The 57,671-nt window shown below is 60.2% G+C and carries 40 protein-coding genes and 2 pseudogenes (1 of these 42 running past the window's edge); 13 read left to right on the forward strand and 29 right to left on the reverse strand.

What is annotated here, in order from left to right; all coding sequences use genetic code 11:
• From ACEWE8_RS11795 to ACEWE8_RS11830, 8 genes and pseudogenes are all read right to left on the reverse strand, one after another.
• Positions 1 to 188, reverse strand: a pseudogene (locus ACEWE8_RS11795) (hypothetical protein); the annotation flags it as partial.
• Between the two features lie 36 nt (positions 189 to 224).
• Positions 225 to 2,333, reverse strand: coding sequence for an acyltransferase family protein (locus ACEWE8_RS11800; protein ID WP_046787367.1), 2,109 nt, complete (start codon positions 2,331 to 2,333; stop codon positions 225 to 227).
• 166 nt (positions 2,334 to 2,499) lie between these two features.
• The gene (locus ACEWE8_RS11805) at positions 2,500 to 6,228 is read right to left on the reverse strand and encodes a glycosyltransferase (RefSeq protein WP_046787368.1); all 3,729 of its coding nucleotides are present in this window, start codon (positions 6,226 to 6,228) and stop codon (positions 2,500 to 2,502) included.
• Positions 6,221 to 7,444: an ABC transporter ATP-binding protein gene (locus ACEWE8_RS11810; protein ID WP_046787369.1), complete on the reverse strand. Its 1,224-nt coding sequence runs from the start codon at positions 7,442 to 7,444 to the stop codon at positions 6,221 to 6,223. Before ACEWE8_RS11810 ends, ACEWE8_RS11805 begins: the two co-directional genes overlap by 8 nt.
• Positions 7,441 to 8,235 (reverse strand): ABC transporter permease, encoded by a 795-nt coding sequence (locus ACEWE8_RS11815; protein ID WP_080952162.1) that lies wholly within the window; start codon positions 8,233 to 8,235, stop codon positions 7,441 to 7,443. Before ACEWE8_RS11815 ends, ACEWE8_RS11810 begins: the two co-directional genes overlap by 4 nt.
• Before the next feature lie 575 nt (positions 8,236 to 8,810).
• Positions 8,811 to 10,169: a TolC family outer membrane protein gene (locus ACEWE8_RS11820; RefSeq protein WP_046787490.1), complete on the reverse strand. Its 1,359-nt coding sequence runs from the start codon at positions 10,167 to 10,169 to the stop codon at positions 8,811 to 8,813.
• Between the two features lie 44 nt (positions 10,170 to 10,213).
• The gene (locus ACEWE8_RS11825; protein ID WP_046787370.1) at positions 10,214 to 11,545 is read right to left on the reverse strand and encodes an HlyD family type I secretion periplasmic adaptor subunit; all 1,332 of its coding nucleotides are present in this window, start codon (positions 11,543 to 11,545) and stop codon (positions 10,214 to 10,216) included.
• A 13-nt stretch (positions 11,546 to 11,558) separates the two neighbouring features.
• A complete protein-coding gene (locus tag ACEWE8_RS11830) occupies positions 11,559 to 13,295 on the reverse strand; it encodes a type I secretion system permease/ATPase (protein WP_046787371.1) in 1,737 nt (578 codons plus the stop codon).
• A gap of 644 nt (positions 13,296 to 13,939) precedes the next feature.
• Between ACEWE8_RS11830 and ACEWE8_RS11835 the strand changes: the two genes are divergently transcribed.
• From ACEWE8_RS11835 to rfbC, 5 genes and pseudogenes are all read left to right on the forward strand, one after another.
• Complete coding sequence (locus ACEWE8_RS11835; RefSeq protein ID WP_046787372.1) at positions 13,940 to 14,920, forward strand: IS5 family transposase; 981 nt, start codon at positions 13,940 to 13,942, stop codon at positions 14,918 to 14,920.
• A 703-nt stretch (positions 14,921 to 15,623) separates the two neighbouring features.
• On the forward strand, positions 15,624 to 16,724 hold the full coding sequence (gene rfbB, locus ACEWE8_RS11840; protein WP_046787373.1) for a dTDP-glucose 4,6-dehydratase: 1,101 nt from the start codon (positions 15,624 to 15,626) through the stop codon (positions 16,722 to 16,724).
• Entirely contained in the window at positions 16,721 to 17,626 is a 906-nt protein-coding gene (rfbD, locus tag ACEWE8_RS11845; RefSeq protein WP_046787374.1) for a dTDP-4-dehydrorhamnose reductase, read from the forward strand. Before rfbB ends, rfbD begins: the two co-directional genes overlap by 4 nt.
• Before the next feature lie 9 nt (positions 17,627 to 17,635).
• Positions 17,636 to 18,517 (forward strand): glucose-1-phosphate thymidylyltransferase RfbA, encoded by an 882-nt coding sequence (gene rfbA / locus ACEWE8_RS11850; RefSeq protein WP_046787375.1) that lies wholly within the window; start codon positions 17,636 to 17,638, stop codon positions 18,515 to 18,517.
• A pseudogene (rfbC, locus tag ACEWE8_RS11855) lies at positions 18,517 to 18,892 on the forward strand (dTDP-4-dehydrorhamnose 3,5-epimerase); the annotation flags it as partial. The gene rfbA and the pseudogene rfbC, both read left to right, overlap by 1 nt.
• A gap of 735 nt (positions 18,893 to 19,627) precedes the next feature.
• On the opposite strand, the gene ACEWE8_RS11860 reads toward rfbC, so the two are convergent.
• The 12 genes from ACEWE8_RS11860 to mtnA form a co-directional block, all read right to left on the reverse strand.
• Entirely contained in the window at positions 19,628 to 21,004 is a 1,377-nt protein-coding gene (locus tag ACEWE8_RS11860) for a phosphomannomutase/phosphoglucomutase (protein WP_046787376.1), read from the reverse strand.
• A 130-nt stretch (positions 21,005 to 21,134) separates the two neighbouring features.
• Positions 21,135 to 22,577, reverse strand: coding sequence for a mannose-1-phosphate guanylyltransferase/mannose-6-phosphate isomerase (locus tag ACEWE8_RS11865; RefSeq protein ID WP_046787377.1), 1,443 nt, complete (start codon positions 22,575 to 22,577; stop codon positions 21,135 to 21,137).
• A 309-nt stretch (positions 22,578 to 22,886) separates the two neighbouring features.
• Positions 22,887 to 24,335, reverse strand: a complete 1,449-nt coding sequence (locus ACEWE8_RS11870; protein WP_046787378.1) for an MBL fold metallo-hydrolase RNA specificity domain-containing protein — start codon at positions 24,333 to 24,335, stop codon at positions 22,887 to 22,889.
• A gap of 104 nt (positions 24,336 to 24,439) precedes the next feature.
• Positions 24,440 to 24,703, reverse strand: a complete 264-nt coding sequence (locus ACEWE8_RS11875) for a lipopolysaccharide assembly protein LapA domain-containing protein (protein WP_039601301.1) — start codon at positions 24,701 to 24,703, stop codon at positions 24,440 to 24,442.
• 20 nt (positions 24,704 to 24,723) lie between these two features.
• Positions 24,724 to 25,020 carry an integration host factor subunit beta gene (gene ihfB / locus ACEWE8_RS11880; RefSeq protein WP_012313292.1) on the reverse strand — a complete coding sequence of 99 codons (297 nt, stop codon included), beginning with the start codon at positions 25,018 to 25,020 and terminating at the stop codon, positions 24,724 to 24,726.
• A gap of 257 nt (positions 25,021 to 25,277) precedes the next feature.
• Positions 25,278 to 26,954, reverse strand: coding sequence for a 30S ribosomal protein S1 (rpsA, locus tag ACEWE8_RS11885; protein ID WP_012313291.1), 1,677 nt, complete (start codon positions 26,952 to 26,954; stop codon positions 25,278 to 25,280).
• Positions 26,955 to 27,077: 123 nt separating this feature from the next.
• Positions 27,078 to 27,764, reverse strand: coding sequence for a (d)CMP kinase (gene cmk, locus ACEWE8_RS11890; protein WP_046787379.1), 687 nt, complete (start codon positions 27,762 to 27,764; stop codon positions 27,078 to 27,080).
• On the reverse strand, positions 27,761 to 30,001 hold the full coding sequence (locus ACEWE8_RS11895; RefSeq protein WP_046787380.1) for a bifunctional prephenate dehydrogenase/3-phosphoshikimate 1-carboxyvinyltransferase: 2,241 nt from the start codon (positions 29,999 to 30,001) through the stop codon (positions 27,761 to 27,763). The genes cmk and ACEWE8_RS11895 overlap by 4 nt, the downstream gene beginning before the upstream one ends.
• Before the next feature lie 417 nt (positions 30,002 to 30,418).
• A complete protein-coding gene (gene pheA / locus ACEWE8_RS11900; RefSeq protein WP_039604669.1) occupies positions 30,419 to 31,513 on the reverse strand; it encodes a prephenate dehydratase in 1,095 nt (364 codons plus the stop codon).
• Positions 31,513 to 32,598: a 3-phosphoserine/phosphohydroxythreonine transaminase gene (gene serC / locus ACEWE8_RS11905; protein ID WP_039604670.1), complete on the reverse strand. Its 1,086-nt coding sequence runs from the start codon at positions 32,596 to 32,598 to the stop codon at positions 31,513 to 31,515. The genes pheA and serC overlap by 1 nt, the downstream gene beginning before the upstream one ends.
• A gap of 253 nt (positions 32,599 to 32,851) precedes the next feature.
• The gene (gene gyrA, locus ACEWE8_RS11910; RefSeq protein WP_046787381.1) at positions 32,852 to 35,623 is read right to left on the reverse strand and encodes a DNA gyrase subunit A; all 2,772 of its coding nucleotides are present in this window, start codon (positions 35,621 to 35,623) and stop codon (positions 32,852 to 32,854) included.
• Between the two features lie 312 nt (positions 35,624 to 35,935).
• Entirely contained in the window at positions 35,936 to 37,012 is a 1,077-nt protein-coding gene (mtnA, locus tag ACEWE8_RS11915) for an S-methyl-5-thioribose-1-phosphate isomerase (protein ID WP_039602966.1), read from the reverse strand.
• A 110-nt stretch (positions 37,013 to 37,122) separates the two neighbouring features.
• Between mtnA and ubiG the strand changes: the two genes are divergently transcribed.
• Genes ubiG through ACEWE8_RS11930 form a run of 3 tightly spaced genes read left to right on the forward strand, consistent with a single transcriptional unit; the run spans position 37,123 to position 39,279 of the window.
• Positions 37,123 to 37,821: a bifunctional 2-polyprenyl-6-hydroxyphenol methylase/3-demethylubiquinol 3-O-methyltransferase UbiG gene (gene ubiG, locus ACEWE8_RS11920; protein ID WP_046787382.1), complete on the forward strand. Its 699-nt coding sequence runs from the start codon at positions 37,123 to 37,125 to the stop codon at positions 37,819 to 37,821.
• Positions 37,822 to 37,823: 2 nt separating this feature from the next.
• On the forward strand, positions 37,824 to 38,495 hold the full coding sequence (gene mupP / locus ACEWE8_RS11925) for an N-acetylmuramic acid 6-phosphate phosphatase MupP (protein ID WP_012313283.1): 672 nt from the start codon (positions 37,824 to 37,826) through the stop codon (positions 38,493 to 38,495).
• A 43-nt stretch (positions 38,496 to 38,538) separates the two neighbouring features.
• Positions 38,539 to 39,279, forward strand: a complete 741-nt coding sequence (locus tag ACEWE8_RS11930) for a YciK family oxidoreductase (protein ID WP_046787383.1) — start codon at positions 38,539 to 38,541, stop codon at positions 39,277 to 39,279.
• A 135-nt stretch (positions 39,280 to 39,414) separates the two neighbouring features.
• Here the strand turns inward: ACEWE8_RS11930 and ACEWE8_RS11935 are convergent, their stop codons facing one another.
• The 7 genes from ACEWE8_RS11935 to ACEWE8_RS11965 form a co-directional block, all read right to left on the reverse strand.
• Complete coding sequence (locus tag ACEWE8_RS11935; RefSeq protein WP_046787384.1) at positions 39,415 to 40,200, reverse strand: TenA family transcriptional regulator; 786 nt, start codon at positions 40,198 to 40,200, stop codon at positions 39,415 to 39,417.
• Positions 40,201 to 40,239: 39 nt separating this feature from the next.
• On the reverse strand, positions 40,240 to 42,696 hold the full coding sequence (locus ACEWE8_RS11940; protein WP_046787385.1) for an EAL domain-containing protein: 2,457 nt from the start codon (positions 42,694 to 42,696) through the stop codon (positions 40,240 to 40,242).
• A gap of 116 nt (positions 42,697 to 42,812) precedes the next feature.
• Positions 42,813 to 44,645: an ABC transporter ATP-binding protein gene (locus ACEWE8_RS11945; protein ID WP_046787386.1), complete on the reverse strand. Its 1,833-nt coding sequence runs from the start codon at positions 44,643 to 44,645 to the stop codon at positions 42,813 to 42,815.
• Positions 44,638 to 45,270 (reverse strand): DsbA family protein, encoded by a 633-nt coding sequence (locus tag ACEWE8_RS11950; RefSeq protein ID WP_039602853.1) that lies wholly within the window; start codon positions 45,268 to 45,270, stop codon positions 44,638 to 44,640. The genes ACEWE8_RS11945 and ACEWE8_RS11950 overlap by 8 nt, the downstream gene beginning before the upstream one ends.
• Before the next feature lie 4 nt (positions 45,271 to 45,274).
• Positions 45,275 to 46,207, reverse strand: a complete 933-nt coding sequence (locus tag ACEWE8_RS11955) for a rhodanese-related sulfurtransferase (protein ID WP_046787387.1) — start codon at positions 46,205 to 46,207, stop codon at positions 45,275 to 45,277.
• A gap of 202 nt (positions 46,208 to 46,409) precedes the next feature.
• Positions 46,410 to 46,709: a BolA family transcriptional regulator gene (locus ACEWE8_RS11960; RefSeq protein ID WP_046787388.1), complete on the reverse strand. Its 300-nt coding sequence runs from the start codon at positions 46,707 to 46,709 to the stop codon at positions 46,410 to 46,412.
• Positions 46,710 to 46,719: 10 nt separating this feature from the next.
• Positions 46,720 to 47,241, reverse strand: a complete 522-nt coding sequence (locus tag ACEWE8_RS11965) for a DUF2059 domain-containing protein (RefSeq protein ID WP_395589308.1) — start codon at positions 47,239 to 47,241, stop codon at positions 46,720 to 46,722.
• A gap of 155 nt (positions 47,242 to 47,396) precedes the next feature.
• Between ACEWE8_RS11965 and ACEWE8_RS11970 the strand changes: the two genes are divergently transcribed.
• Positions 47,397 to 48,791 (forward strand): class II fumarate hydratase, encoded by a 1,395-nt coding sequence (locus tag ACEWE8_RS11970; protein WP_046787390.1) that lies wholly within the window; start codon positions 47,397 to 47,399, stop codon positions 48,789 to 48,791.
• A gap of 96 nt (positions 48,792 to 48,887) precedes the next feature.
• Here the strand turns inward: ACEWE8_RS11970 and ACEWE8_RS11975 are convergent, their stop codons facing one another.
• Positions 48,888 to 49,850 (reverse strand): DMT family transporter, encoded by a 963-nt coding sequence (locus ACEWE8_RS11975; RefSeq protein WP_046787391.1) that lies wholly within the window; start codon positions 49,848 to 49,850, stop codon positions 48,888 to 48,890.
• 119 nt (positions 49,851 to 49,969) lie between these two features.
• Complete coding sequence (gene pap / locus ACEWE8_RS11980) at positions 49,970 to 51,463, reverse strand: polyphosphate:AMP phosphotransferase (protein ID WP_046787392.1); 1,494 nt, start codon at positions 51,461 to 51,463, stop codon at positions 49,970 to 49,972.
• Positions 51,464 to 51,612: 149 nt separating this feature from the next.
• Here pap and mnmC point away from each other — a divergent pair, with 149 nt between their 5' ends.
• The 4 genes from mnmC to ACEWE8_RS12000 all read left to right on the forward strand — a co-directional run.
• Entirely contained in the window at positions 51,613 to 53,586 is a 1,974-nt protein-coding gene (gene mnmC, locus ACEWE8_RS11985) for a bifunctional tRNA (5-methylaminomethyl-2-thiouridine)(34)-methyltransferase MnmD/FAD-dependent 5-carboxymethylaminomethyl-2-thiouridine(34) oxidoreductase MnmC (protein WP_046787393.1), read from the forward strand.
• Between the two features lie 167 nt (positions 53,587 to 53,753).
• Positions 53,754 to 55,541: an N-acetylglutaminylglutamine amidotransferase gene (locus ACEWE8_RS11990; protein WP_046787394.1), complete on the forward strand. Its 1,788-nt coding sequence runs from the start codon at positions 53,754 to 53,756 to the stop codon at positions 55,539 to 55,541.
• A gap of 3 nt (positions 55,542 to 55,544) precedes the next feature.
• Positions 55,545 to 57,290, forward strand: a complete 1,746-nt coding sequence (ngg, locus tag ACEWE8_RS11995; protein ID WP_046787395.1) for an N-acetylglutaminylglutamine synthetase — start codon at positions 55,545 to 55,547, stop codon at positions 57,288 to 57,290.
• Between the two features lie 118 nt (positions 57,291 to 57,408).
• Positions 57,409 to 57,671, forward strand: partial view of an osmoprotectant NAGGN system M42 family peptidase gene (locus ACEWE8_RS12000; RefSeq protein WP_046787396.1) — the 5' end (the start) only. Its footprint extends 922 nt past the window's final position; 263 of the gene's 1,185 nt are visible here — the first part of the coding sequence; its start codon is at positions 57,409 to 57,411; its stop codon lies off the right edge, out of view.

Consider the following 57,671-nt stretch of genomic DNA (forward strand, 5'->3'; position numbering starts at 1 on the left):
AAATGAACCCGCAGCATCGCCATCAACGTATACGCCGAACGACCGCCTTCGCCCTTCGGGTAATGGGGTTCGATCAGGGCAACCGAACCCATTCAGGGTAAGACTCGGTCAATCTCGTTCAGGAACAGTTCCTTGCGGATCTGCTTGTCTTTCCCACTTACTCCGCGCCGACAAAGAGCAACTGTCAGAGCGCAAAACTCGGGCAATTGGATCGCCGCATATCATCAGAACTGGGAAGCCATTTCAGGACGGCCCGATTGGGGTAGACGCTGCTCCATAAACTCTGTGAAAGAATGCAGAAGAACCATGTTGCCATTCCCGCTTAGATGATCACCATCTAGGAACAGGGGTTTGCCATCGCGGTAGGCGTCACACTCCCGGCCTGGACACAGAACCGGGAACGGATCCCATACGGACGCTCCCGGGAGTTGCTCGATCATTTTCGCGTAGGACTGCAGCACAGGTTTGCGGAAACTCTCCAACAGGTCTCGAGACACGCTGAAACCAGGCCGGCAGATCGGATTTTCGTGATTGAACCAGTCGGCACAGCGGAACGGCGGCGCCCTGAACAGCGGCTTTGGTCCTTCGAAAACAATCTGCACCCCATTTCCGGCGAAAGCTTTGAGCGTGGCAACGGCATCGATGACGGCCCGGTCGCGACCTGCATCGGCCTTCGGCCCAAACATCTGTGCACTCGCAGCTGCATCATCGAAGGTCGCCCATTGGTCCGACAAGCGAGCAAGACGTAGCGAAGCTAGGAACAAAACATCTCCAGGCTTGAGCCGCTTACGCAGGTCCTCAAGAGAAGCCTTAGCATACTGTTGGCATTGTGCATTGTCGTTTTCGCGAAACGGTTGGAGGCTGACGAAAGGGCAACCGCCATTATTGTAGGCGAAGATCTGCACATTGTTACGAATGGCGTACTGCTTGAACAAGCCTTCGTAGGCAAGGGCATGGGAGTCGCCGATGACATATATACTGCGCGGATTAAGAGAGCGCGGCGTCGTACAGTTATACGGTTTGTAGATCATCATCAACCCGCCGCCTACCGTGTGGTACTCGGGTTCGGCCAAACACCCTGGATGGTCAGTACTGAAAAACGGACCATGGGGATACCACTCGTCCTGATTCTTGCTCAAAGTACTGAGGGAAATCTTATGGAGGTTCAACGACAGCTGGTTGGCCCCCCACCAACTGCCACCGATGCATCCCAAACCAAGCAGGATTATGGCTGTTTGCGGCATGCGGCGCAGGCTACGTGAGTGGCGAATCGGGTTTTCGATGAGGGTGTACGACGCAATTGCCAATGCGAATGCGACAATAACCGCCAATGTACGCAACAAGGGGGTATCAAGACCAATTGTCCACCGGAAAAACACGAACACGGGCCAATGCCAGAGATAAAGGGAGTAGGAAATACGACCAACATAGACGAATGAGGCGCTACCCAGTAGTTTGTGCAAACGCTGTAGCTGGGGGTAGTGATGCAAAAAGTAGATAACGCCCAAGGTGCCGGCAACTGCAGGCAAAGCCCCAGGGAAAGGGAAATGCGCAGGGGAGGAGAAAACCAGCCCCCCCAGCAGTAACAGCAACGAGAGCGCGCCAAGCACGCCTCTTAGCGGACTCGTAGAAACATTGTCGTGTGCCGACTTCTGTTGCGTCAGCTGGAATAGTAAGACACCCGCAGCCAGCTCCCAGAAACGGCTGGGGGTAAGGAAGTAGGCTGCGGTCGGGCTACTACCGCTCTGCCAAGCGGCAAACACTAAGGATGCGAGCCCTGCCGCCGTAAACAGGGCGATGGACAGAATACGACCTTTACGGCCACTCAACCAGGCCAGGAACAGCAGCGGAAAGACGAGGTAGAACTGCTCTTCGACCGCCAAGGACCATGTGTGGGTGTATGGGTTGTATTCAGTGGTCGGTGCGAAGTAGTCACGGCCAGTCTGGGCCAGAATGAAGTTGCTCAATCCAAAAAATGCGTACAGGCCGGTTTTTTGGTTCACCGCACTGAGCCATGAAGCAGGAACGAACAAGGCCGTGAGATAGGCGGTTACCAAGAGGCAGATAATCAGAGCGGGAAAGATTCGCTTGATACGGCGGGCATAAAAATAGGCCAGAAACTGCAATATGCCACGCCCACGGAAGCTTGCTATCGACGCACTAACCACAAACCCAGAGATGACGAAGAATACGTCAACACCCACGAAGCCGCCGGGTAGCCATGGCCCATTGAGGTGGTAGATCAGAACCGCGAGAACAGCGATAGCTCGCAAGCCGTCGATATAGGGGTAGTACGGTGTGTGTGTACTAGACAATAACGGGGGAAGGCGCATGGTGAGACTCTCGAAAAATTTTTTAAAATAGCGCTAAACTTGGCGAAAAAAAAGCTATCCCGAAGTTTCAGCTCTATACCACGGACACTGACTTCCAGGCTACATTGCCTTCGAACTTGTTGCAGTAAGTGCGCCGCTGCCGCCCGAGAGGCAGCAGCTGGCTAAGTCACTCTTCTGAAGTCCCCCTAAATAATAAGCGCTGGAGATTGTCCGCACTCTGCTGCCAAGTAAGCCAAGGCATGCCAATGGAGGATGGCTTGAAACCTTGCCGCACCCACTGGGTAATGGCATCGGCTAGCTGCTGGGGCTCCTGTGCGCGGAAATAACAGGCATGATCGCCTGCTACCTCACGGAATACTGGAATGTCCCGAGCCAAGATCGGAAGCCCCTTCTGCCCCGCTTCGATCAATGGCAGGCCAAAGCCTTCATCCTCCGAAGCCGCTAGCAGTCCATCGACCTGCGTGTAGACTCGCTCGAGAAACTCGTCAGACGGTCCGTCGAGCCAGAACATTCGACGGCTTTTCTCTGGGTGGTTGGCAAGCCGCTCCAGTAACTGAGGAATATTGCGTTGCTGGTTAGTGGGCAACTCTTGCCAGCCCGCCCGCCCTACGATCACCAAGTTGACATCAAAGTCTTGCCGCCAGAGTAGGCTGAACGCTTCTAGGGCCTGCAAATAGCCTTTGCGCGGTTCCAGGGTTCCAACCATTAGCACTGTCGGGCGCTCCGCCATGATCGCCAGCAGTGCCTGCGCATCGGCGGGCAATCCCATGCTAGGGGACGAGTTGGCCAGATCTGCACCGTGGTGGGAGTAGTCGAAGGTGAAATCAGCCATCCTTTGCGGCAGTGTTTTTTGCATCCACTTGCGGAACTCCCCGGCCACGGTCTCGGTGACGCAAACAACGCCATCAAGCATGCTTACATGCCATAACCATTCGGAGAAATGCCTGTCGGCCTGAGGGGGAAACAACTCGGGGCGAGTGACCGGCAACAGGTCATGTACCAGCATCCGGCAGTTGACGCCACTGGCCTGCATCCTCTTGAACAAGCCCGCCTGACTGGCTTGAACCAGTGCATTGCCGGAAATATCAAAGGCAATCAGTTGGTCAGCCGGGCTATAGTCGATTGCCCGATCGGTCAGGACATCAGGCAGATTGAGTAAGCGATTAGTGAATGCATTGGCATAACGATAATGCCAACGCCCACCGGCATTAGACAAATAGACTGGCTCAACACGTACTCCTGCGGGAGGATTCTTGAGCAATGCGAGCGTCAGCGCCTTGGCAACGCGCTCAATTCCGCTATGTCGGTCTTTGGCACAGGTGCCGCTGATATCCAGCAACAGTTGTCGTGGGCGAAGTGGATCGGGTGTGCCCTGTAGAATACTTTCAGCAAAGCCGAGCAGCTCGCCACTCTCTCCCGGCGTCAGCGATTGTGCGGACACCACCTGCACCAACTCCTGCTCACGCTGACGATTGCGTTGGGCATATTGCTCGATGGCCGTGTGATAAAGCGCCGCACAATGCTGAGGGGTGTGTTGCTGCTCAATGAACTCGCGAGCGCGCTGCCCCAACGCAGTGCGCGCCGCCTCGTCGTGCCGCAAGAACTGCAGCGCTTCGGCTAGTTGCACGATATCGAATTGATCGGGCAGACGGTAAACGCCCTGCTCTGGTAAATCAGCCATGCTACCATTAGCATTCACTATAGTGGCCAGGCGATAATTCATGCAATCTAGCACTGCGGCGGATGTTTCGCCGCGAGACAAGCTACGTAGTTGCACCGCCAGGTCAGCTGCAAATAGGTAATGCTTGAAGGTTGAGCTATCTGCCCAGCCCGTCACGGTAATCCGCGATCGTTCACCTTGGTCGACGAGTTGCTTGCGCACCCGCTCACAATACTCGTCACTCCCCAGCTCCCCCACGAATACCAGATGGCAACGTGAATCGCTAGCTAGGTCTGAGGCGAGCCAAGCACTAATCAACTTATCATTGAGCTTGGTTTCCCCAAGCATGCCGAAACTGCAAACGACGAATGCATCATCAGTCAAACCCAATGCTTCTCGGGCGAAATGACGAGCATCGTCACTCGAAGCAGCCAATTCACGCAGCAAGGGGATCTGCGTCCAATCGGTAGCCGCTTGAGAGCCGTACCATTGCTCGACAAGCCGTACTGACACCGCCGAGTGCACGATGACACCCTGGGCTTTTTCGAGAATGCTGCGGTTGAATGGATAACGCACCGCGACCTGTCGCTCATCCACTTGTGCCTCAATCAGCGCAGCATAACCATGACTATAGTACAGCTCACGCATCTTGACGCCGCCAAAGCCTGGCCGGCTTTCCATCGACCAGATCAGCCCACTCAGGTAGAAGTCATGCAGGACGATGATACCAGGCACGTCTTCGATCAATTCGGCCATATAGCAGTGCCATGGCGAGTTGCCAAAGTGGTAGAGCACCGCACTGTACTGTGAGGCATGCTGTCGGAGCCAAGCCGCTTCGCGGAGCGGGAAAAGACTCTCCTGCACTTGTGCGGCATCGTCGCCGTCGACGATGACATCAATGTCGTAATACCGAGCCAGCGCCGGCAGAAGTTCGGCACTATAGTCGGCGATGCCAGTACGATCTGGCGGCATCGGGGAAACATAAGCCAAGCGAGGTCGCCCGCTTGTTTGATGCTCAACCGACGAGCTGGCGGACTCAAGCAGCCTATGCAACCGTTTGCTCAACTGCAAAACACGAGGCGAGTAGCTGCGAAGCAGGTCAGACAGGACAGGTTGGCTCATGCGACCCAATGCTTGGGTTACCTTACGCAGATGCCTTTCCAGACCGGGAACCGCCTTGATAGCCTTACGTAAGACTCCAAGCAGCTTCGGTCTGCGGCTAACATAACCAAGCACTGTAAATAGAGGCATGGCCAAGGTGCGCTTCAGATTCACACGGTCCATATGACGCAAGGTATCGGCCAGCTCTCGCATTGGTCGCGTGATACGCCAGGAGCGGCTGCTATAAATAAGCTGCAATTCAACTTGGACTTTTTCGATGCGTTCGATGTTGGCCGTACATAGTTTGGCAAAATGATCTATGTTGGCCGCGCTAAGCTTAGCCAAATGATCTATGTATTCGCCTTGAGCACGGAACTGCTCCTGCAGCATACGGTCGTGACGCTGCGCAAGCGTCGCTAGCTCCAAGCCATAACTCTGTGCGAATAGCTCGCCAAAAACATCACGCTCACCTACCGTCGGCACGCACTTGCGTGCAACGATCGCATAATCAGGGCTGACACCGTACAGCACCTGCCAGAGACCAATATGAGCCTCTTCAGACTTCAGCTGTGGGTCTTCCTGCAGCCGCACAATCTTACTTTGCGCAAAACCGGAGTACTGACAAAGAAACTCTAGGAACTGCGCTGGTACCGGACACTTGTGGGTTGGATCCAAGTAAAAATTGGTGGTCCCTACAATCAGATTTTCAGCATTTGGCGTCTCGAGAATCAGCAGACCACCTTCGCTCAACGTTCGATTTGCCTCCTTGAGCAAGGCCCTGAGGTAATCAAATGTCAGGTGTTCAACAACATGAAATGCCGAAATTAGGTCTAGGCTAGCCTCTGGGAGCCCCTGCAGCGCTTCCAGGGCATCTTGATTCCGGGCATTCAGACCACGCTCCTGACAGGCCGCGAGCATCGAGTCATCGAGATCGACGCCTTGAGCGTCTAGGCCATGCTCCATGAGAAGTTGCAACCACTCGCCACGCCCACATCCGATATCGAATGCTTTGGGAATGGGCTTGGCCTGCCGCAGGGCAGCAATAAAGGGGGTATAGCCCTCTAGGCGAGAGCGGATAACTTCACGGGAGGCTCGGAAGCGCTCTTCCAGCGCACGATAAAAATCATCACTCATGTCGTTGTTTGCTCTCCAGATGCGCGTCCAACCAAGCAACGCCGGCAAACTCGGCTTGGCTACGGTTTACAATTTCAAACATCAAGGCTCGCTCTTGCCAGGCATAGTTACACTCGATGTGCCCGACAATGCTGTGCAATGCCAAGGTAATCGAATATGTACCTGGCCCAATGTTGGCGGGAAATACAAAAGACCACGACAGCTCGGCACCAGCTTTAATGTCGTAAAAAATGTCGTCGAGCAGACGTGTATTGGTGCCGAAAACGTCTTGCCCGTAGCGGTCTTTGATCAGAAAGCCCAGCACTAGGTCTGGAATGTCCAAGTACGCATGTGCCGAAACATTTAGGCGTACCACCTGGCCGACATCCACGACCTCCACCGGATTGCCTTGATCGTCGCAAAGATGATGATGGATAAATTCAACCTCACCCGTGCCAGAAAGCAATGCACCACGGCTTTGGGGATCGGCGATTATCTGCTGATCCTGATGAGCTGCCAAGAGTGCGTTGTAGTAGTCCATGACGGCATCCGGCTCACCCTCCATAGCAATAGTTCCACCATCCAGCAGAATAGCCCGATTGCAAATACTCTGGATGGCCTGCTTGTCATGGCTCACCAACAGTAACGTGGTGCCTTGGCGGGTAAATTGGCGGATACGATCAAAACTCTTATGTTGGAAATAAGCATCACCAACAGATAGCGCTTCATCCACAATAAGAATTTCAGGACGCTCAGCCGTTGCTACCGCAAACGCCAAACGCGCCTGCATGCCGCTGGAATAAACCCGGACTGGCAACTCGAAGTAATCGCCAACTTCAGAAAAGGCATGAACCGCATCAATAAAACCATTGATCTGTTCCTGAGAGAACCCCATCAGGCCGGCAACATGATAGACATTCTGCCGACCTGTCAGATCTGGATGAAATCCCATACCCAGTTCAAGAATGGCCGCCACACGGCCATTGATTTGGATCTGCCCCTTACTGGCCTTGAGGGTACCGGTAACGATCTTGAGCAGCGTGCTCTTACCGGCCCCATTTAGACCAATGAGGCCAACTGCCTCGCCGGGCTGCAAGGCAAAGGAGATGTCATGCAATACCCATTTATGCTGCACCGACGGCACTGGCACGCCTAACCAGGAGAGCAGGCGATGGATTTCACGGGTATACTTGTTGAAGGACTTACCTATACCCTCAACATTCAAGGCAGCAGTCATAATACATCCACCACTTCATCGATGGCACGTCGATAGAGAAGCGCTGCGAACAAAAGAGCCACAGCCGCAAAAATTGCAGGGTAAAGTAACAGCCCTAGATCAGGCGCGCGACCATACACCAGAACGCTCTGATAGGCCTGGACAATCCCTGTCATAGGGTTGAGATATAAATAATCGCGGTAATGCTCGGAGAGCAGATCGATATGGTAGACAATCGGTGTTAACCAGAAGCCAAACTGTAATACGATAGTGGCGACCTGGCCTATATCTCGGAAAAACACATTGAACAACCCCAGCGCCAAACCTAACCCGAGCGCCAGCCCTATCACAAGGAGAAACAGTACCGGCAACCATAGCAACTGAAAACTGGGCGCATGGTCCAGCAAGGAAAAAATGAGCAGGACCGATGCAAGCAGGACAAGGTTATTTAGCAGTGCACTTCCACAGACAATTGTTGGTAGAGCGAGCCGTGGGAATACCATTTTTTTGAGGAGGTTTCCGTTTTCAATAAATACACTTATGCAACGCCCGAGTATTTCAGAAAACAAACTCCAGGCTAGGATGCCTGCTGTTAGGTAAATAGGATACGCATAAGTACTATTTAGCCCCGGCAGCTTGGCGGCCAAAATCACGGAAAGCACGAAGGCATATATCACTACTTGAGCCAGTGGATAAATAACAATCCAAAGAAGACCGAGCCGGCTACGCACTACGCGGGCAATGAACTCATTACGAATTGAGTTCCTGATGAAGTGGCGAGCATGCCATAGTTCTAGAATAGAGCTATTCAAGTGAGACATTCCTATTGAGGACCGTTTGCACAAAGCTTAAAGAGGACCCTTCTTCGGGACTGAAAACGCTCGACAGCATTGCCTGATGCTCGGGCATTGCAGTCAGCTCGTCTTCTTCCAGTCTTTGAGCCAATGAACGGCGGGGACACTGTTGTCATAACCTTGATACCGGCGATGCGGCCTTTGGCGATCTGATACGCGCGACCCTCATCTAACGGAATAGGTACCGAGAGCATGATGCCGCAAATGGGGTCGCTAGGAGACAACTCGATTAGGCCGGAAGCGTTAAGCATCAACGAAGTCTATCACCACGCGAGGCGACGGGAAACGGACGGGAAACCACAGGGCCGAGCTAACGCGGCCCGCCAGATACGAATCGGCAATCCGCCCTGACGAAAGCGCTTCCTAACAAATGCCCCATTCTATATCACGAAGCGTGAGCAGGTAGACGCAGACCTAGCTAATTTGCGGCGCTAAGCGCCGTCCCCCAGCCTTTCTTCAACAGCGGGTGTTCAGATAGCCTCATCCTGGCCTGTTATACCGGTGGTGATAGCGGCGCTCATTATAGGTTGCATTCATTGATTGTTTTTTCGATCAGGGACAATCTCTTCATAACCGCTACTCAACCAAGCATTAACACTTTCAACGCTCTCAGAAGATAGCTTGCCTGCCCAGCGGTTGAGAATGAACAGGTTGGTGATGAAATCATACTGCGTTCTCAGCAGGTCGCGACGAACCGTGAACTCGTTCTGCGTTGCAGTTAGCACATCGACAGCACTGACTACGCCATAGGCGAACGCCTTCTCGGCGGCAATACGCGATTTCTCTGCAGAAATCAAGGCTTTACGATTGGCTCGCAAGCTTACGACGCTCGAGTCGGCAGTCAAGTAGGCGTTCGTAGTCTCTTTGGCGACCTGCCGACGCGTGGCAATCAGCTGTTGCTCCGTAGTCAGTTGATCTTGATAGAGACCCCGCACACGCGCAGAAGTTGAGCCACCACTATAGATCGGGATTTGTACATTGACACCCGCCACGTAACTGTCGGTACGGGGTACCGCTGAGTTGTTGTAGCCTTCGTCGGTCTGCTGAGCACTGAGATTGAGGCTAACGGTAGGGTAATGACTGCCTTTCCCTCCGCGAAGAGCTGCTTCCGCAGCACCCAGAGCGCTTTCAGCCGCCTTTACTTGCGGGTTCTCAGTAACAGCGGTTTGCACCCACTCCTCCAAGCTCTGGCTGGACACCTGCAGTTCGACATCGTTGCGCACACGACTCAGACGCTCCCGAACCGGACGACCAATGATCTCCGAGAGCGCTGCACGACTCAAGCGCACCTGGTTCTTGGCGTCCACCTCTTGGGCGATGAGGGAATCGACACGAGTCTGGATATCAAGTTGGTCAGTAATTTTCGCCATCTGCTTGGCCAGTAACGCGTTGACCCGGTCGAGATTCTTCTGCGTGACACCCAATTCAGCCTGCACCAAGCTCAACTCATCATCAGCAGCCAGAGCAGCAAAATACCGCTGCGCGAGGTCGACGGTTGCCTCGGCCTGAGCCTCTTCGGACTCGGACTCAGTCTGTTTGGCCAGATTTTGGAATTTTTTCCAGTTCTCCCATGCCGACTTGTTGTAAAGGGCTTGGCTGAGAGTGACACTATAGCTTGCGCTGTTGTAAGACTGGCGAATCAACTCATTGCTCTGGGTGATGCGATTCTTTCCCGCATTCATCTGGACCTGCGGCAGCAAGCCGCCGAGGGCTTCACGCTGTTGCTCCTTACTCGACTGCGCCTTTGAATATGACGCCAGCACTCGCGGGTCCTCCAAGCGTGATTCACGATAGAGCTGGATCAGATCGGTCGAGTAGGTCTTGACGCTGACACTAGAGGAAGACGGCGTGGGCGGCTCGGCGGTCTTTGGGTCAGAGGCATGGGCAGGCATCACCAGAATGCCTGCCATTAGGCAGGGATACAAACGACGCACAATCACTCCTCAATCATCGACTGGGCAATCGCATTACGCGCCGGCTGCAAAATGTATTGCAGCATGGTTCGCTCACCGGTCTTAATCAGCACTTCGGCGGGCATACCGGCTAGCAGCTTGAGCTCGCGATTATCCAGCTTCTTCATGCCGTCGGCAGTAACCTTGACGCGTGCCAGATAGTATGAAACGCCCGTTTTTTCATTGGTCAGGCGGTCCCCAGAAACATTGACCACCTCCCCTTCGATCACCGGCGTAGTAGCCGTATTGAACGCACTGAAGCGAATATCAGACTTCCTGCCGATGGCAATGCGATTGATATCGTTTGTCGGCACCTCAGCTTCGACCACCAGGTCAGATACGGATGGCACGATATCGAGCAGCGGTGTAGCTGGACGTACGGTACCGCCAACGGTATGCACCGTCATGCCAATGACCATACCGTCGTCAGGCGAACGAATGACAATGCGATTAAGCCGGTCAACCAGCGCTGCGGTACGTTCTTGCAACTCGTAAACCTTGGTTTGTGTCTCAGACAACTGTTTGGAGACCTCGGACTGAAAGTCCTTATTGATCTGCAGGATTTGCAACTGGGTCTCGTTGATCTGTAGCCGGGTCTTGGTAATAGTAGAGCGGTGATCGGCCACCTCCGTGCGCAGCATGTTGAGCTTGCGCTGAGAATCAAGCAGTCGTTGCTTGTCTACGAAGCCTTCCTTAAGTAGTTCATCGAGATCGGATATTTCGCTGCTATAGGACTTTTCCAAGCTGTCCTTGGTGATGATCATGGACTCGATACCCTTGATCTGCTGCTGCAGTTGGCCTACACGCTCCTGCAACACCGCGATTTGCCCAAGGCGTGCACCACGCCTAGCGTTGAACACCTGGACTTCGCCAGCCTCAGCCTCCTTGGCGCGCGGCGTATCGAACTCGGAAAGTCTACTAAAATTAATGGCCTGGAGATCGTCACGCTCAGCGACCAGGCGCGCTTCCATGACTCTCGCGGCGATCAGTAGGTTATGGTTGACGTCATACTCGGCGCGTAGCTGGGATTCGTCGAGCAAGATCAGTGGATCACCTTTCTTGACCATGTCGCCATCATGCACTAGGACATCCTTGACGATGCCACCTTCGAGATGCGAGACGGTCTTGCGGTAAGTCTGAACAGTCACTACGCCAGGGGCGTAAACCGCCCCATCGATAGGAGCAAAAGCAGCCCAACCGCCGAAGATACCAAACACCACTAGAATAACGGCATAGCCGAAACGACGAATCTTCAGGTCAGAAACGGGCAGACCCGCGAAGTTGTCGGATTTAAAACTCAGTGAAGGGGGGGTCATTAATCTCTACCTGTCAGGCAATTGACGCGCCTGTGGTTGCGCTCTGCGCGTGTTGTTGCTGAGCCGCAAGTTGTTGCTTGTTCAGCTCTTCCATAACTTGCTCGCGCGGACCATACATGCCAATACCGCCATTGCTCATAACCAGCAGGCGATCCAGTAGCGCAAGGATCGATGTGCGATGGGTAATGACAAAGATCGTCGAGCCAGCATGCTTCATCACCCGGATGGCCTGAGCGAGCGCGCGTTCACCGACTTCGTCGAGGTTGGAGTTCGGCTCATCGAGCAGGATGAGCTTGGGCGAGCCGTACAAGGCTCGGGCCAGGCCGATGCGCTGGCGCTGTCCGCCAGACAGGTTGACACCTTCACTTCCGATCACCGTGTCGTAGCCGTCGGGCAGTTGCAAGATCATTTCATGCACTCCGGCGATCTTAGCTGCCTTGACCACTGCTTCGGCATTGATTTCGGCGAAGCGTCCGATGTTCTCGCTAATACTACCTTCGAACAGCTCAATATCCTGCGGCAGGTAGCCCAAATGTGGCCCGAGCTCTTCCTTGTTCCAGTTGCCAATATCCGCGCCATCTAGACGGACAACGCCATGCTGTGGCTGCCACACCCCCATCAACGCACGGGCAAGCGTCGATTTGCCTGACGCACTCGGGCCAATAATCCCAACGCACGCGCCAGCAGGCACGGCAAAGCTGACGCCGCGAATGATGGGATTCTTGTTGCCCGGCGCACCAACCACCAAGTTTTCAACCAACACATCGCCCTGCGGTAATGGCAAACTCATGCGCGCAGGCTCTGCCTGCTGCTCCGCCAGCACTTCGTTCAGACGATCGTACTGGGTACGTGCAGATATGAAGCCCTTCCAGCTGCCGATGATGAGGTCAATCGGCGCAAGGGCACGCCCCAGCAGCACAGAACCTGCAATGACTAGGCCAGGGTTAATTTGATGGTCCACCGCGAGATAGGCACCCAAGCCGAGAATCAGCGATTGGATCAGCATGCGGAAGGTTTTGGAAATTGCACTGATGGCACCGCCCTTGTCACTGGCCTCAGACTGCAACTGCAGCACGACCCGCTGACGACGGGTCCAGCGCTCCATGAGGGTACCGAGCATACCCATCGACTCGATGACTTCGGCATTGCGTAAGTTCTTGGTGGTATAAAGGGTGGCACCAACATTCTGCCTGTTGGCCTCGCCCAGCGCCTTGCTGGTGACTCGTTCATTCACGTAGGCCAGCAAAAGCAGCACAAGGGCACTCGCGATGGCCACCCAGCCGTACCAGGGGTGGAACATGAACATTACGGCGATGTAAATTGGCAGCCACGGGGCATCAAAAAAGGCGAACAAACCGTTGCCGGTGAGAAACTGACGCAGGTTGGTCAGGTCGTTAAGCGACTGTGCGGACGCATCCATGCCGCCGCTTTCTAACGCCCGACGAAAGCTCGCCTTGTACACGTCGCGACTGAGCAGAACATCCAGCTTGGTGCTGATCCGCACCATGATGCGCGAACGAATGAAATCCAGCGCCCCCATGGTGACCATTAAGATCGCCATGATAATGGTGAGCATCATCAGGGTGGTAAGGTTGCCGCCTGTAACAACTCGACCATATACCTGTAACATGTAGAACGTCGGGACAAGCATAAGGGCGTTGACGAACAGGCTGAAAAAACCAACCGAGATAAAACTGGACCTACACGCCTTTAAGGCGGCCTGCAAGCTGTTTTCATGAGTGCCACGCATAGATTTCGAGCTGCCATGGGGTATCTGCTAGACAAGCGCCGGAGCATACCAATAGCAGCGTTCAATTAAAAATGAAAAGTTCATCACGATGCCAGCTTGGCCGGCGATCAGGTCAATTCCTTAGCGACCTTGCCGAAACGCACCGCACATGGGTTGCTCCTCGCAACTCGAGACCTAGGACGCACGGGCAAGCCAAATTTGTAGCAGCATGCGACCTGCGGCCATAGCCAGCAAAAACCCATTATGCGGACCCTGCACACCCTCATGGCTTGCCACATCGAAAACCACAGATGGCATCAAACAGGTGATCCACCAGATGCGCCAGGAGCACACTGCTGCTGGAATGAAAGCGCTAGTATCACCCTAAGCCCATCGCGCTAACCGATCCCAAATCGATTCAGATCGATTACCACGACTTCGACAGATCTGGGAAAACCACCAACTGAGCTCCGACCTTTTCCGCCCGAACAATTGAGCATCTCCGTACCTTGATCGGCTAGACCTACCTTCTTTGGCAGGCCACGCACTTTCTACTCTCCCTAGCCAAGCTCACTAGCCAGCAACAGCGGGCAAGTCCTAGGAAAATCCTGAAGAAGACTTCCTGATTTTGGCAAAACGCCCGGAATCACCCGCCGAGTTTTCCGATGAAGCAAATGACCTTCGCCGATGCCGAGTACGCCGGCAAGCGTAAGCAGACCCGCAAAGAGTTGTTCCTGATCGAGATGAATCAGGTGGTGCCGTGGCAGGGTTTGATTGTCCTGATCGAGCCACATTACCCGAAAGGTGATGGTGGCCGTCCGGCCTACCCGTTGATGGCGATGCTGCGCGTACATCTGATGCAGAACTGGTTTGGCTACAGCGATCCAGCGATGGAGGAAGCGCTGTACGAGACCACCATCCTGCGCCAGTTCGCCGGACTGAGGCTGGAGCGCATTCCCGACGAAACCACGATCCTCAACTTCCTTCGTCTGCTGGAGAAACACGAGCTGGCTGCTGGCATCCTGGCCGTGATCAATGGCTATCTGGGTGATCAAGGCCTGTCGTTGCGCCAAGGCACCATTGTCGATGCCACGCTGATCAATGCGCCGAGTTCGACCAAGAACAAGGACGGCAAACGCGACCCAGAAATGCACCAGACCAAGAAGGGTAACCAGTACTACTTCGGCATGAAGGCGCACATCGGTGTCGATGATGAGTCGGGTCTGGTGCACAGCGTGGTGGGCACGGCGGCCAATGTGGCGGATATCACCCAAGTCGACAAACTGCTGCACGGCGAGGAAAACATGGTCGGCGCCGACGCGGGTTACACCGGCGTCGAGAAACGCCCTGAACATGAAGGCCGAGAGGTCATCTGGCAGATTGCCGCCCGCCGCAGTACATACAAGAAGCTGGGTAAGCGCAGCCCTTTGTACAAAGCCAAGCGCAAGATCGAGAAGGCCAAGGCCCAAGTGCGCGCCAAGGTCGAGCACCCGTTCCGGGTGATCAAACGGCAGTTCGGTTATGTGAAGACGCGCTTCCGTGGTCTAGCGAAGAACACCGTGCAACTGGTGACACGGTTTGCGCTGTCGAACCTGTGGATGGCACGCCGACACTTACTGAGCAATACGGGAGAGGTGCGCCTGTAATGCAGGAAATGGCTGCCGCGAGGTGCTCGTGGCGGGTAAAAACACAGAAATGAGCGGGTAACCTGATCGGTTTTGATCGATTCGCCGCTTTCAAAACCGGCGGGGGCTGAAGTCAGCCAGAAATACATGGCTACTTCAGACCATCCCTAGGGAAGCGTTACCGACACAAGACCAGTGAGGAGGGCCTGCTACCGCGTCAGTGGATTCTGGCCTTGCTTGCGCAAGGTGTGCTGGCCGTTCGCTTACGCTTGGTTCATCTCTGGATTGCACTTAGTGTCCTTGTTTTGGTTCGAAGTGGGGACGTGAATCAGGACGACATCAACGACGGCGCCTCGAAACAACGACACGCCGCGGGCACCCAGCACTCCCAGTAAAATAAAGTAGCCACCAATTTCTTGCCCAAATTAAGGCCTGCCACCCTAACCACCTCCGCACAAAAGCCAATGAAAAAAATCATCAAGCACACATAAAAAACCAAAAGCTTCCAATTAGAGATTTTACAACTGCGAATGCTTACACTCTTGCTTTAACACCTCAACGAACACCCCTATCACCCTAATTTTGCTCAGGACCTAGCACGAACGAACCCCAGCAACAGATTCAGCCTTGATTACGACAACGCCCTCTCATCAAGCCCTTCCCTTAGCGACACCAATCCAGCGATAATACACCACACACCGAAGCCACTAAATGGAGGGAACGCATGATACTTGTCACAGGCGGCGCCGGATTCATAGGCTCCAACTTTGTTCTCGAGTGGTGCACCCATACTGACGAGAAGGTGCTGAATCTCGATGCGCTAACCTATGCCGGCAACCTAGCCAACCTGCAATCGCTGAACGGCAACGAACAGCATGAGTTCGTCCAAGGCAACATCGGCGATACCTCCTTACTCACCCGGCTTTTTGCAGAACACAACCCGAGAGCGGTGATTCATTTCGCCGCCGAATCACACGTTGACCGGTCCATCGCGGACCCGGAAGCGTTCGTCGAAACTAACGTGGTAGGGACTTTCCGCCTACTTGAAGCCGCACGCAGCTACTGGAACAAGCTAGATCGAGCTGCAAAGACAACCTTCCGTTTCCTGCACGTCTCCACTGATGAGGTCTATGGCACATTGGCTGCCGGTGAACCAGCCTTTACCGAGAGCACGAGCTATGCGCCCAACAGCCCCTACTCTGCCAGCAAGGCGGCCAGCGATCACCTGGTTCGGTCATATTTCCACACTTATGGCATGCCTGTACTAACCACTAACTGCTCCAACAATTACGGACCGTTTCATTTTCCGGAAAAGTTGATTCCGCTGATGATCGTCAACGCCTTGGCAGGAAAAGCACTGCCAGTCTATGGAGACGGCCACCAGATCCGAGACTGGCTGTATGTAGAGGACCACTGCAGCGGCATTCGCCGCGTTCTTGAGGCTGGGAGATGCGGCCAGACATATAACATTGGTGGCTGGAGCGAAAAGTCCAATATCGACATCGTAAAGACGCTATGTAGCCTGCTTGACGTAATGGCACCTGCCGCACAGCGTGGCGTATTCAACCAACAGACCGGTAAGCCGGTCCTTCAGTACGGCGAGCTAATCACTTATGTAACTGACCGCCCAGGCCACGATCGTCGTTATGCTATCGATGCACGCAAGATTGAGCGTGAACTCGGCTGGAAGCCTACAGAAACATTTGAAACTGGCATTCGCAAGACTATTGAGTGGTATCTGAATAATCAGCAGTGGGTAGCGGGTGTCATGAATGGCAGCTATCGTGACTGGGTTGCGCAGCAGTACGATATAGGCAAACAGTGAAAATTCTTCTTTTGGGAAAAAACGGGCAAGTAGGCTGGGAGCTTCAGCGCTCCCTTGCCTCTTTGGGCACTGTTGTCGCCCTGGACCGGCAATCCAGCTCTCACCTAAACGGTGACCTAAATGACTTGGAAGCACTCGCAGCAACAGTCCGCACTTTGAAACCGGACGTCATCGTCAATGCAGCAGCTTACACCGCGGTAGACATGGCAGAGTCCGAAGAGGCACTGGCGGCGCGCATCAACCCCGAAGCGCCAGGGGTACTGGCCCGCGAAGCGGCGGCTATCGGCGCCTGGTTGATCCACTACTCCACTGACTATGTATTTGACGGTAGCGGTGAAACCCCGTGGACCGAAGAGGCGCCAACCAGCCCGCTGTCAGCTTATGGCCGCACCAAGCGAGATGGCGAAACGGCCATCGCAAAGAGCGGCGCGCGCGCTGTCGTTCTCCGCACCAGCTGGGTATACGCCGCCTGGGGCCACAACTTCGCCAAGACCATGCTGCGATTGGCAAAGGTGCGCGACTCACTTAGCGTAGTCGCTGACCAATTCGGCGCACCAACAGGCGCAGAGCTCATCGCAGACGTGACAGCTTACATCATCCGACAAATTTTCAGCCTAGCGGATTCCAATCATCGTGCCGGCACCTACCACCTTACCGCAGCCGGCGAAACCAGCTGGCACGGCTTCGCGCAGCTTGTGCTCGGTTATGCCAGCAGCCGTGGTTGCGCGCTGAAGTTAGCCGCCGACCAAGTGAGGGCAATCAGCACCGAAGATTATCCCGCCACAGCTTTGCGGCCGCGCAATTCGCGCCTTGATTTGGCTAAAAACGAGAAAGTATTTAATCTGAAGATGCCGCCTTGGCAGCAAGGCGTGCAACGTATGCTGGACGAAATCCAGCTCTAAGGACTGCTAATGGCGCGCAAAGGAATTATCCTGGCAGGAGGTTCAGGCACCCGCCTGCACCCCGCCACGTTGTCGGTATCGAAGCAGCTTCTGCCGGTATACGACAAACCCATGATCTACTACCCGCTCAGTACGCTGCTGCTGGCACGTATTCGTGACATCCTTATCATCTCTACACCTCAAGACACGCCGCGCTTCGAGCAATTGCTGGGCGATGGCGCGCAATGGGGTCTGAATATTACTTATGCCGTGCAACCGAGCCCTGACGGCTTGGCGCAAGCATTCACGATCGGCGCCGACTTCATCGGCAATGATCCGTCCGCTCTAGTATTAGGCGACAACATTTTCTACGGCCATGATTTCCAGGCACTTCTGCTGAAAGCAGACCGCCAGGATGCTGGGGCGTCTATGTTTGCCTACCACGTTCAGGATCCAGAGCGTTATGGCGTGGCCGAGTTCGACAAGCATGGCTGCGTATTGTCAATCGAGGAAAAGCCAAAGTCGCCTAAGTCCAGTTACGCCGTAACCGGCCTGTACTTCTATGACAATCAAGTTGTCGACCTCGCTAAACAACTGATACCGTCTACTCGCGGCGAGCTGGAAATCACCGACCTTAACAACCTGTACTTGCAGCAAAAACAGCTGAAAGTCGAAATCATGGGCCGTGGCTATGCTTGGCTGGACACAGGCACTCACGACAGCTTGCTGGATGCCAGCCAGTACATAGCAACTATAGAGCGTCGTCAGGGCCTGAAAATCGCCTGCCCCGAAGAAATCGCATATCGCGCTGGCTGGATCAGCGCAGAACAGGTCGAACGTTTGGCCCAGCCCCTGCTGAAAAACGGATACGGACAATACCTACGTAATCTACTTGAGTTGAAGATTTTCTGATGCGTGCAATACCTTTGGCAATCACCGAAGTCATTCTTTCACCCCCAAAGTATTCGGTGATGACTGCGGCCTTTTCTATGAGAGCTTCAACGCCAGAGTCTTCAGCGAAGTCACTAGCTTGCAGCCAGATTTCGCTCTCAGGACAACCACCCACGCTCGGCGAAGGGTGTTCTGCGCCACCTACACTACCAACTGTCGCCCCATGCCCAAGGCAAGTTGGTGCGCGTAGTCCAGGGCGAAGTCTTCGACGTGGCATTGGACATTCGCCGCTCATCGTCAACATTCGGCAAATGGGTCGGGGCAGTGCTATCGGCAAAAAACAAGCAACAGTTATGGATTCCGGAAGGTTTCGCGCACGGCTTCATCACTCTGACAGCTAGCGTGTGCTTGATCAACGGTATCAGTTCCTTCAGTGCGGCATAGCTGTACTGAAGGAATTGGCTATTTTAGGTAATTGCCCATCAATCGAACAGGTCGGCCTCACTCAGTGCGACGCCTCGCTGATCTTTTTCTGACAGCAGTGGCTTGCCGTGTCAGCATATTGATTCCGGCGCACTCAAAATCCGACGTGAAGCCGGCCACATTTTCACCCCAATGTGGCGAAGGCATCTCATGCCGAAAGCGTATGATTACCCGCCCCAAACAGCACGAACATCAGAGCTAGATAATCCGACCCCAAGAAAGCAGCAACCCCCCAGGCAAACCTCGAAATACGGGAATATCAGAGCAATAATTGGCAGCTAGTGCTGCGCGACCTCAATCAATGAGGCGCCATGGCCTTCTACCCCTTAAGCAGCAACCACGGTGCGGCTAGCACTTTACAACTCGGCCAGGTCAGCATAGCTCAATCCTTACAACCCGAACAAACACAGACAACTGCAGGCACGCGCGCAAGCCCTATGCTAACTAGCAGTCACTCCAACCTCTCTTACAATTCAGCTCAATGCTCACCTCGACAGTTTGGGCCCACAGCACAGTAAAGACAGCCAGTCTCGGGCAATGATACTTACATAGCTCAAGCTTGTCCGGAATAGAACCCAACCTGCTGCTAAATGCTCGCTCAATAACTAGAGGAACAATAAAGCGACGATAGCTCTACACCTCCTTTGATCATACGGAATATGACCAACCACTAATTAAACGAGAAATTTCTTCGACCCTACTTTTTACTTCCTCTTGATCGCCACGGCTTTCTACATTAAGTCGCAACAACGGCTCGGTATTGGAGCCTCGCAGACTGAAACGCCAAGCACTAAATTCAACACTGATTCCGTCGGTGCGGTCAACGCGAGGATTATGGGACAGATAGAAGGCAAGAATCTTATCGATGCTGCCCTTAACGTCAGCCACCTCGTAGTTGATCTCGCCACTGCACGGGAAGGCGGCAATGCGCTCGTCTACCAGTTGGGCCAGGCTCTTGCCGGTGACGCTCATCAGCTCGGCGACCAGCAACCACGGGATATTGCCGCTGTCGCAGTAGGCGAAATCGCGGAAATAGTGGTGCGCGCTCATTTCGCCGCCATACACCGCGTCTTCGGCGCGCATGCGCTCCTTGATGAAGGCGTGGCCGGTCTTGCTCTGGATGGCGATGCCGCCCGCTGCTTCGACTTGCTCGATGGTGTTCCAGGTCAGGCGCGGGTCATGGATGATCTTGCTGCCGGGGTGCTTGGCCAGCAGCATTTCAGCCAGCAGGCCGACAACATAGTAACCCTCGATGAAACGGCCCTGGTTGTCGAAGAAGAAGCAGCGGTCGAAGTCGCCGTCGAACGCGATACCCATATCGGCGCCGGTGTCGAGCACGGCTTGACGGGTCAGGTCGCGGTTTTCTGGCAGCAGTGGGTTGGGAATGCCATTGGGGAAGTTGCCATCCGGCTCACCGTTGATGATGGTGATGGCCAGCGGCAAGCGGGCTTTGAGCAGCTCCAGTACCGGGCCCACGGCGCCATTGCCCGGGTCGGCCAGCACCTTGAGGGGCTTGAGGGCCGACAAGTTGACGTAGGTCAGCAGGTGGTCGATGTAAGCGGTCTTGTCGAACGCCTCGCGCACGCTGCCAGGGGTGGCGGCCTGGGTGCCGAGGTCGCCGGCTTCGACACGCTGGCGGATGTCGTTCAGGCCGGTGTCGCCGCTGATCGGACGCGACTGCTCGCGCACCAGCTTCATGCCGTTGTAACCCTTGGGGTTGTGGCTGGCGGTGACCATGATGCCGCCATCGGCCTGGTAATGGCTGGTGGCGAAGTAGACTTCTTCGGTACCGCACAGGCCGATGTCGATCACATCGGCGCCGCCTTCGGTCAGGCCCTTCATCAGGGCACGGGACAGGCCGGGGCTTTCCAGGCGCATGTCGCGGCCGACCACGTAACTGCGCCCGCCCAGCTGGGCCACCAGGGCGCGGCCAATGCGGTAGGCAATGTCGTCGTTGAGGTCGGTCGGCACTTGGCCGCGGATGTCATAGGCTTTGAAACAGCGGGTCTGGATAGGTGCGTACATACATCTCTCTCGATGCGGCGCCGCCTGGGCAGCCACCGTCTGGAAGGGGATGGTCGGCGATTGAATAGCCGCATGAAAATCGGCCCGTGGCCTCGGCGAGGCGCTCACGGGCCGATGGGAAGGCCTGCTATCAGGCGTTGCAACGACCGTATTTGTCCTCGAAGCGGACGATGTCGTCTTCGCCGAGGTAGTCACCGCTCTGCACTTCGATCAGGACCAGGTCTATGACACCTGGGTTTTCCAAACGGTGTTTGTGGCCGGCACGAATGAAGGTGGACTCATTGGTGTTGAGCATCAGCTCCTGGTCATCGTTGACCACTACTGCCATGCCGCTGACCACGATCCAGTGTTCGCTGCGATGATGGTGCATCTGCAGCGAAAGCGACGCCTTGGGCTTGACCACGATGCGCTTGATCTTGAAGCGCTCGCCGTCTTCGAGCGTGGTGTAGGTACCCCACGGGCGATGCACGGTCTGGTGCAGCAGGTGGGCAGCGTGGCCGTCGCTTTTCAGGCGCTTGACGATGTGTTTGACGTCCTGGGCGTGGTCCTTGTGCGCAATCAGCAGCGCATCGGGGGTATCGACCACCAGCAGGTCCTGAACGCCGACCAGAGCAGCCAGGCGGTCTTCGGAGTTGACGTAGTTGTTGCTTGCGCCATAGGCCATCACTTCGCCTTCGAAGCGGTTGCCGTTCTCGTCCGGGGGGGTCAGCTCGCTGACCGCGTTCCACGAGCCGATGTCGCTCCAGCCGATGTCGCACGGGATGGTTGCGACTTTCTGCGAACGCTCCATCAGGGCGTAGTCGATGGAGATGTCGGGCACACTGGCAAAGCTGTCGGCATCAAGTGCCAGGCAGCTGTAACCCTTGGAGCTCGAGCGGCGGGAGGCTTCGAGGGTTTGCGCAACGGCATCGAGCACGTCCGGGGCGTGGGCCTTGAACTCCTCGATCACGGCACCGACCTGGAAGCAGAACATGCCCGCATTCCAGAAATAGTTGCCGGCCTTTACATAGGACTCTGCGGTTTTAAGGTCAGGCTTCTCAACGAAGCGTTCGACCTTCAGGCCACCTTCCAGCGCGCCACCAGCGGCCGCTTCGATGTAGCCGAACCCGGTCTCCGGATACTGAGGTTTGATACCGAACGTCACCAGCCAGCCTTGCGAAGCAAGGTTCATCGCCTTGGCTACCGCTTCGCAGAAGGCTTCTTCGTTCTGGATCAGGTGGTCGGCAGCCAGGACCAGCATATGGGCCTGCGGGCCATGGCTCTGGTGCAATTGCAAAGCTGCGGCAGCTACCGCTGCAGCGGTATTGCGGCCAAAAGGCTCAAGAATATAGCCTTGTGCATGGCCTTGGGTATTGATGGTCCGGTATTCGTCTTCAGTCTTGAACAGCAGTTCACGATTGGTAACGGTGAGCACTTCAACCACGCCGTCCAGACGGGCAGCGCGCAGAAAAGTCTTCTGAATAAGATTTTGCCCGTCTGGCAGCGTCATGAACGGCTTGGGGTGAGCCTCACGGGATACTGGCCACAGACGGCTGCCAACGCCACCGGAAAGAATTACCGGGATCAATTCCATATTCGAGTCCTTAACGGCACCTTGAAGTTATCAACCTCAGGGAACCTGCATGTGTCTTATTTCTGACCGCCGTCACGAACGAGCGCAACGGCGCTAAAAAGTACGCCTAGCGTGTTAATTTCCTGGCCATCCATAGGCTCAAGACGCAAGCATCGGCCTGTAGAATACCAGAGATTTTTCTTTGTAGCTCCCCTTGGATCTTGCGGGCCATCGGCCCACGGGGCACATTGCCAGCATGTGTAAAGACCAAGAAACACGCTGCGCGACGGCATGGGACAACACATACCGTCGAAGTTTCGTGAAGCTTGTTTATTCTGGGATAACCATATCGGGACGATGCATAAGGTTACTGAAACGACGCCTCAAAGCATCGGCCAGTGCAATTTTTGCGCGACTTTCTCCATGCACTAATAGAATTCTTTGCGGGGCATCGGGCATGCCGACAGCATATTCAATCAAACCTGCCTGGTCCGCATGCCCTGAATAACCACCAAGGCTAAAAACCTTGGCCCTGACTTCATACATATGCCCATCCAGATCAACCTGAACAAAGCCTTCCCCACCTTCACAGGCCTGGATAACCGCTCCCGGCGTACCTTTTGCCTGATACCCCACAAACACCACCTCATGCCGCGGATCACCGAGCATCGCCTTGAGGTAGTTGACGATCCGCCCGCCGGAACACATGCCATTGCCGGCAATGACAATGGCTGGCCGCCCCGTGCTCTTGAGGTAGTTGACCACCTGCTGATGCTTGGCATGGGTATCAACGCACAGCAGCTGACCGAAGCCGAGCGGGTCCCTGCCCTCCCCGAGCCGCTGCCTGGCTTCGGCATTCCAGTATGCGTGCAACTCCGAATAGGCCTTGGTTATGCGCTGCGCCAGTGGCGAATCGAGAATGATCGGTAAGCGGGACCAGTTCACCCCCAGCTCTGGCGCGCTCGCCTCGCTCACCTTGCGTTGATTGAGTATGGACTTGCGATGGAGGATGTCCTCGATCTCGTACAGCAGCTCTTGGGTACGCCCCAGGCTGAAAGCAGGAATGAGGATGGTGCCGTTGTCCGCCAGCGCGCGGTCGATAACCGCCTCCAGCCGCTGCTGCCTGTCGTCGCGGGGCGCATGCAGCCTGTCGCCATAGGTGCTCTCCAGCACCAGAACGTCCGCGCGCTCTGGCGGCTGAACGGCGCGCAATAACGGATTGCAAGGGGCGCCTAAGTCGCCCGAGAACACCACCCGCGTGCTGGGTTCTACGCCCGGATAGCGCACATCGCATTCAACATAGGCTGAACCGAGCAGGTGCCCGGCACGCTGAAGGCGCACGGAACAGGCCACGCCCTGGCCTTCGACCACGGTGTGCCACTGTTCGAAAGGTAGGGCGACCACCAGCCGCTGCAACAAGGCGAGGTAGCGGTCTACCTGAACCGGGTCCGAGCTGATACCGAGCTTGTAGGCATCCTCGAGCACCAGGGGCAGCAGCTTCGCCGAGGGTTCGCTGCACAGGATTGGCCCACGAAAACCCGCAGCCAGCAAGGCGGGGATGCGGCCGACATGGTCGAGGTGGACATGGGTAATGATCAACGCCTGGATACCGCCGATATCGAAACCGATCGGTGCGAATTCGGCGCCTGGCGCAGCATCTGCACCTTGCTCCAGACCACAATCGACCAGCAGGCTTTGCGCTTCATCAAGGTGAAGCTGGTGACAAGAACCGGTTACACCGCGGGTGCCACCGTGATGGGAAAGGCTGGGATATTCCATACTGCTGCACGCTCGCCTGGGCAGGAAAAATGAAGCAGGTATTACTTCATTTCCAAAGGCGCATGCACAGGTGAGGGATTCCTAAATGGAAGTAGGATTATTCATCACTTACCTTCCAGCGCTGCCTGCCTGGCCGAGGCGCGAATCTTGCGTTTGCTGCGCTGTACGCCGTAGGCGCCCAACAGCGGGCCAATCGCCAGGCCTACTACCAGGGCCGCCAGCACCGGTACCGCAACCGGCAACTCGGGCGCCGACCAGCCAAACAGCACGAGCGCCACGGCCTGCTGGTTCTCCAGCACGAAGAACAGCACCACCGCCGCCAGCAGCAGCACGAACAACGCCGCCAGGGCGCGCTTGAGGTTACGCATCAGACTGGCTCCTTCATCGGTCAGGGGTGCTCGTGCTCTTCTTCATTGACGCGATCACGCAGCTCTTTGCCGGGCTTGAAGTGCGGAACGAACTTGCCTTCCAGTTCGACCGACTGGCCGGTCTTGGGGTTGCGCCCTACGCGTGGAGCGCGATAGTGCAAAGAGAAGCTGCCAAAGCCGCGGATCTCGATGCGATCTCCGGTGGCCAGGCATTGGGACATCTGTTCAAGCATGGTCTTGATGGCCAGCTCCACATCCTTGGACGAGAGCAGCCCTTGATGGGTGACAATACGTTCGATCAGCTCCGACTTCGTCATATTTTTCCCTTCGTTATCAAGCAGCTAGATCATTGCTTAATCAGTTTGTAGCACGCTCGGAGGGATTTGAACAGGGTGGTTCTTGACTTAATAAAAAAATTCAAGAATGGAGTGTTAGGAAATAAGCTTGGGCCTGCTCTGCAGGCCATCGCCGGCAAGCCGGCTCCTACAGGGGATAGGGTCAGGCTTGAGGAGATTTTGGGCATAAAAAAAGGGTGGCCCGAAGGCCACCCTTTTTTACACCGATCAAACAGAACTTAGTTCTGCTTGGCCATTGCTTCGCGCAGCAGCGCAGCCATGGTGGTATCGGCAGCCGCTTCCGGAGCGTTTTTCAGGCTCTGGATGGCTTCACGCTCTTCAGCGTCGTCTTTCGACTTGATCGACAGGCTGATCACGCGCGACTTGCGGTCAACGCTGATGATCTTGGCTTCGATCTCTTCGCCTTCCTTCAGAACGTTACGCGCGTCTTCAACGCGGTCACGGCTGATTTCGGAAGCTTTCAGAGTGGCTTCGATGTCGTCGGCCAGGGTGACGATGGCGCCTTTGGCGTCAACTTCTTTCACGATGCCCTTGACGATAGCGCCCTTGTCGTTGACAGCAACGAAGTTGGAGAACGGATCGTCTTCCAGCTGCTTGATGCCCAGGGAGATGCGCTCGCGCTCTGGGTCAACCGACAGGATGACGGTTTCCAGCTCGTCGCCCTTCTTGAAACGACGTACGGCTTCTTCGCCGGTTTCGTTCCAGGAGATGTCGGACAGGTGAACCAGGCCGTCGATGCCGCCGTCCAGGCCGATGAAGATACCGAAGTCGGTGATCGACTTGATGGTACCGGTGATCTTGTCACCCTTGTTGAACTGGCCGGAGAAGTCTTCCCATGGGTTGGACTTGCACTGCTTGATGCCCAGGGAGATACGACGACGCTCTTCGTCGATGTCCAGAACCATGACTTCCACTTCGTCGCCAACCTGAACGACTTTCGACGGGTGGATGTTCTTGTTGGTCCAGTCCATTTCGGAAACGTGTACCAGGCCTTCAACGCCTTCTTCCAGCTCAGCGAAGCAGCCGTAGTCGGTCAGGTTGGTAACGCGAGCCTGTACGCGGGTACCTTCTGGGTAACGCGCAGTGATAGCAACCCACGGATCTTCGCCCATCTGCTTCAGACCCAGCGAAACGCGGTTGCGCTCACGGTCGAACTTCAGAACGCGTACGTCGACTTCGTCGCCAACGTTAACGATTTCGGAAGGATGCTTGATGCGCTTCCAGGCCATGTCGGTGATGTGCAGCAGGCCGTCGATGCCGCCCAGGTCCACGAATGCGCCGTAGTCGGTGAGGTTCTTGACGATACCTTTGACTTGCTGGCCTTCCTGCAGGGTTTCCAGCAGGGCTTCGCGCTCGGCGGAGTTCTCGGCTTCCAGCACGCTGCGACGGGAAACGACAACGTTGTTGCGCTTCTGGTCCAGCTTGATGACCTTGAATTCCAGCTCTTTGCCTTCCAGGTGGGTGGTGTCGCGCACAGGGCGGACATCAACCAGGGAGCCCGGCAGGAACGCACGGATGCCGTTAACGTCGACAGTGAAGCCGCCCTTAACCTTACCGTTGATAACGCCCTTGACCACTTCTTCGGCGGCGAAAGCTGCTTCCAGAACAATCCAGCACTCGGCGCGCTTGGCTTTTTCACGGGACAGTTTGGTTTCGCCAAAGCCGTCTTCGACCGCGTCCAGCGCAACGTGAACTTCGTCACCGACCTTGATGGTCAGCTCGCCAGCTTCGTTGTAGAACTGCTCGAGCGGGATGACGCCCTCGGACTTCAGGCCAGCGTGTACGGTAACCCAGTCGCCGTCGATGTCGACAACGATACCGGAGATGATCGCACCCGGCTGAAGATTGAGGGTTTTCAGGCTTTCTTCAAAGAGTTCTGCAAAGCTTTCGCTCATTTTAATTCCTGTAGATTCGGGCGAAACAGACGCCCATCGCCACACTCCAGACAATGTGGGTTTCGTTAAGTAAAGGAAAGCGGGCAGGACGTTGACTGGTGCCCCTGCCTGCTTTCCTGACGATCAGACCAAGTCGCGCTGGGCGAGCTCGCTCCTGATACGGTGCAGCACCTGCTCGATGGACAGCTCCGTGGAGTCCAGCTGAATGGCATCGGCCGCCGGCTTGAGCGGGGCCACTGCGCGCTGGGTGTCGCGCTCATCGCGCGCACGAATCTCATCTAGCAGACTCGACAGACTAACATCTTCGCCTTTGCCCTTCAACTGCAGGTAGCGGCGACGGGCACGTTCCTCGGCACTGGCGGTCAAAAACACCTTCAGCGGCGCATCCGGGAACACCACGGTGCCCATGTCGCGGCCATCGGCGATCAGGCCCGGCGCTTCGCGGAAGGCGCGCTGGCGCTGCAGCAGGGCTTCGCGCACTGCCGGCAGGGACGCCACCATCGACGCACCGGCACCGACCGTCTCGGTGCGGATGACATTGCTGACGTCCTCACCTTCGAGAATGATCTGTTGCAGCTTACCCGGCTCGGCGGCGATGAACTGCACATCCAGATGGGCGGCCAGGGCCTTGAGCAGCTCTTCGTTGGTCAGGTCGACACCGTGGTTGCTGGCGTTGAACGCCAGCAGGCGGTAAAGCGCGCCGGAATCCAGCAGCCGCCAGCCCAGTTCGCGCGCCAACAGGCCTGCGACGGTGCCCTTGCCCGAGCCGCTCGGGCCATCGATGGTGATGACCGGCGCTTGCAGATTCACGACTTGCCCTCTTCTGCCACGCGGATACCCACCTCGGCGCACAGCGCGAGGAAGTTGGGGAACGAGGTGGCGACGTTGGCGCAATCATGGATGCGGATTGGCGCGCTGGCGCGCAGCGAGGCAACGCTGAAGGCCATGGCGATACGGTGGTCGCCGTGGCCATGCACTTCGCCACCGCCAATCTGGCCGCCGTCGATGATGATGCCGTCGGGGGTCGGCTCGCACTTCACGCCCAGGGCGATCAGGCCGTCGGCCATTACCTGGATACGGTCGGACTCTTTCACCCGCAGCTCTTCGGCGCCACGCAGCACGGTACGCCCTTCGGCACAGGCAGCAGCCACGAACAGCACCGGGAATTCGTCGATGGCCAGCGGCACCAGGTGCTCAGGGATATCGATACCCTTGAGCTTGGCACCGCGCACACGCAGGTCAGCCACTGGTTCGCCGCCGACTTCACGCTGGTTTTCCAGGGTGATGTCGCCGCCCATCAGGCGCAGGATGTCGATGACACCGGTGCGGGTCGGGTTGATGCCGACATGTTCGAGCACCAGCTCCGAGCCCTGGGCAATGGATGCTGCCACCAGGAAGAACGCAGCCGAGGAGATGTCTGCGGGCACTTCGATGCGGGTGGCGGTGAGCTTGCCGCCGGACTGCAGCGAAGCCACCGGGCCGTTGGACTCCACCGCATAGCCGAAGCCGCGCAGCATGCGCTCGGTGTGGTCACGGGTGGGCGCAGGCTCGGTAACGGTGGTTTTGCCTTCGGCGTACAGGCCGGCCAACAGCAGGCAGGATTTGACCTGGGCACTGGCCATCGGCAGCGTGTAGGTCAGCGCCTTGAGCGTGTGGCCACCACGGATGGTCAGCGGTGGGCGGCCGTCCGGGCCGGTTTCGACCACCGCGCCCATTTCGCGCAGCGGGTTGGCCACGCGGTTCATCGGGCGCTTGGACAGCGAGGCGTCGCCGGTCATGGTCACGTCGAACGACTGGCCGGCCAGCAGGCCCGAGAGCAGGCGCATGGAGGTGCCGGAGTTGCCCACGTAGATCGGCCCGGGCGGTGGCTTGAGGCCGTGCAGGCCAACACCGTGGATGGTCACGCGGCCGTGGTTCGGGCCTTCGATGACCACCCCCATGTCACGGAAAGCCTGAAGGGTCGCCAGGGCGTCCTCACCTTCGAGGAAGCCTTCGACTTCGGTCGTGCCTTCGGCCAGGGAGCCGAGCATGATCGAACGGTGGGAAATCGACTTGTCGCCCGGTACGCGGATTCGCCCGGTCAGGCGGCCACCCGGTTGGGCCAGGAAAATCAGATCGTTGGCGTTCATAGCGTCCACATAGGCCCGGCGGGCCAAGATTTTACTGAAATGCTCGCGGGCAACCCGAGCGCGGGTGAATACACCCAGCAACTGGTGCCCGTCCCCTGCATCGACCGCGTCGCGCAAGGCGTCGAGGTCGCTGCGAAAAGTGTCCAGGGTGCGCAGGACAGCCTCGCGGTTGGCGAGGAAGATGTCATGCCACATGGTCGGGTCGCTGCCAGCGATTCTGGTGAAATCGCGGAAACCACCGGCAGCGTACCGGAAGATCTCAAGGTTTTCATTGCGCTTGGCCAATGAATCGACCAGGCCGAAGGCCAGCAGGTGCGGCAGGTGGCTGGTGGCGGCCAGCACTTCGTCGTGGCGCTCGACCGGCATGTGCTCCACGTCGGCCTCCAGCGCACGCCACAGGCGGTCGACCAGGGCCAGGGCGGCGGGGTCGGTTTCGGGCAGCGGCGTGAGGATGACCTTGTGGCGGCGGAACAGGGTGGCGTTGGAGGCCTCTACCCCGCTCTGCTCGGAGCCGGCGATGGGGTGGCCGGGCACGAAGTGGCGCAGGCGGTCGCCGAACACCTCACGCGCAGCACGCACCACATTGCCTTTGGCGCTGCCGACGTCGGTGATGACGGCGCTGCCCAGGTCCAGTTGCGCCAGGCGCGACAGCAGCTTTTCCATGGCCAGGATCGGTACCGCCAGCTGGATGACGTCGGCGCCGACACAGGCGGCGGCGAGGTCTTCTTCGCAGCGGTCGACCACACCCAGGGCCACAGCTTGCTTGCGTGAAGGGGCATCCAGATCGACGCCGACCACTTCGCGGCACAGGCCGCTTTCACGCAGGCCTTTGGCGAAGGAGCCGCCGATCAGGCCCAGGCCTACGACGACGAGGCGGCCGATGAGCGGTGCGGGTTTGTTTTTTGCTGCATTTACCACTGGTACGAACCCTGTTCAGAAATCAGGACAGTCTTTGGGACCGCAGGGGGCTGCTTTGCAGCCCATCGCGACACAAGGCCGCTCCTACAAGGGATTGCAGACGCCTGTAGGAGCGGCCTTGCGTCGCGATGGGGCGCAAAGCGCCCCCAACAACCTTGAATCAAAGCACCGCCTTTGGATACGAGCCCTGCCCCCAGGCCTACGACGACGAGGCGGCCGATGAGCGGTGCGGGGTTGTTTTTTGCTGCATTTACCACTGGTTCGAACCCTGTTCAGAAATCAGGACAGTCTTTGGGACCGCAGGGGGCTGCTTTGCAGCCCATCGCGACACAAGGCCGCTCCTACAAGGGATTGCAGACGCCTGTAGGAGCGGCCTTGCGTCGCGATGGGGCGCAAAGCGCCCCCAACAACCTTGAATCAAAGCACCGCCTTTGGATACGAGCCCAGTACCTTCAGCGCCACAGCCTCTTGGCTGATCTTCTCCAGCACGGCCTTGATCAGCGGGTCGCGGTGGTGGCCTACGAAGTCGATGAAGAACACGTAGGTCCACTTGCCACTGCGCGACGGGCGGGTCTCGATGCGGGTCAGGTCGATGCCGTTGTCGTGGAACGGCACCAGCAGTTCGTGCAGGGCACCTGGCTTGTTGCTCATCGAAACGATGATCGAGGTCTTGTCGTCACCGGTCGGCGGCACTTCCTGGTTGCCGATCATCAAGAAGCGCGTGGAGTTGTCCGGGCGGTCTTCGATCTTCTCGGCCAGGCGGGTCAACCCGTACAGGTTGGCGGCCATGTCGCCGGCGATCGCCGCCGAATTCCACTCGCCCTTGACCCGCTTGGCGGCCTCGGCATTGCTCGACACCGCCACGCGCTCCACGTTCGGGTAGTGCGCGTCCAGCCACTTGCGGCACTGGGCCAGCGATTGGGCATGCGAGTAGATGCGGGTGATGCTGTCGGTCTTGGTGCTTTCGCCCACCAGCAGGTGATGGTGGATGCGCAGCTCGACTTCGCCGCAGATCACCATGTCGTGCTCGAGGAAGCTGTCCAGGGTGTGGCTGACCGCACCCTCGGTGGAGTTTTCCACCGGCACCACGCCGAAATTGACGGCGCCGGCCGCCACTTCGCGGAACACTTCGTCGATGGCAGCCATCGGGCGGCTGATCACGGCGTGGCCGAAGTGCTTCATGGCCGCGGCCTGGGTGAAGGTGCCTTCAGGCCCCAGGTAGGCGATTTTCAGCGGCTCTTCCAGGGCCAGGCACGACGACATGATTTCGCGGAACAGCCGCGCCATCTCTTCGTTGCCCAGCGGCCCCTTGTTACGCTCCATCACGCGCTTGAGCACGGCAGCTTCACGCTCAGGGCGGTAGAACACCGGCTGCTCGCCTTCGGCCAGCGAGGCGGTCTTGACCTTGGCCACTTCCTGGGCGCAACGGGCGCGGTCGCTGATCAGCTCGAGGATTTTCTCGTCGAGGCTATCGATGCGTACGCGCAGCGCCTTGAGCTCATGTTCGGACATCAGCCGTGCTCCTTCTCGAATTCGGCCATGTAGGCCACCAGCGCCTCGACAGCGTCCAGGCCCAGGGCGTTGTAGATGGAAGCGCGCATGCCGCCCACCGAGCGGTGGCCCTTGAGGTTGAGCAGGCCACGGGCATCGGCGCCGGCCAGGAAGGCCTTGTCCAGGCGCTCATCGGCCAGGCGGAACGGCACGTTCATCCACGAACGGGCGTTGTGGCTGATCGGGTTGGTGTAGAACTCGCTGGCGTCGATGAACCCGTACAGGCGGTCCTTCTTGGCGCGGTTGCGTTGCTCCATGGCGTCGACGCCACCCTGCTCCTTGAGCCACTCGAAAACCAGGCCCGAGAGGTACCAGGAATAGGTGGCCGGGGTGTTGTACATCGAACCGTTGTCGGCCGAGACCTTGTAGTCGAGCATGGTCGGGCAGCTGCTGCGGGCGTGGCCCAGCAGGTCTTCGCGAACGATCACCACCACCAGGCCGCTCGGGCCGATGTTCTTCTGCGCGCCGGCGTAGATCAGGCCGTACTGCGACACGTCGATCGGGCGCGAGAGGATGTCGGAGGACATGTCGACCACCAGCGGAACGTCACCGGTTTGCGGCACCCAGTCGAACTGCAGGCCGCCGATGGTCTCGTTGGAGGCGTAGTGGACGTACGCTGCGTTCTTGGTCAGTTGCCACTCGTTCTGGCCAGGGATGGCCAGGTAGTCGTATGGCTTGGCACTGGCGGCGACGTTGACGTTGCCGAAACGGCGCGCTTCTTCGATGGCCTTTTTCGACCAGATACCGGTTTCGACGTAGTCGGCAGTGCCGTTCTCCGGCAGCAGGTTCAGCGGGATTTCGGCGAACTGCTGGCTGGCACCGCCCTGCAGGAACAGGACTTTGTAGTTGGAGGGGACGGACAGCAGGTCACGCAGGTCCTGCTCGGCCTTTTCGGCGATGGCCACGTAATCGTCGCTGCGATGGCTCATTTCCATCACCGACAAGCCCTTGCCATGCCAGTCCAGCATTTCGGCTTGGGCGCGCTGCAGGACAGCTTCAGGAAGCGCGGCAGGGCCTGCGCAGAAGTTAAAGGCTCGTTTGCTCACATCCACTCTCGCTCTGCCAAATAGAACAAAATCGTTTGTTGCAGGCCGCGCACCCCTGTAGGAGCGGCCTCGTGTCGCGAAAGGGCTGCGCAGCAGCCCCCGCGATGCTTGTTGCGCTGCTTAACCCTGGGACCGCCAGGCGACCCTTTCACCACACAAGGCCGCCCCAAAAAAAAGGCAGGTCCTGCTGTTGCCTGCTGTAATCAGTCAAACGGGGCGACCTTGGTCGCCCCGTTCGGGTTGTTGCGCTTGCTTACTCTTGCGGTGCCTCTTCGGCGCCCGCATTGTCATCGTCCGCCGCTTCCGGCGTATCGAGCTCCACGCCCTCCTCGTCCGCCCCGACCAGTTCGTCGAGTTCTTCCTCGGAAGGCTCCTGGATACGCTCCAGGCCTACCAGCGTTTCGTCTGCGGCCAGCTTGATCAGGGTCACGCCCTGGGTGTTACGGCTCAGGCTGGATACCTCGCCAACCCGTGTGCGCACCAGCGTGCCCTGGTCGGAGATCAGCATGATCTCTTCACCTTCCTGCACCTGGATAGCACCGATCAGCAGGCCATTGCGCCCCTTGGTGCCCATTGCGATCACGCCCTGGCCACCACGGCCGCGGCGCGGGAACTTGGACAGCGGGGTACGCTTGCCGAAGCCACGCTCGGACGCGGTAAGGATCTGCGCACCAGACTCCGGGATCAGCATCGAGATGATCTGCTGCCCCTTGCCCAGCTTCATGCCGCGCACACCACGGGCGGTACGGCCCATTTCACGCACCACGCTCTCGGCGAAGCGGATCACCTTGCCGGCGTCGGAGAACATCATGACTTCCTTGGCGCCGTCGGTGATTGCCGCGGCAATCAGGGTGTCGCCTTCCTTCAGCTTCAAGGCGATCAGGCCATTGGAGCGCGGACGGGCGAACTGCACCAGCGGGGTTTTCTTGACGGTACCGGAAGCGGTGGCCATGAAGATGTACGCGCCGGTCGGCTCGGCCACCCACTCAGGGGTGTCGCCGTCTTCTTCGTCGATTTCTTCTACTTCGACCACTTCGCCTTCGATCACGCCCTCGTCGCCGTCTTCCAGCTCTTCATCCGGGTCGGCGCTCTGCTGCAGGGCCTCGAGGTCGATCTGCAGCATGGCGGTGATGCGCTCACCCTCCTCCAGCGGCAGCAGGTTGACCAGCGGGCGGCCACGCGCGGCGCGGGATGCCTCAGGGATCTCGTAGGTCTTCTTCCAGTACACCTTGCCCTTGCTGGAGAACAGCAACAGGGTGGCGTGGCTGTTGGCGACCAGCAGGTGCTCGATGTAGTCCTCGTCCTTCACGCCGGTCGCCGACTTGCCTTTACCGCCACGGCGCTGGGCCTGGTAAGCGGACAACGGCTGGGTCTTGGCATAGCCACCGTGGGAGATGGTCACCACGCGCTCTTCTTCCGGGATCATGTCGCCGTAGTTGAGGTCGTGGCTGGCGTTGAGAATCTCGGTGCGGCGCGCATCGCCGTATTCGGCGCGGATCGCTTCGAGTTCTTCGCGGATCACTTCCATCAGGCGCTCGGCGCTGCTGAGGATGCGGATCAGTTCGCCGATCTGCTCGAGGATTTCCTGGTACTCGGCCAGCAGCTTCTCGTGCTCCAGGCCGGTCAGGCGGTGCAGGCGCAGGTCGAGGATCGCCTGGGCCTGTTCCGGCGACAGGTAGTACTTGCCATCGCGCAGGCCGTATTGCTCGGGCAGGTCTTCAGGGCGGCAGGAATCGGCGCCGGCGCGCTCGACCATGACCTGCACGGCACTGGATTCCCAGGCAGTGGCAATCAGCGCTTCCCGGGCTTCGGACGGCGTCGGCGAGGCTTTGATCAGCGCGATGACCGGGTCGATGTTGGACAGCGCGACCGCCTGGCCTTCAAGGATATGGCCACGTTCACGGGCCTTGCGCAGCTCGAACACGGTACGGCGCGTGACCACTTCACGGCGGTGGCGGACGAACGCTTCGAGCAGGTCCTTGAGGTTGAGCACGCGCGGGCGGCCGTCGATCAGTGCCACCACGTTGATGCCGAACACGCTCTGCAGCTGGGTTTGCTGGTAGAGGTTGTTGAGCACCACCTCCGGCACCTCGCCGCGGCGCAGCTCGATGACGATGCGCATGCCGTCCTTGTCGGACTCGTCGCGCAGCTCGGTGATGCCTTCGATCTTCTTGTCTTTGACCAGCTCGGCGATCTTCTCGATCAGGCGCGCCTTGTTCAGCTGGTACGGCAGCTCGGTGACGACGATCTGCTGGCGGCCACCGACCTTGTCGATGTCTTCGATCTCGGAGCGCGCGCGCATGTAGATGCGGCCACGGCCGGTACGGTACGCCTCGATGATGCCCTGGCGGCCGTTGATGATGCCGGCAGTCGGGAAGTCGGGGCCGGGGATGAACTGCATCAGTTCGTCGACAGTGACTTCCGGGTTGTCGATCAGCGCCAGGCAGCCGTCGATGACTTCACCGAGGTTGTGCGGCGGAATGTTGGTCGCCATGCCCACGGCGATACCGCTGGAACCGTTGACCAGCAGGTTGGGGATGCGGGTGGGCATGACCGCCGGGATCTGCTCGGTGCCGTCGTAGTTGGGCACCCAGTCGACGGTTTCCTTGTGCAGGTCGGCCAGCAGCTCGTGGGCCAGCTTGGCCATGCGCACTTCGGTGTATCGCATCGCTGCGGCGTTGTCGCCGTCGACCGAACCGAAGTTGCCCTGGCCGTCGACCAGCAGGTAGCGCAGCGAGAATGGCTGGGCCATACGCACGATGGTGTCGTAGACCGCAGTGTCGCCGTGCGGGTGGTACTTACCGATCACGTCACCGACCACACGGGCGGATTTCTTGTACGGCTTGTTCCAGTCGTTGCCCAGTTCGCTCATCGCAAAGAGAACGCGACGATGCACGGGCTTCAAGCCGTCACGTGCATCGGGCAGCGCTCGCCCGACAATCACGCTCATCGCGTAGTCGAGGTAAGACTGTCTCAGTTCGTCTTCGATATTGACCGGGAGGATTTCTTTGGCCAGTTCGCCCATGAGAAGCCTGATTCCTTTTTCTGGTGAAACTTCGCAGCTCCATCAAGGGCCGAACGAAGCTCGCCGCCGCAGCGCATAAGGGTGCGACGACTTACGACAAATCAATGAGTTGTGCCATGGATCTGCGCAATGAAGGCCGCCGTCATGGGCGGTCTTGGAAACTGCCGGATGTTATCACAAAGGCAGTAGCGGTGGGGAGATATGGCGCAGGGGGTGGAAGGGGGTTTTGTGGGATTTGTTGACGTGATTGGCGCTGATGCCGGATTGCCGGCGCTCAGCCTCACACACTCCCTCTCCCCCCACCCCAAACGGTCAATGCAGGCGTTTGCGGCACATCAATTGTGCCAATTTGGCGGTATCCGGCCGTTCAACGACGCCCTTCTCAGTCACGATCACATCGATCAGGTCAGCCGGGGTCACGTCGAACACCGGATTGAACACCTCCACCTGCGGCGCCACGCGGGTGCCGGCGTAATCCAGCAATTCGTCGGCATCACGCTCTTCCAGCGGGATGTCTTCACCTGTGGCCAGGTTGAGGTCGATGCTGGTGCTGGGCGCCACCACCATGAACCGCACACCATGGTGCATGGCGCTCACCGCCAGCTGGTAGGTGCCGATCTTGCTCGCCACGTCGCCGTTGGCGGCAATGCAGTCGGCGCCGACCACCACCCAGGTGATGCCCTTGCTTTTCATCAGGTGGGCCAGCGCCGAATCGGCGCACAGGGTCACCGGAATGCCTTCATTGGCCAGCTCCCAGGCGGTCAGGCGCGAACCCTGCAGCCAGGGCCGGGTTTCGCCGGCATAGACGCGCTCGACCATGCCCTCGAGAAAGCCTGCGCGGATCACCCCCAACGCGGTACCGAAACCGCCACTGGCCAGGGCACCGGCGTTGCCGTAGGTCAGCAGGGCCTGCTCGCTGCCCTGGTGGCGGCGGATCAGCTCGATGCCTTGCTGGGCCATGGTCAGGTTGGCCTCACGGTCGCTTTCGTGAATGGCCACGGCCTCGGCCTCCAGCGCGGCCAGCACATCCTCGCCTGGGCGCAGGCGCTGCAGGCGCTCACGCATGCGGTTGAGCGCCCAGAACAGGTTGGCGGCCGTAGGGCGCGCTTCGGCCAGGCTGAGGAAATCCTCTTCCAGGTCCATTTCCCAGTCGCCGCCCTCGGCCAGGCGCTCTTCCAGGGCCAGCACCAGGCCATAGGCGGCAGCAATGCCGATGGCCGCCGCACCCCGCACAGCCATGTCGCGGATCGCCGCCGCCACCTGCGCAACATTGTCGCAGGCCAGCCAGCGTTCTTGCGAAGGCAGCAGGCGCTGGTCGAGCAGGTGCAAGGCGCCGTGGTGCCACCGGATACCGGTCACCTTCTCCGCCGCCATAAGTCGCTCGCGCATCACCTCTCCCTGACTTTCGCATATCAAAAGCGGACGATTATAGCGACCAACAGCCTTGGGCGCTCGGGTATACTCCGGCGCAATTCGTAGAAGTTTCAGAGGACTGTTCAATGAGCAACGTCGACCACGCCGAAATCGCCAAGTTTGAAGCCTTGGCGCACCGCTGGTGGGACCGCGAGAGCGAGTTCAAGCCGCTGCACGACATCAATCCGCTGCGCGTCAACTGGATCGACGAGCGCGTCAGCCTGGCTGGCAAGAAGGTGCTGGACGTCGGCTGCGGCGGCGGCATCCTCAGCGAAGCCATGGCCCTGCGCGGCGCCACCGTCACCGGCATCGACATGGGCGAAGCGCCCCTGGCCGTGGCCCAGCTGCACCAGCTGGAGTCGGGCGTGGAGGTGGAGTACCGGCAAATCACCGCCGAGGCCCTGGCTGAAGAGATGCCAGAGCAGTTCGATGTGGTCACCTGCCTGGAAATGCTCGAGCACGTGCCCGACCCGTCCTCGGTCATCCGCGCCTGTTACCGCATGGTCAAGCCGGGTGGCCAGGTGTTCTTCTCGACCATCAACCGCAACCCCAAGGCCTACCTGCTGGCCATCATCGGCGCCGAATACATCCTCAAGATGCTGCCGCGCGGTACCCACGACTTCAAGAAGTTCATCCGCCCCTCCGAGCTGGGTGCCTGGAGCCGCGTGGCCGGCCTTGAGGTCAAGGACATCATCGGCCTGACCTACAACCCGCTGACCAAGCACTACAAGCTCAGCAGCGATGTGGACGTCAACTACATGATCCAGACCCTGCGCGAGGAATGAGCATGCGTTTGCGAGCGGTACTTTTTGACATGGACGGCACCCTGCTCGACACGGCGCCGGACTTCATCGCCATTTGCCAGGCCATGCTCGCCGAGCGCGGCCTGCCGGCCATCGACGACAAGCTGATCCGCGATGTGATTTCCGGCGGCGCGCGGGCGATGGTCGCCGCGACCTTCGCCATGAGCCCGCAGGATGAAGGTTTCGAGGCCCTGCGCCTGGAGTTCCTCGAGCGCTACCAGCGTGACTGCGCGGTGCACAGCAAGCTGTTCGACGGCATGGGCGAATTGCTGGCCGATATCGAGCGGGGCAACCTGTTGTGGGGCGTGGTGACCAACAAGCCGGTCCGCTTCGCCGAGCCGATCATGCAGCGCCTGGGCCTGGCCGAGCGTTCGGCACTGCTGATCTGCCCGGATCACGTGAAAAACAGCAAGCCCGACCCGGAGCCGTTGATCCTGGCCTGCAAGACCCTGAACCTGGACCCGGCCAGCGTGCTGTTCGTCGGCGACGACCTGCGCGACATCGAGTCGGGCCGCGATGCCGGCACGCGCACGGCGGCCGTTCGCTACGGCTATATTCACCCTGAAGACAACCCGAACAACTGGGGCGCCGACGTGGTGGTGGACCACCCGCTGGAACTGCGCAAGGTGCTCGACAGCGCCCTGTGCGGGTGCTGATCTTTTAGCGGCAAGCTGCAAGCTTCAACTCAAGGACAAACGCATGTTCGACTATACCGCCCGCCCCGACCTGCTCAAGGGCCGTGTCATCATGGTCACCGGCGCCGGCCGTGGCATCGGTGCAGCGGCCGCCAAGGCTTATGCCGCCTTGGGCGCCACTGTGCTGCTGCTGGGCAAGACCGAAGCCAACCTGAACGAGGTCTACGATGAAATCGAGGCCGCCGGCCACCCGCAGCCGGTGGTGATCCCGTTCAACCTGGAAACCGCCCTGCCCCACCAGTACGACGAACTGGCGGTGATGGTCGAGGAACAGTTCGGCCGCCTGGACGGGCTGCTCAACAATGCCTCGATCATCGGCCCGCGCACGCCGCTGGAGCAACTCTCAGGCGACAATTTCATGCGGGTGATGCACATCAACGTCGATGCCACGTTCATGCTCACCAGCACCCTGCTGCCGCTGCTCAAGCTGTCGGAGGACGCCTCGGTGGTGTTCACCTCCAGCAGCGTCGGGCGCAAGGGCCGGGCTTACTGGGGCGCTTATGGCGTGTCCAAATTCGCTACCGAAGGCCTGATGCAGACTCTGGCAGACGAGCTGGAAGGTGTGGCACCGGTGCGCTCCAACAGTATCAACCCCGGGGCTACCCGCACGGCGATGCGGGCCCAGGCCTACCCGAGCGAGAACCCGCAGAACAACCCGCTGCCTGAAGAGATCATGCCGGTGTACCTGTACCTGATGGGGCCGGACAGTACTGGGGTGAACGGGCAGGCCTTTAACGCTCAGTAGGGCTTGAAACCGATGGGGCCGCTTTGCGGCCCTTCGCGACACAAGGCCGCTCCTACAGCGGTGCCGTTGAATCCGGCATCAAATCTGTAGGAGCGGCCTTGTGTCGCGAAAGGGCTGCAAAGCAGCCCCAGGCATTCAGCCCGCAGCCAAGGTCGGGCGCATGCGCCCTTGCTGGCGGCCCTCCAGCTGCATGCACCGTTCTAGGAACAGGTACATGCAGTCATAACTTTTGCAGATCGCCTTGCGCAGTTCGTTGCGCAACCCCAAGGTCGGGTTTTCGCCAGCCAGGGTACAGATGATCTCCAGCGCCTCCCACGGGTGCGCATCGTCATACTGCGCATGCATCTTCAACCACTTCATGGCGCGCTTGCGCTGGTCCTCCGGGAAGCCCATGGCGTAGGTGTCTTCAGCACAGACCACCGCCGACCACTCCCCCGTCGCCCCTTCAATGGCATAGTTGGTAGCCGCCATGGCAATGGCCAGCGACTCGGTGGTACACACTCGCCAGCACCAGTCATTGAGGCCATTGAGCTCGGCGGGCACTTCCTGGGACTGCAGCTCGTGCAGGTGAATGCCATGGGCATGGCACCAGTGCACCCAGTAATCGGCATGGTGGAGCTCCACGCGGATATTGCGCATCAGCCAGCGCCGCGCCATGTCTTCGCCCGGGTGGCGGGCATAGCGGGTCTTGGTCAGGTTGTGGGCCATGTACAACGAAAACTGCTCGACCACCGGCCAGCCACCGATCAGGTACTGGCGTATGGTGGCTTGGCGCAACTGGCCATCGCGCAGGCGCTGGTAGAACTCATGCTCCACCACCCGACGCTTGCCCGGGCGGCAATCTTCGATCAGTTGCTGGGCCCATTGGGGGTAACTGGCCGGGTCCATCAAAGGCCCGATACGGACGAATGCATCAATCACTTTTCAGCTCCTTGATCCCTGTGATTTACCAACGCTACTTCAGCGAAAGGTTCCAGGCGCCCGATGCAGCAGGGGCCGTGCAGCAATCCGTTGGCGCTGCAGACTGTCGCAAGTGAACACCTGCGGTCGTTCGATCAGATAGCCCTGGGCGTAGTCCACGCCGATCTCTTGCAAGGCCTGCTCGATCAACGGAGTTTCAACGAACTCGGCAATGGTCCGTTTACCCATGACGTGGCCGATGTGATTGATGACTTCGACCATGGCCCGGTTGACCGGATCATCCAGCATATCTTTGACAAAACTTCCGTCGATCTTCAAGAAGTCGACGGGTAAATGTTTCAAATAAGCGAATGACGACATTCCGGCACAAAAGTCATCCAGCGAGAACTTGCAACCCAGCCCTTTCAATTCATTGATGAACCGGATGGCACTGCCGAGGTTGGCAATGGCACTGGTCTCGGTGATCTCGAAGCAGATCAGCCGTGGCGGAATCGAATATTCGACGAACAGGCGCCGCAGGTACTCCAGGAACTTGTCGTCACCGATACTCGACCCCGACAGGTTGATGGCACACATCGACAGCGGGCCCTCGCGCCCCTCATCCAGGCACTGGCGTATGACCTGGAACACATTGCGCACCACCCAGCGGTCGATCGCGGTCATCAGGCCATAGCGCTCGGCCGCCGGGATGAAGCTGTCAGGCAGGATGGTGCGGCCGCTTTCGTCTTGCAGGCGCAACAGAATCTCGACATGGCCTGGCCCTTCAAGCGCGGTGAGCGCGGCGATTTCCTGGGCATACAGGCAGAAGCGGTTCTCCTCCAGAGCGACGTGCAGGCGCTGTATCCAGGCCATTTCACCAAACCGCATCGACAGTTCACTGTCATCGGCATGGTAGACCTGGATACGGTTGCGGCCCTTCTCCTTGGCCATGTAGCAGGCCATGTCGGCTGCCCGCAGGGAGGCTTCCAGCGTGGCCGGGGCTTGCGCCATGTGCACCAGGCCGATACTCACAGTGGTGACGAACGGCCTGCCTTTCCATACGAAGTGCAGGCTTTGCACCGCCTGGCGCAGGTTTTCGGCAATGCGCTCGGCCTGTTCGCCCGGGCAGTTTTCCAGCAGCACGCCAAACTCATCACCCCCCAGCCGCGCCAGGGTGTCGCCTTCGCGCAGCACCGATTGCAGCACGGCGCAGATGTGCCGCAGCAATTCGTCACCGGCGGCATGCCCACAGGTATCGTTGACCAGCTTGAACTGGTCGAGGTCAAGGAACATCAGCGAATGCCGCCCGCCCTGGCGCACCAGGTCGTTCAGTGCCTGCTCCAGGCGGTACTCGAATTCACGGCGGTTGGCCAGGCCGGTCAGGGCGTCATGGGTAGCCTGCCAGGACAGGTTGGCGATGTATTGGCGCTCCTGGGTCATGTCATGCAGCACCAGGACGATGCCCGCCACCTGCCCGTTATTGATGATGGGCGAACCCACCAGGTTGATCGAAACCGTGCTGCCATCCAGGCGCTGGATCAACCGTGCATGCTCGGCGCCGCCCTTGAGGCTGCCGCTGAGCACCTGTTCGAGCAAGGTGCTGCTGTCGTTCTGGGCCTGCTCGTCCACCAGGCTGAACAGCGCTGTCAACGGCAGGCCCAGGGCCTGGCCTGCCTGCCAATGGGTGAGTTGCTCGGCCGCCGGGTTCATGTAGCCGATGCTGCCATCGACATCGGTGGTGATCACAGCATCGCCGATCGCCTGCAGGGTAATCTGCGCGCGTTCCTTTTCTTCCTGCAGGGCGCTGGCGAAGGCCTGGCGCTGGGCCAGCAGCTTGCTCGAACGGCGCCAGGCAAAGGTGATGAGGAACAGCGCGGTGAGCAGGTTGGTGACCAACAGCACGCGCAACAGCATGCGCGAGCCCTCGCCCAGGGCATCGCTGAAGGCTTTGGCTGCCGGGGTCACGCCTTCGTTGATGGCGACGATGCGGGCGCGCCATTGGCTGACCTGGCGCGGGCCGGCCTGGCCGCCGGCAAAACCCTCGCGCATCTCGTTGGCCAACACATCCAGTTGCTTGAGGTAATCGTCACCGACATTCCAGTAGGCGATCGCCGCCTGCACATAGCTGATCTGGCTGAAATTGCGGTAGAACCAGATGATACGGTCGACGTCGTCGGGGTGATTGCCGCCTTGCAAAACGGCCTGGCGCGCAACATCAAGGTCTGGATCAGGCAGGTCGAGCACCTCACGCATCTGCCGATCACCGTGGGGCACAGTGATGACCTGACGATAGCGCTGGTAGGTGCGTTCATCGCCAGTATCGGCATACAGGTTCAGGTAATAGATGGCGTCTTTCTGTGCCTTGGACCACAGGCTTTCGCCAGCGACATAGGCACGCACAGCCGACAGCGCGTACAGGCTGAAGCTGCCCAACAGGACCTGGAAGACTACAACGGCGATGAAGGGCCAGATGATACCCAGCAGCCTTGGCGCCTCTAGTGTGCGATGTCCCTTCATGAAGTCCCTGTCACAGAGCAGATAAGGCTCGAACCAACCAGACAAGCTCAGCGTAGGCCATTTGCCATCTGTGTGGAGGGAATTTTGAGTGGCAAGCTTCAAGCTTGCCGCTTGGGTCAGGTCTGCTGCAGATGCCCGTACAGCTTGGCATACAAGCCGCCCTCGGCGATCAACTGCTGGTGGCCGCCATCCTCGGCCACGTGCCCGCCGTCGAACACCAGCACACGGTCGGCCTGCTTCACCGCCGAAAGGCGGTGGGCGATGATCAGCGTGGTACGGCCACTGAGAAAGCGCGCCAGGGCCTGGTGCAGGTTGTACTCGGTGGCGGCGTCCAGCGCCGAGGTGGCCTCGTCGAGGATTACCACCTTCGGCTCGGCCAGGACCATGCGGGCAATCGCCAGGCGCTGGCGCTGGCCGCCGGACAGGCGCACACCAGAGCGGCCGACCACGCTGTCCAGCCCTTGCGGCAAGGCGCCAATGGTGGCGTCCAGCTGGGCGATGCGCAGCGCCTGCCAGCAGGCCTCGTCCGTGCAGTCGCGGCCCATGGTCAGGTTGGCGCGTACCGTGTCGTTGAACAGTGACGGGTGCTGCAGCACCACTGCCACATTTTCACGCAAGGTCTCCAGGCCGATTTCCTGCAGGCTGGCACCGCCAAAACGGATGGTCCCGGCCTGGGCGCTGTACAGGCCCAGCAGCAATTGCACCAGGGTACTTTTGCCGCCGCCACTGGCGCCGACGATGGCGACCTTTTCGCCCGGGGCGATGGACAGGTCCAGGTGCTCGAGCACCGGCTCGTCGGCATAGGCGAAGCGCAGGTCGCGCACTTCGATGCCAACCGTTTCACGGCCGGCAAACGGGTCGCGGGCAGCCGGGTATTGCGGCTCGTCATCACGCGCCAGCAACTCGTTGAGCCGGCTCAGGGCGCCGCCTGCGGCATAGTAGGCATATTGCAGGTTGAGCAACTGCTCGACCGGGCCGATCATGAACCACAGGTAGCTGAACACGGCCAGCATCTGCCCGATCGACAGGTCGGAGAACAGCACCGTGAGCATGGCCGCAGCACGGAAAATATCGATACCGAACTGGAACAGCAGGCCACTGGCACGGCCACTGGCATCGCTTTTCCATTGCGAATCCACGGCGTAATCGCGCACTTCGCGGGCACGCAGGCCCAGGCGGCCGAGGAAGTAGCCCTGGCGATTGCTGGCGCGGATTTCCTGGATGGCATCCAGGGTTTCGGCCAGCGCCTGGGTGAACCGCGAGGTGCTGTCGTTTTCGAGCTTTTTAAGGTGTTTGACGCGCTTGCCCAACTGCACGGTGAAGTAGATCACCAGCGGGTTGAACAACAGGATCAGCAAGGCCAGCTGCCAGTGCATCCAGATCAGGATCGCCGCCGTGCCGGTCAGGGTCAGCATGGCCACCAGGAAGCGGCTCAGGGTTTCGCCGACGAACTTGTCGAGGGTTTCCAGGTCGGTGACCAGGTGCGTGGTCACGGTGCCACTGCCCAGGCTTTCGTACTCCTTGAGCGAGATACGCTTGAGCCGCTCGATCAGGCGGATGCGCAGACGATAGACGATGTCTTTGGCAAGGCCGGCGAACAGCTTGGCCTGCACCACGTTGAAGCCCAGCGCGGCCACGCGCAGGCACAGGGTGACGACCAGCATCAGGCCGATATAACCGGCCGCCACCTGCCAACCGCTGGGCAGCAGGTGGTTCATGAACTTCAGCGCGCCATCGCCGTGGCCCAGCAGTACTTCGTCGACCAGCAGGGGCAGCAGCAACGGTATCGGCACGCTGCAGCAGGCCGCCAGCACGGCCACCAGGTTGGCGGCCCAGAGGTGTTTCTTGTGGTGCAGTGCCAAGCGGCGGATTTGCGCCCAGCTCAGCCGGTCAGGCACAGCAGCGGGCTTCCCTGGCACCGGGTCGGGCGACCCTGGCAGGTCAAGCACAGGCGGCCTGCTGTAGCCAGCGGCCAAGCAAGGGCTGCAGGCTTTGCAGCGGCTGGTAGCCGTTGGTCAACAGGGCGAGCTGGCCGTTGCGCTCAGCCAGCAGCGTTGGAAAGCCGGCAATCCCCAGGTCCTGTACCCAGCTGAAATCGGCTGCAGTGGCAGCGCGCACGTCGGCACGCAGCAGGGCCTCGGCGAAGGTTGCGCGATCGAACCCGGCCTGCTCGGCCAGCTCGACCAGCTGCGGCGCGGTGGTGACGTCCAGGCCCTGCTGGTAGAACCCACGCTGGATCAGTGCCAGCAGCGGCCAGACGCGCTCGGCGTCCAGTTCGCGGGCGGCTACAAGGGCGCGGCAGGCAGGCTCGGTGTCGTAGACGAAGCCATCGGGCATGGCACCTTCGAACGCGAACGGCTGCCCGGTGGCCTCGGCCACCGCCTGCCAATGCTCGAGGATGTACTTGCGGGTCGAGGCGTCCAGCGGGCTGGCACCGCGGCGCAACCCACCCGGCACCACCCGGGTGGCCACGCCCGCTTCACGCGCCTGGGCGATAAGGGCCTGGGCCACCGGTGCAAAACCCCAGCACCAGGAGCACATCGGGTCCATCACATAGAGCAGGCGGGCAGTCATGCAATCAGGCCTCGGCTTTGTAGTTGTAACCGATCGGGTGCGGCAGGTTGCGGGCCTTGGCCAGCTCGATCTGCTTCTGCCGGTCGATGGCGCTGCGCCGGGTCTTTTCGCTCAGGCTGTCCCAGCAGTGCGGGCAGCTCACGCCTGGCGAATAGTGCTCGGACGCTCGGTCCTGGGCGTTGACCGGGTGGCGGCAGGCATGGCACTGGTCGTACTCGCCTTCGGTCAGGTCATGGCGCACCGTGACGCGGTTGTCGAAGACAAAGCAGTCGCCGTCCCACAGGCTTTCTTCCTGGGGTACTTCCTCGAAGTATTTCAGGATGCCGCCCTTAAGATGATAGACCGCCTCGAAGCCTTCACCGAGCATGTAGCTGGAGGCTTTTTCACAGCGGATGCCGCCGGTGCAGAACATGGCGACCTTCTTGTGCTTGCTGGGGTCGAAGTTGGCCTTGATGTACTCGGGGAACTCGCGGAAGGTCTCGGTCTTGGGGTCGATTGCGCCCTTGAAGGTGCCGATGGCCACTTCGTAGTCGTTGCGGGTGTCGATCAGCAGTACTTCCGGGTCGCTGATCAGGGCATTCCAGTCTTTGGGATCGACGTAGGTACCAACGGCATTGTTCGGGTCCACGCCCGGCACGCCGAGGGTGACGATCTCTTTCTTGAGCTTGACCTTGGTGCGGTAGAACGGCTGCTCGTCGCAGTAGGATTCCTTGTGGTCGACATCGACCAGGCGCGGGTCGCTGCGCAGCCAGGCGAGCAGGCCATCGATGCCTTCGCGGGTGGCCGAAACGGTGCCGTTGATGCCCTCGTTGGCCAGCAGCAGGGTGCCTTTGACGCCATTGTCGAGCATGGCCTTGAGCAAGGGCTCGCGCAGCTCTACGTAGTCTTCAAGGGTGACGAACTTGTACAGCGCCGCCACGACGATCGGTTGGGTCATTGCGTTGAATCTCCAGGTGGTTGCCCTCGTAAGGGGCGGACCGGGTTTGACAAAAAGCTGGGGGGCGCTCTGCGCCCCTTTCGCGACACAAGGCCGCCCTACAGGTGAATACATAACCCCTGTAGGAGCGGCCTTGTGTCGCGAAAGGGCCGCAAAGCGGCCCCCCGGATGTAGCAAATTGTACCAGAACGCCAAAAAGGATTCAGTGCTTGCCGCCACCTGCACACACCGGCGACGCGGGTGCAACACCCACCTTCGCCCACTCCTCGCTGGTGTAGGTGTGGATGGCCAGGGCATGGATCTGGCCCATCAGTTCACCCATGGTGGCGTACACCTTCTGGTGGCGCTTGACGCTGTTGAGCCCGGCAAACTGCTCGCTGACGATCACCGCCTTGTAGTGGGTTTCCTGGCCACGGCTGTGCATGTGGCTTTCGTTGAGCACTTCAAGGTGCTGCGGCGCCAGGGCGGCCAGCTGCTGCTCGATGCGTTGCTGCATGGTCATCGGGTATTACTCACTTCTTGGCCGGGGCGGCCTTGCCGGCATTGGGGTCAAGCTCTTTGGTCATGTCTTCGAGCAGCTTGTTGACCACCGGCACTGCCGGCTCCAGGCTTTGCTGGGTCAGCTGGGCCGACTGCTGGGTGACCTTGGGCATCTGGCTGAAGACTTTCTTGCCCAGCGGCGACTGGTAGAACTTCACCAGGTCCTTGAGCTCCTGCTCGGTGAAGGTCTGGGTGTACAGGTCGACCATCTTCGGCTTGAGCTTGTTCCAGCCGATGGCGCTGTCCAGCGCGGCGTTGGCCTTGGCCTGGTAGCTTTCCAGCACCGACTGCTTGGTGGCCGGGGCCTTGGTCTGGGCGAAGCGCTGGGCGAACATCTGCTGGACCTGCATGTACACCGGGGTGCCCAGCTTGTCAGCGTTGGCCAAGGTCAGGAATTTCTCGGCGGCAGCGTTGTGGCTGGCGGTGGCAGCGAGTACCTGGCCGCTGGCACAGGCCAGGGCGACGGCAGCACAGAGGGCACGGAGACGGGTCATTGCATATCCTTCAAGGAGGGGGAGGCGGTACCTCAGAGATGAGCATTCTGCTCCCGCCAGGGTGCAGCGCTCAAGTGGCACGACGAGCGATTGAACCGCTCGATCGCATGGGGGCCTAAACTGCTGATTCTGACTGACAAGGGAGTGAACGCAGCATGAGCCGTATCGAAACAGACAGCCTGGGCCCGGTCGAAGTTCCGGAGCACGCCTACTGGGGCGCGCAGACCCAACGCTCGCTCATCAACTTTGCCATTGGCAAGGAACGCATGCCGCTCCCGGTGCTGCACGCCCTGGCGCTGATCAAAAAAGCCGCAGCACGGGTCAACGACCGCAATGGCGACCTGCCAGCCGACATCGCCCGCTTGATCGAGCAGGCTGCCGACGAAGTGCTCGACGGCGAGCACGACGACCAGTTCCCGCTGGTGGTGTGGCAGACCGGCAGCGGCACGCAGAGCAACATGAACGTCAACGAGGTGATTGCCGGGCGGGCCAACGAGCTGGCCGGCAAAGGCCGCGGCGGCAAGGCGCCGGTGCACCCCAACGACCATGTCAACCGCTCGCAAAGCTCCAACGACTGCTTCCCCACCGCCATGCACATTGCCGCAGCACAGGCGGTGCACGAGCAACTGCTACCGGCGATCGCCGAACTGTCTTCGGGGCTGGCCGAGCTGTCGGCGCGCCACCATAAACTGGTCAAGACTGGCCGCACGCACATGATGGACGCCACGCCCATCACCTTCGGCCAGGAGGTGTCGGCCTTCGTTGCCCAGCTCGACTATGCCCAGCGCGCCATCCGCGCCACCTTGCCGGCGGTGTGCGAACTGGCCCAGGGCGGCACTGCCGTGGGCACCGGGCTCAATGCCCCGCAGGGTTTCGCCGAAGCCATTGCTGCGGAACTGGCCGCCCTCTCCGGCCTGCCGTTCGTCACCGCGCCGAACAAGTTCGCCGCCCTGGCCGGCCACGAGCCGCTGACCAGCCTGGCGGGGGCGCTGAAGACCTTGGCGGTGGCCTTGATGAAAATCGCCAATGACTTGCGCCTGCTCGGCTCCGGGCCCCGCGCCGGGTTGGCCGAGGTGCGCCTGCCGGCCAACGAGCCGGGCAGCTCGATCATGCCAGGCAAGGTCAACCCGACCCAGTGCGAAGCGCTGTCGATGCTGGCCTGCCAGGTGCTGGGCAATGACGCGGCCATCGGTTTTGCCGCCAGCCAGGGGCACCTGCAGTTGAACGTGTTCAAGCCGGTGATCATTCATAACCTGCTGCAGTCGATCACGCTGCTGGCTGATGGCTGCCGCAACTTCCAGCAGCACTGCGTGGCCGGGATCGAGCCAGATACCGAACAGATGGCGGCGCACCTGGAGCGCGGGCTGATGCTGGTGACCGCGCTCAACCCGCATATCGGCTATGACAAAGCGGCGGAGATTGCCAAGAAGGCCTACAGCGAGGGCAAGACCCTGCGCGAGGCGGCGCTGGAATTGAAGTACCTGACCAATGAGCAGTTCGATGAGTGGGTGCGGCCGGAGAACATGCTGGCGCCTGGTGGCAAGGGCTGATTGATCGGTAGGCTGCTGCGGCCCCATCGCCGGCAAGCCGGCTCCTACAGGGGTTTTGTGGAGCCGGCTTGCCGGCGATAGGGCCCTGGCAGGCTCTCAACCAACCTGAGCCAAACGCGCCCTTCTCGCCCGCCACCCAGCCACCAAAGAAGGCCCCAGGGCCACCAGCGTCGACCCCAGCACCACGGTCACTGCGCCTACATAGCCCAGGGCATTGATGTCTTCAGCCTGCACATACGCAGGCCACATCCAGGCCGCCAATGCCACCGCCACAAAGGTCACCAGTGGCGTCAGCGCCAGCGTGGCACTCACCCGCGATGCCTCCCAGTGCGCCAGTGCCTCGGCAAAAGCACCATAGGCCACCAGCGTGTTCAGGCAGCAGGCCAGCAGCAGCCAGCCTTGCAGGGGCGTCAACTGCAACGCCTCCAGCGGGTGCACCCAGGGTGTCAGCAGCGCGGCGCAGCTCAGGTAGATCACCATCATCACCTGCTGCGAATGCCACACCGTCAGCAACTGCTTCTGGCTCAGGGCATAGAACACCCAGATGCTGGTGGCCAGCAGGATGGTTAGCACGCCCGTGGTGTAGGTGCCCAGCGAGGTCAGCAGCTCTTCAAGGCGCTGGTTGAAGAACAGGCCGAAGCCGGCAAGCAGCACCAGCAGCCCCAGGCCTTGGCCCAGGCTGAAGCGTTCCTTGAACACGAACACGCTGGCCACCAGCAGCAGCACCGGGCCGATCTGCACCACCAATTGCGCAGTACCGGGGCTCAGCAGGTTGAGGCCGATCAGGTACAGCACGTAGTTGCCCATCAGGCCGCACACGGCCACAGCCACCAGGCCTTTGCCTTTGGCGCCGAGCTTGCCGAACGAAGGCAAGCGGCGCTTGGCTGCCAGCCAGGCGAACAGCAGGCCGCCGGCCACCAGCAGGCGGAACCAGGTGACGGTCACCGGGTCGACCACCTGCAACACTTGCTTGAGTTTGATTGGCAGGATGCCCCACAGCAGTGCGGTCAGAAGCGCCAGGGCCAGTCCATAGCTCCGGCGTCCGGATGTGATGTGCATAAAGTCCTCGGTCGAGCCCGTTGTAGGGTGCCTCGATTCTAAAGGCTTGCTACCTGCCAACGGGGAAAAAAGGCGGGAAAAGATTTCATCAGGTCATTCCCCTGCGGCATGGCGGCTGACTATTTTTTGTGTTTGGCAAACGCCGCTTCCAGGGCTTCATTGATGGTGCGCAACACCTTCACCCGCGCCCAACGCTTGTCATTGGCCTCGACCAAGGTCCATGGTGCGATCTCGGTGCTGGTGCGGTCGACCATGTCCCCCACTGCATCCACATACAGGTCCCACTTGTCGCGGTTGCGCCAGTCGTCCTCGGTGATCTTGTAGCGCTTGAACGGGATCTGCTCGCGCTCTTCAAAACGCTCCAGCTGGGTTTGCTGGTCGATCGCCAGCCAGAACTTGACCACTACCGCGCCGGCGTTCACCAACTGCTCCTCGAAATCATTGATCTCGCCGTAAGCACGCATCCAGTCGGCCGGGGTGCAGAACCCTTCGATGCGTTCCACCAGCACCCGGCCGTACCAGGAGCGGTCGAAGATGGTGAACTTGCCGCGTGCCGGAATGTGCCGCCAGAACCGCCAAAGGTACGGCTGCGCACGCTCATCTTCGCTAGGGGCGGCGATCGGCACGATACGGTACTGGCGCGGGTCCAGCGCTGCCGCCACCCGGCGAATCGCCCCGCCCTTGCCTGCTGCATCATTACCCTCGAACACGGCCACCAGCGAGTGCCGGCGCATGTGCTTGTGGCGCAACAGGCCGGCCAGGCGAGCCTGCTCGGTCACCAGTTGCTCCTGGTAGTCCTGCTTGTCCAGGTGCAGGGTCATGTCCAGCGCGCCGACCAGGCTGCGCTGATCGATGCTGCGCCCCAGCGGCGCGATGTTGCCCTGGTGCTTGCCTTTGGGGTTAACGGCCAGTGCGGCCTGCAGGCTTTCCAGCAAGATGCGCCCAACGGCCAGGCTGCGGTAGTTGGGGTCGACCCCTTCAACTACATGCCACGGTGCATAGTCACGGCTGGTACGGCGCAACACCCGCTCGCCAAAACGCACGAAACGGTCGTAGGTCTGCGACTGCTGCCAGTCCAGCGGGCTGATGCGCCAGCTGTGCAAGGGGTCGTCCTTGAGCGACTTGAGCCGCGCTTTCATCTGTTTCTTGGACAGGTGGAACCAGAACTTGATGATCAGCGCACCTTCGTCGCAAAGCATCTGCTCCAGGCGCTCGGCACCGGTGATGGCCTGGTCGAGCACCGCATCCTTGAACTGCCCATGCACCCTGCCCTGCAGCATCTGGCTGTACCAGTTGCCGAAAAACACGCCCATGCGCCCCTTTGGCGGCAGCGCCCGCCAGTAGCGCCAGGCGGGGGGCCGGGCCAGCTCTTCGTCGGTCTGCTGGTCGAAGGTGAGCACGTCGATCATGCGCGGGTCCATCCACTCGTTGAGCAGCTTGACCGTCTCGCCCTTGCCGGCGCCTTCGATGCCATTGATCAGCACGATCACCGGGAAGCGCGCCTGCTGCTTGAGTTCGTACTGGGCTTCGAGCAAAGCCTCGCGCAGCGCGGGCACTTCTGCCTCAAAGGTATCGTCGTCGATGCTGTGGCCAATTTCGGCGGATTCGAACATGCACTGGCTCCTTCAATGGATAAGCAAGATTAGCGGAATCCTGGCGGCAAGCGGCACGCTTCAAGCTGCAAGAAAACGCGGGCCGTGCCACCATCTGCTTTTTCTTGCAGCTTGCAGCTTGCAGCTCCCCACCTCCAGCGAAACCAGCCATGCCCGCACCCACCCTCCTTCAGCACGCCCAGATCGACTGGGACGACCAGGGCCGCCCCCATTCGCGGCAATACGGCGATGTGTACTTCGCCATCAACGAGGGCATTGCCGAAACCCAGCATGTGTTCCTCGAACAAACCCGCCTGCGCCAGCGCTTCGCCAACCTGGCGCCCCACGCCTGCCTGGTGATCGGCGAAACCGGCTTTGGCACCGGCATGAATTTTTTCTGCGCCTGGCAACTGTTCGCCGAAACAGCCCACACCGACGCGCGCCTGCATTTCGTCAGCGTCGAGAAGTACCCCCTGGGCCATGCCGACATGGCCCGGGCTATGCGCCTGTGGCCGGAGCTGGCGGCGTTCACCGAACCCTTTTTGCGCCAGTACGTCGCGGTGCACCAAGGCTTCCAGCAGTTCACCTTCGACCAGGGCCGAATCACCCTTACCCTGCTGATCGGCGATGTGCTGGAGCAACTGCCGCAGCTGGACGCACGCATCGACGTGTGGTTCCTCGACGGTTTTGCCCCGGCGAAGAACCCCGACATGTGGACACCCGAGCTGTTCACGCAACTGGCCAGGTTGTCCCATGCCGGCACCGCACTGGGCACCTTCACCACCACCGGCTGGGTTCGCCGCAGCTTGATCGAGGCCGGCTTCACCATGAAGAAGGTGCCTGGCATCGGCAAGAAGTGGGAGGTGATGAGCGGTGAGTACACCGGCCCGCCCAACGCGCCCACGTCGGCGCCCTGGTACGCGCGGCCAACTGCGCCTGAAGGCCCACGCGAGGCCCTGGTGATCGGCGCAGGGCTCGCTGGCAGTGCCAGCGCTGCCAGCCTGGCTGCACGCGGCTGGCAGGTAACCCTACTGGAGCGTCACGACGCAGCGGCCCGCGAAGCCTCCGGCAACCCCCAGGGCGTGCTGTACCTCAAGCTGTCCGCGCACGGCACGGCTTTGTCGCAGATGATCCTGGCCGGCTTCGGCTATACACGGCGCCAGCTTGAACTACTGCAGCGCGGCCAGGACTGGGATGCGTGCGGGGTTTTGCAACTGGCCTTCGACAGCAAGGAAGCCGAACGCCAGGGCAAGCTCGCCGACGCCTTCGAGGGCAGCTTGCTGCGTGCCGTGCAGCGCAGTGAAGCCGAGGCGATTGCCGGTGTCGCGCTGCCTGCCGGCGGGTTGTTCTACCCCGAAGGCGGCTGGGTGCACCCACCGGCACTGTGCAACGCTCAACTGCAGCACCGTAACATTCGCCTGCTGGCCCATCACGATGTGCTCGCACTGCGCAAGGCCGATGGCCTGTGGCAAGCCTGGGCCGGCGACCGGCTGCTGGCCAGCGCGCCAGTGGTAGTGCTGGCCGGGGCGGCTGACGTGAAGCGTTTCGGGCCCTGTGCGCAGTTGCCGCTCAAGCGCATCCGCGGGCAGATCACCCGCCTGCCGGTGACCGACGCCAGCCGGGCGCTGGCTACCGTAGTCTGCGCCGAGGGCTATGTGGCACCGCCCAGGGGTGAAGAGCACACGCTGGGGGCCAGCTTCGACTTCCATAGCGATGACCTGGCGCCGACCGTGGCCGAGCACCAGGGCAACCTGGCCATGCTGGATGAAATCTCCAGCGACCTGGCCCGGCGCCTGGGTGTCCCAGCGCTTGCCCCTGAGCAGTTGCAGGGGCGCGCGGCATTTCGCTGCACCAGCCCGGATTACTTGCCGATCGTGGGGCCGGTTGCCGACCCTGCAGCCTTCGCCGAAGCCTTTGCAGTCCTGGGCAAGGACGCGCGGCAGGTGCCCGAGGTGCCCTGCCCCTGGCTGGAAGGGCTGTATGTGAACAGCGGGCATGGGTCGCGGGGGCTGATCACGGCGCCGCTTTCGGGTGAGCTGATTGCAGCCTGGGTCAGTGGCGAGCCATTGCCGCTGCCGCGGGCGGTGGCTGAAGCATGCCATCCGAACCGGTTTGGCTTGCGCAAGTTGATTCGGGGTAAATGAAGGGGCTGCTGTGCAGCCCAATCGCCGGCAAGCCGGCGATTGGCCGCATTACAAAGTGCTGCTTATAACGGATTGGTCTAAAACTCTCGCAAATCCCCCAGGTCAGTTCCTTACAGGCGCCCTAATCCGGGGCGCTGATTCCCCAACGGAAAAACCGGTAAGGACCTATGTGCGGATTAGCAGGAGAGTTGCGTTTCACCCCCATCGACCAAGCCCCTCGCCCGGCAGACCTCGCCGCGGTAGAGCGCATGACCCATCACCTGGCGCCCCGTGGCCCCGACGCCTGGGGCTTCCATAGCCTGGGCCCGATTGCCCTGGGCCATCGCCGGCTGAAAATCATGGACCTGTCCGACGGCTCGGCTCAGCCCATGGTCGACAACACCCTGGGCCTGTCTTTGGCCTTCAATGGTGCCATCTACAACTTCCCCGAACTGCGCCAGGAGCTGCAGGACCTGGGTTATACCTTCTGGTCCGACGGCGACACCGAGGTGCTGCTCAAGGGCTACCACGCCTGGGGCGCGGCCTTGCTGCCCAAGCTCAACGGCATGTTCGCCCTGGCCATCTGGGAGCGCGACAACCAGCGCCTGTTCCTGGCCCGCGACCGCCTGGGCGTCAAGCCTTTGTACCTGTCGCGCAACGGCGAGCGCCTGCGCTTTGCCTCCACCCTGCCAGCGCTGCTCAAAGGTGGCGACATCGACCCGATGATCGACCCGGTAGCGCTCAACCACTACCTCAACTTCCACGCCGTGGTGCCGGCGCCACGCACCTTGCTGGCCAATGTGCAAAAGCTCGAACCCGGCACCTGGATGCGCGTCGACCGCCACGGTGAAGTCGAACGCCAAACCTGGTGGCAGCTGCATTACGGCCCCAACCCGGACGAGCGCGACCTGGACCTGGAAGGCTGGACCACCCGTGTGCTCGATGCCACCCGTGATGCCGTCGGCATCCGCCAGCGCGCCGCCGTGGACGTAGGCGTACTGCTGTCCGGCGGCGTCGACTCCAGCCTGTTGGTCGGCCTGCTGCGCGAAGTGGGCGTGGATGACCTGTCGACCTTCTCCATCGGCTTCGAGGATGCCGGCGGCGAACGCGGTGACGAGTTCCAGTACTCCGACCTGATCGCCAAGCACTACGGCACCCGCCACCACAAGCTGCGCATCGCCGAAAGCGAAATCATCGAGCAATTGCCGGCCGCGTTCCGCGCCATGAGCGAACCGATGGTCAGCCACGACTGCATCGCCTTCTACCTGCTGTCACGCGAAGTGGCCAAGCACTGCAAGGGCGTGCAGAGCGGCCAGGGTGCCGACGAGCTGTTCGCCGGCTACCACTGGTACCCGCAGGTGGACGGCGCCAAGGATGCCTTTGGCGCCTACCGCGATGCATTCTTCGACCGCAGCCATGCCGAGTACCGCGACACCGTGCAAGCGCCGTGGCTGCTGGAAACCGACGTGGCCGGCGACTTCGTGCGCGAACACTTCGCCCGCCCGGGCGCGGCCGAGGCAGTGGACAAGGCGCTGCGCCTGGACAGCACGGTGATGCTGGTCGACGACCCGGTCAAACGGGTCGACAACATGACCATGGCCTGGGGCCTGGAGGCCCGTACACCGTTCCTGGACTACCGCCTGGTCGAGCTGTCGGCACGCATCCCGGCGCGCTTCAAATTGCCCGATGGCGGCAAGCAAGTGCTCAAGCAGGCCGCACGCCGGGTGATCCCCCATGAGGTGATCGACCGCAAGAAAGGCTACTTCCCGGTACCCGGCCTCAAGCACCTGCAAGGCGCCACCCTGGACTGGGTACGCGAACTGCTCACCGACCCCAGCCAGGACCGCGGGCTGTTCAACCCGGCCATGGTAGACCGCCTGCTGAGCAACCCGCATGGCCAGCTTACCCCGCTGCGCGGCTCCAAGCTGTGGCAGCTGGCGGCGCTGAACCTGTGGCTCAGCGAACAAGGAATCTGACCGATGAAAGCCCATGAAACCGCCTACGGTCAGCGCCTGCTGCGTGGCCAGGCGCCGTCCTACGAGCGCCTGCAGGCGCGCCTGGCCGGCGATGGCAGCGAGCCCCACAGCCAGCCGCGTGCGCTGCACTGCGGCTGGGGCCGGCTGCTGATAGGCCACACCTACCCGGACCCGGCCAGCCTGGCCGAGGCACTGCAGCAGGAACGTCCCGGCGAGCGTGACATCGCACTGTATGTGGCGGCCCCGCAACAGCTGCTGGCACAGGCACCGCAGCAGCTGTTCCTCGACCCGTCCGACACGCTGCGGCTGTGGTTCACCGACTACCGCCAGGCGCAACGGGTGTTTCGCGGTTTCCGTATCCGACGCGCACAAAGCGCCAGCGACTGGCAGGCCATCAACACCCTGTACCAGGCACGCGGCATGCTCCCGGTGCAGCCCGAGCTGCTGACGCCGCGCCACCAGGGCGGGCCGGTGTACTGGCTGGCCGAGGACGAAGACAGCGGCGCGGTGATCGGCAGCGTCATGGGCCTGAACCACAGCAAGGCGTTCGATGACCCCGAGCACGGCAGCAGCCTGTGGTGCCTGGCCGTGGACCCGCATTGCACCCGCCCTGGCGTGGGTGAGGTGCTGGTGCGCCACCTGGTCGAGCACTTCATGAGCCGCGGCCTGGCCTACCTGGACTTGTCGGTGTTGCACGACAACCGCCAGGCCAAGCGGCTGTACGAGAAGCTCGGTTTCCGCAACCTGCCGACCTTCGCGGTCAAACGCAAGAACGGCATCAACCAGCAATTGTTTCTGGGCCCCGGCCCTGAAGCGGGGCTGAACCCGTATGCACGGATCATCGTCGATGAGGCCTACCGCCGTGGCATCGAGGTGCAGGTGGACGACGCCGCAGGCGGGCTGTTCACCCTCAGCCTGGGCGGGCGTCGGGTGCGTTGCCGCGAGTCGCTGAGCGACCTGACCAGTGCGGTCAGCATGACCCTCTGCCAGGACAAGCGCCTGACCCAGCAAACCTTGCACAACGCCGGCCTGCTGGTGCCGGTGCAGCAACTGGCCGGCAATGCCGACGACAACCTGGCGTTTCTCGACGAGCACGGCGCGGTGGTGGTCAAGCCGGTGGATGGCGAGCAGGGTCAAGGGGTGGCGGTGAACCTGACCACTTACGAGGAAGTCAGCCAAGCCATAGAACACGCCCGCCGTTTCGACAGCCGTGTGCTGCTGGAGAGCTTCCACCCGGGCCATGACCTGCGCATCGTGGTGATCGGTTTCGAGGTGGTTGCGGCGGCGATTCGGCACCCGGCCCAGGTGGTCGGCGACGGCAAACACAGCATCCTTGAGCTGATCGAGGCCCAAAGCCGCCGCCGTCAGGCCGCTACGGGCGGTGAAAGCCGCATTCCGCTGGACGACGAGACCGAGCGCACCCTGCGTGATGCCGGCTTCGACTACACCAGCGTATTGCCTGCAGGCCAGCGCCTGGCCGTGCGCCGCACCGCCAACCTGCACACCGGCGGCACGCTGGAGGACGTTACCGAGCGCCTGCACCCTGTGTTGGCCGACGCGGCCGTGCGCGCGGCGCGGGCGCTGGAAATTCCAGTGGTGGGCCTGGACCTGATGGTGCGTGATGCCGAACAGCCGGACTACGTGATCATCGAGGCCAATGAGCGCGCCGGCTTGGCCAACCATGAACCGCAGCCAACGGCAGAGCGCTTTGTCGACCTGCTGTTCCCGCATAGCCGGGCGTTGGCGTGAACCCATGACGGCCCTATCGCCGGCAAGCCGGCTCCTACAAGGCTCATCACGGTCCATGTGGGAGTCGGCTTGCCGGCGATAGGGCCCGCCAGAGCACAGCTTTACCCGAGGAGTACCCATGTCTGAACGATACCCCGAGCCGGACCTTGACTACCTCAAGCGCGTCCTGCTGGAGATGCTCGCCATCCCCAGCCCGACCGGCTTCACCGACACCATCGTGCGCTATGTCGCCGAACGCCTGGACGAACTGGGCATTCCCTTCGAGCTGACCCGCCGCGGCACCATCCGCGCCACCCTCAAGGGCCGGCAAAGCTCACCAGACCGCGCCGTATCGGCCCACCTGGACACCATCGGCGCCAGCGTGCGCCAATTGCAGGACAA

It is taken from the genome of Pseudomonas sp. TR47, from assembly GCF_044143025.1.
Taxonomy (GTDB): Bacteria; Pseudomonadota; Gammaproteobacteria; order Pseudomonadales; family Pseudomonadaceae; genus Aquipseudomonas; species Aquipseudomonas putida_E.

Excerpts from the sequence above, each read along its gene's own strand:
- ACEWE8_RS11965 (WP_395589308.1), bottom strand. The coding sequence starts at position 47,241 with ATGACCCGTCTCCGTGCCCTCTGTGCTGCCGTCGCCCTGGCCTGTGCC.
- ACEWE8_RS11805 (WP_046787368.1), bottom strand. The coding sequence starts at position 6,228 with ATGAGTGATGATTTTTATCGTGCGCTGGAAGAGCGCTTCCGAGCCTCC.
- pap (WP_046787392.1), bottom strand. The coding sequence starts at position 51,463 with ATGTTCGAATCCGCCGAAATTGGCCACAGCATCGACGACGATACCTTT.
- ACEWE8_RS11825 (WP_046787370.1), bottom strand. The coding sequence starts at position 11,545 with ATGACCCCCCCTTCACTGAGTTTTAAATCCGACAACTTCGCGGGTCTG.
- ACEWE8_RS11940 (WP_046787385.1), bottom strand. The coding sequence starts at position 42,696 with ATGAAGGGACATCGCACACTAGAGGCGCCAAGGCTGCTGGGTATCATC.
- ihfB (WP_012313292.1), bottom strand. The coding sequence starts at position 25,020 with ATGACGAAGTCGGAGCTGATCGAACGTATTGTCACCCATCAAGGGCTG.
- ACEWE8_RS11975 (WP_046787391.1), bottom strand. The coding sequence starts at position 49,850 with ATGCACATCACATCCGGACGCCGGAGCTATGGACTGGCCCTGGCGCTT.
- ACEWE8_RS11800 (WP_046787367.1), bottom strand. The coding sequence starts at position 2,333 with ATGCGCCTTCCCCCGTTATTGTCTAGTACACACACACCGTACTACCCC.
- ACEWE8_RS11860 (WP_046787376.1), bottom strand. The coding sequence starts at position 21,004 with ATGTACGCACCTATCCAGACCCGCTGTTTCAAAGCCTATGACATCCGC.
- ubiG (WP_046787382.1), top strand. The coding sequence starts at position 37,123 with ATGAGCAACGTCGACCACGCCGAAATCGCCAAGTTTGAAGCCTTGGCG.
- ACEWE8_RS11810 (WP_046787369.1), bottom strand. The coding sequence starts at position 7,444 with ATGACTGCTGCCTTGAATGTTGAGGGTATAGGTAAGTCCTTCAACAAG.
- mnmC (WP_046787393.1), top strand. The coding sequence starts at position 51,613 with ATGCCCGCACCCACCCTCCTTCAGCACGCCCAGATCGACTGGGACGAC.
- ACEWE8_RS11865 (WP_046787377.1), bottom strand. The coding sequence starts at position 22,577 with ATGGAATTGATCCCGGTAATTCTTTCCGGTGGCGTTGGCAGCCGTCTG.
- mupP (WP_012313283.1), top strand. The coding sequence starts at position 37,824 with ATGCGTTTGCGAGCGGTACTTTTTGACATGGACGGCACCCTGCTCGAC.
- gyrA (WP_046787381.1), bottom strand. The coding sequence starts at position 35,623 with ATGGGCGAACTGGCCAAAGAAATCCTCCCGGTCAATATCGAAGACGAA.
- ACEWE8_RS11930 (WP_046787383.1), top strand. The coding sequence starts at position 38,539 with ATGTTCGACTATACCGCCCGCCCCGACCTGCTCAAGGGCCGTGTCATC.
- ACEWE8_RS11970 (WP_046787390.1), top strand. The coding sequence starts at position 47,397 with ATGAGCCGTATCGAAACAGACAGCCTGGGCCCGGTCGAAGTTCCGGAG.
- ACEWE8_RS11820 (WP_046787490.1), bottom strand. The coding sequence starts at position 10,169 with ATGCCTGCCCATGCCTCTGACCCAAAGACCGCCGAGCCGCCCACGCCG.
- ACEWE8_RS11990 (WP_046787394.1), top strand. The coding sequence starts at position 53,754 with ATGTGCGGATTAGCAGGAGAGTTGCGTTTCACCCCCATCGACCAAGCC.
- rfbB (WP_046787373.1), top strand. The coding sequence starts at position 15,624 with ATGATACTTGTCACAGGCGGCGCCGGATTCATAGGCTCCAACTTTGTT.
- rfbA (WP_046787375.1), top strand. The coding sequence starts at position 17,636 with ATGGCGCGCAAAGGAATTATCCTGGCAGGAGGTTCAGGCACCCGCCTG.
- ACEWE8_RS11835 (WP_046787372.1), top strand. The coding sequence starts at position 13,940 with ATGAAGCAAATGACCTTCGCCGATGCCGAGTACGCCGGCAAGCGTAAG.
- ACEWE8_RS11875 (WP_039601301.1), bottom strand. The coding sequence starts at position 24,703 with ATGCGTAACCTCAAGCGCGCCCTGGCGGCGTTGTTCGTGCTGCTGCTG.
- ngg (WP_046787395.1), top strand. The coding sequence starts at position 55,545 with ATGAAAGCCCATGAAACCGCCTACGGTCAGCGCCTGCTGCGTGGCCAG.
- mtnA (WP_039602966.1), bottom strand. The coding sequence starts at position 37,012 with ATGCGCGAGCGACTTATGGCGGCGGAGAAGGTGACCGGTATCCGGTGG.
- rpsA (WP_012313291.1), bottom strand. The coding sequence starts at position 26,954 with ATGAGCGAAAGCTTTGCAGAACTCTTTGAAGAAAGCCTGAAAACCCTC.
- ACEWE8_RS11960 (WP_046787388.1), bottom strand. The coding sequence starts at position 46,709 with ATGACCATGCAGCAACGCATCGAGCAGCAGCTGGCCGCCCTGGCGCCG.
- ACEWE8_RS11950 (WP_039602853.1), bottom strand. The coding sequence starts at position 45,270 with ATGACTGCCCGCCTGCTCTATGTGATGGACCCGATGTGCTCCTGGTGC.
- ACEWE8_RS11955 (WP_046787387.1), bottom strand. The coding sequence starts at position 46,207 with ATGACCCAACCGATCGTCGTGGCGGCGCTGTACAAGTTCGTCACCCTT.
- ACEWE8_RS11870 (WP_046787378.1), bottom strand. The coding sequence starts at position 24,335 with ATGGAATATCCCAGCCTTTCCCATCACGGTGGCACCCGCGGTGTAACC.
- pheA (WP_039604669.1), bottom strand. The coding sequence starts at position 31,513 with ATGTCCGAACATGAGCTCAAGGCGCTGCGCGTACGCATCGATAGCCTC.
- ACEWE8_RS11830 (WP_046787371.1), bottom strand. The coding sequence starts at position 13,295 with ATGCGTGGCACTCATGAAAACAGCTTGCAGGCCGCCTTAAAGGCGTGT.